Here is a 46,101-nt window from a genome sequence, read left to right as displayed (position 1 = left end):
ACTTTTGAGTAACCATGTCGCTCGTAGAAACACACTGCATTATCATTAACCTTGCGTGTTGAAAGTACTGAGCGCTTGTAACCTTTAATCACTGCACAACTCTCAAGCTGGGTGATTAGATAACTACCCGCTCCTCGGTACTTTGAGTACATTCGCTTCAACTCACAAGTTTCACTGTCGTGCTTGCGAAATGAACCGCATGCAACGGCTTTTTTACTTTGATAGATGACTAAACAAATATCAGTACCCAAACTAAAAGAATCCGCATGGAATGAACTCTCGCCAGAGTCTGAAGTAAGAGCTCTAAGTTCTGAACTCAACTCTGCGACTAGATTTGAAAAATCCTTATCGCTTGGTGTTGTTTCCCTAAATGTGAACTGCACGTAGCCTCCTGCCACATAACGCCGCGTTAAGTAGTGAGCAACGCAGACCACCGAACTTAAAGTATTGTGCCGTAAACACTAAATTTAAAGCAAACTGAAAATGCCAAGCGTTGGGAATCTGTCTTAAACGCTTTGTTAGGCTACTTATAGTTGACCTGAATCCATTCCTTGGCAAAGATACTGCCATCCGAGTTTAGATCTATAGAGTTGATGGCTGAAAGCTGCTTAAGTGCAAATTTTAAATCTTTACTAGAAAGTTGAGGCATTTCATACATATCCATTCTTTGATTTACTCGTTCCAGTAAATCTCGCTCAGGTAAGTTGACTACTTTCTTCTCTGCAACTTTATGTAGAGTGACTAAAACAACGACTTCAGATGGAGTTAGCTCAACTTCTAAGTTTTTCCATAAACTATTCCAGAGTAAAACAGCTGCGAATGGTATCGCCCACTGTTGATCATTGACTGATAGAGTAGTGAATACGCCGGCAGAGATTGCTTCAATAAGATTTCTCATATTCAGACGAATATTGCCTAGCTTTACACTCTTTCCTCCATTACGCCCACTTATATGATCCATTGTGATCATATGCATAAGATGGCGCTCTTTCTCTGGGGGAGTGACTTTCACATAGTTGTCAACTATCTGTTTTGCTAATTGTTCATTCTTACTTATTCCAGCAATAACCAAGTAGTCATTTACCTTGGTCTGAATTTCGCTAAGTTTTTCGTCTCTACGAGAATAGTTCCACTCTCTCAATTTATTTTTCCTTATTATGCAAATTCTGCTTGTAGCCTAACGCCCTGCTAAGTGGCGCTGACGACTAACTATACCAAACACTCATAATCTCAAGCCAAAACCGCGATACGTTACGCGTCCACTTGAGCAGTTTGTTAACTGTGTGCTTAATGCGGTTTAAAACATAGGTGAGAATTGAATAACTCAACTGGTTTATCGTTATCTGTCGTTAGTTCGATATTACAATAAGATTGACTAACTGCTTGCAGAGCCCCATCAAATTTCAAGATATAACTCTTGCCCATTTTGGGAACAAAATCAGATATAACCCCACACATTAAACTGCCTGATGTAGCTGTAACCAAAAAACTTGATTTGACTTCCGCAACAATCGGTAAGGTCTTCCGCTCTTCATTGCCGTCAAAGCCTGCTAACCCACCAATTTCTATAGTGTGCATGAGAGTTCGATCGCCTTCAATCTCCCACATATCGCATTTACCCGCATTCTCGACATGCCAGAACCTGATCTGTATTCCAGCTAGGACAGCTCCAGCCCCGTCCGCCTCCATAGTCAGTTCCGCTAAACTATCAGTATGAGTTGGCTCAACATACTTAGTCGCACAACCAGCTAATATTGAACCAAAGATAGAAACCAATAATAAACGTCTTTTCATCCATGACCTCTTTAATACGAATATCAATTAACCACCAACCAAAAATAGATAATTAAGCCAAAGCAATTACGAAGCCGGGAAGTACAGTTAACGCCCGCTTAACTTGCTGCCAACTGCACCACATCTAAACTGACCACCGTAATCACACAAGCCAAACTGAACCAAAAATGCAATAGGTTGGCAGTCAAGTTGAAGCGTTTGTTAAGTTTACATAATCCACTTAACCAAATCGTATGCGAACTGCCCAAACCACCCTACCGACAGAACACCAAATATCGCACGGTGCATCAACATTTTGTTGTTTGCTGAGCGGAATTCAACTAACGGGCAAACCCAACGTAAGTAATGAAACAATAGCCTGAAGACAAAGAGCGTTGCCACAAATGAATACATGTAAAGTGCGCTTTCAAAAAACACACTTGATATTTGCATGTTCTCAATATTCGGACTAAATCGACTACAAACCCAGAACGATAATGGGAATCCCATGAACCACAACAATACATCATAAATGCTATGTCGATGAACAACTGAAAGTGTTGAGGATTTTGAGCTTATGTAGTTTTTTAGCTCGCTAAACACACCGTTAACCCAAGTAGCATCGTAACCACTAACTTCAAGATTAGACTCGTTTGGAGTTCCGTAACTCGGAAGTAAAGAGAAATCGAGCACCTTAGGTTTTGAGAAATCAAGAAATACAACAAAATAGTTGTGAGGATAGTAGTTATGTACATGCTTCAGTGTTGACTGACTATCTACGTAAAGTGACTTAACGTTTTCAGGAAAGTTTACTGAATCAAATACTTCACTAATTGTGCCCCATAACTCTTCACCATTTGTCCCAGCAATCGTAACTTTTAAGGTAAAGGACTCACGCAGAGTTCCGAGGTTATTCTCATATTCCTCTTGAGTTTGGTCATTTTGCAGAAATAAGAAAGCTTCGATTTCTGCAGCAGCATTGGCTCTTTCTTGTAGGATATCGCAAAATCGACGAAGCTCATCTTTACCAAAAGATAAAGATGATATTTGCATTTTTTGCCTACTTTTAATTTTAGTTTTTTCTATCACAACCACTGAATCCAAAATGTAAACTTAACGCCTTGTTAAGCAGCAGCTAAACTACCACTACAATCAAACAAAGCCACCGTAATCACCAAACCCAACCAAACCAAAATCGCCAAACGTTAGCTGTCTGCTTGAACAATTTGTTAGAATTATCTTTCACCGTTATATGACACTTCAGCCTTGTCGATACCAATGTCTTTGCGCATTGCATTGGTCAAGTTTAGAGCATTAGACCTAATAACTTCCCAACTCACAGACTTACCATCGAATACAACAGCTAATAGCTGATCTATGAACAAATCATTTGCATCCATCACCTCTTGTGGCGCTATCATTGCAAGATACCCATAAATCTTTAGACGCTCTGTCTCGAACTGTTCGGCTTCTTGAGCTGTTAGCTGTTGCTTATTTCTAAGAACGATCATTTCCACTTTTGCGAGCATTGTGGCTACCAAGTCAATCGTAGCTCTATAGATCAATAACTTATCATTGTGTTCTCTGAGTTGGGTTTGTTTATAAACTTCGATTTCACTATGGAGTTTGGCTAAATTTTTCTGGCTATCCTGATGTAACTCAGTTCTCAGCTTCTCCAGCTCTCGATCATGTTCGGCTTTTTCTTTTACCATTAAACGGTTTGCCCAAATTTTTCCTAAATAATTTGCCAACCCAAGAATAATGGCACCACTTCCACCAAGAGCAGCAATGATAGTTGCCCCAATTTTTAGATATTCGTCCATAGTCACCCGATAATTTCTAACGCCCTGCTAAGTGGCGCTAACGATTAACTTATCAAGCGCACTTAACTTCAAACCAAAACCGCCAAGCTTATGGCGTCCACTTGAGTAGTTTGTTAGTTGCCTACGCCCCTATTCTTTTATTTGCGCCAAGATGCTCATTGCTTGCCGCAAACTAAATTACTATCACCACGCCGTGCTTGATAGCTGACAGAACTGACATATTTCGATAAATGCGAGTTGGCGCGAAAAAGACCCCACCGAAGTCACTGAAAAACGGGTTGAGGAAGATGTGACTTTCGTTGCCCACGGACGGACAAAAAAAGCAGTGCCGCGAAACCTCGATTGTTAAAGCGAATGACTCTTTCGCGCTGCCACCGGAAAGAAAGTTAAGCAGTGGGGCTTGTCGCTGCATAGCTGAAGGGACAATGATTTGACCACTAAATTTCTAAGTGCAACTAACGCCCTGTTAAGTGGCGCTAACGATTGACTTACCAAGCGCACTTAACTTCAAACCAAAACCGCCAAGCTTATGGCGTCCACTTGAGCAGTTTGTTAGCTTTTTCGTGCGATAATGCCTGCGTTGCTCACCAAGATGTTGAAGTAACGCTCTCCCCTCAAAACCACTGACCAACATGACGGGACAGAGTTGAACTGTCCAAAAATTCGTAGCCTGAGTTGACGAAACTCAGAGGCAACTCAAAGTTTGCCACTAAGCCAACAGCCACATACGCCAATTTTCAATTAAGCGTAAATAACTCAGTAGCAAAGAAAAAGCACACGAGAGATGTGAGGTTACCACTAAAGAACAGGTGTAAAGCTAGAACGATGAACCCGTACACCAATAAACTAAACCGTGAAAGCTAACGCCTTGTTAAGTAGCAGCTAACTGCCACCACACCCAAACAAAGCCACCGTAATCACTAAACTCAACCAAACCAAAATCGCCGACTGTTAGCTGTCTGCTTGAACAATTTGTTATGTTTCTTTGCTCTTGTGGGCGAGTTTGTGGGCATGTTGCTCCCACTCTCTCCCGTCGAACTCCGATACCACAACCTTTGRAATTGGAGTGTCGATACAATTGATATTCACGTCCACTCCATCGGGGTTTGAGCGCGGAATGTAGAAAGGCTTACAACCACATGTGGTACAGAAAAAGTGCTTAGCGACATTCGTATTAAACGTGTAAGTACTTAAACAATCCTGTCCCTTCAACAAAGAAAATTTCGAGTTAGGTACTATCAAATGAAGAAAGCCTGACTTTTTACATATTGAGCAATTGCATAAGTCAGCCTCAATAACTTCGGGAGCTTCAACTGAAAACTGAACTTCTCCACAATGACAACTTCCTTGATATTCCATCATTTCCTCGTTGAAACATAACGCCTGCTTAAGTTGTGAGTTACGCATCACTGAAGCCAAATTTTAAACCGTAATCACCCAAACCAAAATTAACACCAAAACCGCCAAGCGTTACGAATCAACTTGAAGCGCTTGTTATGCTAATTTGGTTGATTGTCCGTACGTGCCTTTCTTCCCAAGTAACCACCGTGATGCCTTAATCCATATTCTTCTTTTGTGAACCCGTTCACTTCCATTGCAGCGATCGCTATTGCATCACTCATTGCTAACATTACAGCGATTGTAGTGGTCGGAGTGAGATCCAATGGACAAGCTTCCTTATGAACTCCCATGTCCAACACATATTCACAATGCTTTCTCAACTCTGAGTCTGGATGAGAGGTTACACCAACTATATGCGTTACACCCAAATGCCTAGCTAGCTCCAATATTTCAATAACTTCTCGTGATTTACCACTAGTAGAAAACGCTATTAATATATCGTTGGGACTAATAATCCCCAAATCTCCATGTGCAGCTTCAGCAGGATGAAGAAACACCGAAGGAGAACCGGTAGAACTTAACGTGACTGAAAACTTGTGAGCAATATGACCAGCCTTTCCTATACCTGTTGTAACTACCTTACTAGAGCAGTCTGCGACTAGTTTTACTACTTCTTCGAAGGAGTCATTAACATGTACAGATTGGATAGCTTTTGCTTCTTCACTCAAAACAAATTTAACGCGATCTATGATTTTCATTAAATCTCCATTTGCATAACGCCCTGCTAAGTGGCGCTGACGACGAACTTTACCAAACACTCATAATTTCAAACCAAAACCGCGATACGTTACGCGTCCACTTGAGCAGTTTGTTAGCACTCTACTGCCAGCGAGGTTTGTAGGAAGTCATCACTAACTTCAAGTTTATAAACAGTATTTGATTTAACTAGACACTCACGCATTTCCTTACGTGAGATCTCGAAGAGTTTATTTGTGAATTGATGGTCTTTTTCCCATTGATCACGACTTGGCCATTGGGCATAACCTACCATTACATTTGGCTTGTCTGAACGATGAAGACGAGAACCAAAGCTGCCACAATGCTGGTAGATTGACTTTGTTACTTCAAGCCATGCTTCGCGAAACCTTGATTCCGTTCCATCACGAATTTCAAACTCATAGACTGCGATAAACATCCTGTTTCTCCTCTGAGTGCTAACGCCCTGCTAAGTGGCGCTAACGATTAACTTACCAAGCGCACTTAACTTCAAACCAAAACCGCCAAGCTTATGGCGTCCACTTGAGTAGTTTGTTAGTTGCCTACGCCCCTAATCTCTTATTTTCACCAAGATGCTAATTGCTTACCGCAAACTAAATTACTACCACCAAGCCATACTTGATAGCTGACAGAACTGACATCTTTCGATTAATGCGAGTTGGTGCGAAAAAGGCATCACCGAAGTCACTGAAAAACGGGGTGAGGAAGATGTCACTTCCGTTGCTCACAGACGGATACAAAAAGCAGTTCCGCGAAACCTCGATTGTTAAAGCGAATGACTCTTTCGCGCTGCCACCGGAAAGAAAGTTAAGCAGTGGGGCTTGTCGCTGCATAGCTGAAGGGACAATGATTTGACCACTAAATTTCTAAGTGCAACTAACGCCCTGTTAAGGGGTGAGCAACGCAATACTGAAGCAGCCGCAGACCACCTTAAACGCCAAAACCAACGCATAGTGAAAATGCCACGCGTTGCGAATCCCTCTTGAACAGTTTGTTATGTTCGTAGTTTTTGATAGGTAAAGACTATTGAAATGACAATTCCAATAGACATTAGTTAAAGTTAAATGCTATTATCCCAATTAATTGATAGGTAAAACCTATTAAAATAACTTGTGTCGCAAGGTAAAGGGAAACATGGGATTAAGTAGCATTGTTCACATTAGCTCTATTGGGTGTGCTTGCACGGCATGCGCTCGACTTCTTTGGTTCAATGAACTGTCGCTAAAAGGAATAGAGTTGGAAACACTCATTATTCACGCTCAGTCTGCTGCGATGCTTCCGATGGCTGCAATTTTATTAATCGCCAGTGTTAAGCCTGAGATTACGCAAACCATTCATGGATTGAACGCACACTACTTAATCTCCTCAATATCATTAACTTACATATCAATAAGTTCGCTTCAGCTTTAACATTGCCAAGAGAACATAACGCCCTGTTAAGGTGTGAGCAACGCAATACCAATGCCGCCGCATACCACCTTAAACACTAAACGCAACGCATGGTAAAAATGCCACGCGTTGCGAATCACTCTTAAACAGTTTGTTATGTCTATTTTTTAGTGGAGATTAAGGAAAAAATAGACGACAGAGTTCGACCAATTCCTTTTTTAATCCCATCTGAAATACTTGCTACCGATAGAACCAAGCACAATACTAAAATAGATAGTGTCTCAGGGTTTGCGTCTCCATTAGTAGCCAACCCAAAGACCACTGAGCAAACTAATAAAAATAAGCTAGATGACACAAAATATGAGCCGAGACTTATATTTCGATCTCTAAAGCTGAAAATAGAAAACTGCTTACTATCTAATTTGCGAAGAGGTGGCTTTGCAATACCCTCAAACAATTCAATTTCTTTCAGCCCCTGCCAAATTTGACTGGTATAAACACTAGTGATTTTAGGAACTTCTCCCACAATAAAGCTTTTTATTGCATCAAGATCAAATGGTATTGAGGATAGACATCTTGTCTTGAAACTAACAACTCCGTTTCTTATAAGTATAGATGGATCATCAAATACTTTATTGACAAAAAAGCCGCTTAATTTATCTGAGACCCCATTGTCGTATAGTGTATCAACTAAATACTGTGTAGCCTGGAAAGAAGTCGTATCAGTCTCTGCTACTATAATAATCTCATCTGATGACTTACAAACAGTAAGGGACTCATCGTCAATACCACCACGACAGTCCACTATAATATAGTCATACCCCTTCTCTTGCTTAATTTGGGTAATAAACTGTTCGAAATAATCATGGAAAAAATCACTTTCTCCATTTTCTTTATACCTTCTATGATCTCCCACACCTATAAAGTCAGTACTATTATAACTTTTCAGTGGCTCAATCACTTTTTCGTAAGGGAGAGCCGTCTTTTCTAGGGTTGAGAATAAGTTTGTGAGCCCTACGCTAATATTAGAAACTTCATTAAGTCCTAAATAGTAAGTTAGACCTGCAGTACCAAAATCGGCATCGATTAGCAATACAGATGAACCAGACTCATCTAAAATTTTAGCTATTGTCGCAGTCAGCATGGTTTTGCCACTACCACCTTTGCCGCTAACGACAGCGATAGTTTTACAACTTTTATTTTCCATCGTTTTCTCCTTGCGAGCGAGACAGCCTTCCTAAAAGGTCTGCGTATTGCTTTTTGTCATCTACAAAATCTGAACCGTTCATATTGAACCAGTAATGAATGATAAAGAAGAAAAATGACCACGCAACCGTCAAAAAAGAACTAAACATACAGATTGACTTAAACTGTCCGGGGTCAATACCGAAACTAGTTTTTACCAATTCGTATATCCACTCACCTGCAACTGCTCCGGATAAAAGAGTTGTGATTATGAACCCACCAAACCCTAGAATTACTTGACTACCTGTCGCTTGAATTTTTAGAACAAGCAGGTTGATCACGAACTTTTGGTCTGTTGCAATGGTTTGAGATATTGGATGGGCAAGAAACCATCCGGATGTGATAATTGAAATAGACGCCAAAAAAAGCCAAGAGAAAACACTTTCTAATGCTGATTCGACACCGGTTATATCCTTCATAAAAAACTCTGTTATGCATCTATGTGCGCCATAATACCATCAAATTTTTAAACGCAAAGTTTTTGTTGAATTACATAGACATAACGCTAAGCTAAGTTGCAGCTAACGCAACACCGCACTCAATCTAACCACCGTAATCACTAAACTCAACCAAACCAAAAATGCCAAGCGTTAGCTGTCAATTTAAGCGCCTTGTTAGGCTTTTAGTTTCGCCATTGTTTCTTCTATTAGTAGCTGTTTTTCAAAATACTGACGAAAGGAACTATGGAGCTCTTGGATCCATAGTTCACTGTTATCTGTTTCCAGAAATTTCATCGCTTTTTCTGAAATTGGCGTTTTTTGATAGTGAAATGTAGCATTTCGAAAAAGCCGCAAAGCATCAACAAAATCTACCGCTTCCAGTAATGAATCAACTTTCTCATCGGAACTATTCAGCTCTCGATAACCTTCTACTACAACGTACAATAAAGAATAGAAAACACAAATCCGACGAAAAGACGAATGTAGCTGAGATAATTTTTGGATCTCGATAGGAAAGCTCTCATCTACCGGAATATCGGTGTTGCTAACGACTTTTACAGCATCTGCATTTAACCAATGCGAATGTAAAGCAACCATGCTTGGTTTCATATTGTCTCCCTAAAGCCTAACGCCCTGCTAAGTGGCGCTAACGACTAACTTGCCAAGCGCACTAAACTTCAAACCAAAACCGCCAAGCTTATGGCGTCCACTTGAGTAGTTTGTTAGTTGCCTACGCCCCTATTCTTTTATTTGCACCAAAGATGCTCATTGGTTGCTGTAAACCAAATTACTATCACCACGCCGTACTTGATAGCTGACAGAACTGACATCTTTCGATTAACGTGAGTTGGCGCGAAAAAGAAACCACCGAAGTCACTGAAAAACGGGTTAAGGAAGATGTTACTTTCGTTGCTCACGGACGGACACAAAAAGCAGTGCCGCGAAACCTCGATGGCTAAAGCGAATGACGCTTTCACGCTGCCACCGGAAAGAAAATTAAGCAGTGGGGCTTGTCGCTGAATAGCTAAAGGGACAATGATTTGACCACTAAATTTCTAAGTGCRACTAACGCCGCATTAAGGTGTGAGCGGCGCTTGGCTATACTTGAGCGAAGCGAAACTGCCAAGCGTTGCGAATCACTCTTAAATGCTTTGTTATACGCGTTCTAATTGGTACCCGTAAAAGACATTATCCGTTTCATATTCAACTAAATAACCAATCAGAGTATCAATTTCCTCTAACGAATCTCTTTCAGATTCCAAACGCTCTTCACGGGACAACTCACCTTGAGGTTGCCACTTGTAGTGAACAAAAGAGTTACGTGATTCGATGACTTTATTGAAGATTTTAAGCATTTCATTATCGAGAGGAGGCAAGTCCAACATTTTCAGAAACCAGCCTGTTTTCGCTCTCATATTTAGGCTTCGGATCATTTCTTTATAGTCAGAATTAGATAAACCTTTACGGTAACAAATTTGGTGATAAATACCATTAATCCAATGCTCCAACCACATAGCATAGAGAACTGTACTTAATTCATACTGTCCAGACTCAAAGTGATCTTTAGCCTGCTTAATCAAGTCAGGACGGTGATCTATAATAAATTCCCACTCTTCTTCACTGTCTGCTAACCTTTTCAAATGTTCCATACATTTAGCTTCAACTTCTTCTTCCGTTAACCCAGAAGTGTCAATCTCGCCTGATGCTAAAGCTGACTTCATCAATGAAACAATGATGCTTTTTTCTATTTCTTCGTGCTCATTCATTATCTATTTCCGTAAAAGCGTATAACGCCCGCTTAAGTCGTGAGTAACGCACTACCGAACTTAGATTGGGCACCGTAATCACATAACCCTAAATTAACACCAAAAGTGCCGAGCGTTACGAATCGACTTGAAGCGTTTGTTATAAATCAGGTTTCCACTAAACGTTAATTTTGCCTTTTAGATAAAGAACACCTTTGCCTGAAATAACAACAGTCTTGTCTGAAACGCAGCACTTCAGTACACCACTTCTTTTCGACGCTTGGTAAGCAACTAGATCGGCTTTATCCAATTTTTCAGCCCAATAAGGAGCCAAGCCAGAATGAATGGAACCTGTAACAGGGTCTTCATCTCCACCGTTTGCTGGCCAAAAATAACGAGATACGAAATCATATTTATCAGATTTAGCGGTTACCACTACATCTAACGGTGCAAGCTGTTTCAATCGTTCAGAGACATAAGTGATGTCCAAAACTTCTTGTTCACTCGCAAAGACAGCAAAGTAGGCTTGCCTGTTTTTAAGAACCTCTATCGGCTCATTAGATAGTCCATTCAGTAGTTGTATCGGGGTTGTACTAACAACCTCTGGCTTCTGGTTGGGAAATGTCATTTCAATTTCATTCTGTGCATTAAGAATAACATTTAAGTTTCCGACTTCTTTTGTTATGAACTCAATTTGGTGTTCAACACCAAACTCATTAAACAATACATGGGCAGATGCTAACGTCGCATGACCGCAGAAATCAATTTCAGTCAGCGGGGAAAACCAGCGAATCTCATACTGATTAGCACTGACATTTTTTATGTATGCTGTCTCTGATAAGTTGTTTTCAGCTGCTATATTTTGCATTAGCTCATCAGGAAGCCAATCCTCGATAGGAACCACTGCTGCTGAATTACCTTTAAACTGTTGATCTGTAAACGCATCAACTACGAAAATATCCATTTCCAACGTATGAACTCCATTTGCTTTATAACGCCTGCTTAAGTGGTGAGTAACGCACCACCAAACCTAAATTGACCACCCTAAACACATAAGCCGACAGTTACACCAAAATTGCCAAGCGTTACGAATCCACTTAAAGCACTTGTTATATTTTTCAGTGCGATATAGTACCTGAAAAGCGATCCTTACCTTTCCAGTACGAACATTGCGGACAATGTCCACCTTTGGGGTAATCGATACCTTCCTCGTGAGGGCAGCCAATAATATCCTCGACCATACTTACCGTTTGTGCGCCGTTGTCATCAATAAATATCAGTACTTCTTTTAAAATCAGCTCATCTTTACGAATATCTGTCGCCTTGAACCATTTTTTCATTGGCTCCGGCTCTGCACCGTCATAAGGAATAATTGCGCAGACAAGCTTTGTTGCCGTTTTATTGTCAGGACCATAGAAAGCAACGGTAGCTATGGGAAAACCTTTATTCCCTTTGCGTACTCTCTTACTGAGTGCTTTCTTATTATTTCCCTGAGCCATTATTCACCCGTACTTAAAGAAAAATATAACGCTAAGCTAAGTTGCAGCTAACACAATACTGTACTCAACCTAACCACCGTAATCACTAAACTTAACCAAACTAAAAATGCCAAACGTTAGCTGTCGACTTGAGCGCCTTGTTATGCCTCTTGGTCACGATAGACATTCGGTTGCCAGATTTGCATTAATATCTCTGGATTTTCTACCGGTCTAAACCCGAATTGAGCATAGAGTCCGTGAGCATCCCTAGTAGCTAAAACCATCCTGCGGAGTCCCTTTACATCAGAGTGCTCAACTATTGTTTGCACTAGCAACTTGCTCAGACCTTTGCCTCTATGACTATCTTCAATAAATACATCAGCAAGATAAGCGAATGTCGCTCTATCTGTTATGAGTCGAGCAAAGCCAACTTGATTGCCAGTGTCAGTAAAAAGGCCAAAACAAAAAGAGTTTGATATCGCTTTTTTCAAAGTTTCTCTTGGAATCTCAGAAGCCCAATAACTACTTGAAATGAATTTATAGATAAATTCAAAGTCGAGATCTTCATTGTTTGTGCCTACTTTATATCCTTGCATTGCTTCCCGCTCCTGAGGCATAACGCCAAATTAAGTAGTGAGTAACGCTACCACCCACCTAAACCATTGTGCCGTAAACACCGAAGCTGATTCAAAGCAAAAATGCCGAGCGTTACGAATCTACTTAAATTTATTGTTAGCTTTATGCTGCCCTTGAATCTAAGGTTGCTCTTACTATCTTCATATCCGTTTCAGCCCTATTTCGGTCACTAATCTGCCCATTGCTCTCCATAACTCTTATGAGGTGGCGAATCTGTTCGTCATTGAAAGTTGCAAGATTAGGATGTATTAGTTCACTAAAATAACTATCAGCCATGTTAAAGCTCCAGACTTTTGAAAATCCATCAATTGCAATATCGTTGCAAGCATATAACCAATCAGGTGAACTAGATATTTGTCTCATATTCTGCAGATATTTAGCTCGCTTAGATTCTGAAACGTTACCTTCTAGTACAAAAAGCTGAGGCAATTCATCGATAACTCGTTGATTGACGTACCAACCATTTGAGTTGATACGTTGAATAACGTTCCTTTTTGCCTGTCGAGACTTTGTGAACAACTTGCTTAATCTTTGATATTTAGACTTTAGTTGAGAAACTTCTCCCTCAGCTGTCGCTAATGCGACGGACAATTCCGATTTATCGCTTTCTAATTCAGTTTTCTCTTCAATTAGTTTCAAGTTGCTATCAGTAACTGAATTAAAAGAGTTATCTTTAGAGTCAAGTTGACGTTTATACTCGCTAATTTCCTCTTCTTTATTCTTCAGTACTTCTTGGTGGAATTGTTGAATTTTTTGTACTGATGCTCTCAATTCGTTACTTTGTTCTAAAGTTAACATCGTTTCACTTGAGTACTGATCTCGCTTTTTCAGTCCTTCGCTTCTATTCCATTCTGTGTAGATGAATATGAAACGCTGCAGCAAAGGTTGAATTGCAAGTAATGTTGCTGTAATCAATAAAGGCACTAAAACTGTATTGTACTCAAAACCTGTAGCGTCAGGAGATAGACCTATTTTGAAGTCAGCAAGCCTGTCATCAAAATTTTTGGTTCCAAAAATTAATGGCAGAACCAGCTCCCAGTTGTAGATAGCCCAGGAACAAATATAAGTACCATAAAGTGGGCTACTAACCCTCTGATATAATGCTGCTTTTATAGAGTTTGTTATTTCTTTAATCATTTTCACCTAACCAAGTTTAAAAATAAAGCTAACGCCTTGCTAAGTTGCAGCTAACGAACACCACCCCCAAGCAAAACCACCGTAATCACTAAACTCAACCAAACCAAAATCGCCGAGCGTTAGCTGTCTGCTTGAGCAATTTGTTAGCTGCACGCTTTACCATATATAGATAATTTAAGCACGAAGAGCACTATATGTTGATTTTTAGTTCACAAAATACAATGAAACAAAATGTAATACCCCAAAGTTCACATGGAGATATTGCATGTTTATTTATACAGGAATAGCATTGTACACGAATTAACCAAAGCTGGAGAAAAGCCTATGCCTCAACTCGGAGTTTCAGAGTTTTCAATGATCGTTGTAACGACAGGAAAGCCGAAGCTGACAAAAATTAAAAACATCGCTAAAAGAGCACCTTATGCCTTTTACAAAGACTACTACTTATCCCTACGAACAGCGATTAAAAGCTTGTTTACGCAAAAACGTCATATTTCATACCTATACGAGATTTGTCGAAAGCAAAAAGATTCCAGCAAGAAAATAAACTATGAGAAAGTTGCAAATAACTTCAAAGACTGGCAATCAGGAAAGAACATTCAAGCATTCCAACCACCCAAAGACCACTACAACTACTCACGTACGAGCATTACATGTAACCCTGTCAACGCCAGTTTAAAATTGACCCACTTATCGACGTTATCGCCGAAGTAAAACTGACCCACCCACGTAATTAACTTCTACTTTCAGATAGATTTTCTAGTACAGTTGGTATGGTTCCAGCCGCCTTTTTTCCTCGTAATCGATAGCTTTCTCCGCTGATTTGTACGATGTGTGAGTGATGAAGAAGCCTATCCAGTAATGCCGCCGTTAGTGTTGTATCGTCAGCGAACGCATTCGACCATTGAGAGAACGGCAAGTTACTGGTTACGATAATGCTGCCTTGCTCGTATCGTTTAGCGATGACGTTGAAGAACAGGTTCGCTTCTTCTCTGCCGAACGGTAGATACCCGATTTCATCAACGATAAGGAGCTTGGGCGCAAGCACGCTTCGTCTCAAGTAGCTTTCAAGTTTGCCCTGAGCTTTCGCCGTAGACAGTTGAAGCATTAAGTCTGCTGCTGTGATGAACCGTGTTTTTAAGCCTTTTTGTACTGCTATTTGACCAAGGCTAACCGCTAGATGACTCTTGCCGACGCCACTTGGACCAAGTAGTACTACGTTTTCTTTTCGCTCGATGAACGCCAACCCTGTTAGCTCCTTTAGCTGTTTCCTTGGGGCACCTGTTGCGAACTTGAAGTCATAATCATCGAACGTTTTTTCCATTGGGAAGCTGGCGAACTTAGTTAGTGTGGCTCTTGTGCGTTCCGCTCGTGTTTCCAACTCAGCGTTGAGAAGTGACTCTAAGTAATCAGCTAGACTCAGTTCGCGACGGTTGGCTGTTTCCGCCAGTGTCGGCCACTCCTGACCGATAGCTTGTAACTTCAGCGCTGCACAGGCCGCTTTAATACGATTCATTTGAAGGTTCATACTCGCACCTCCAACAACGCGTCATACATTGATAGCGGATGTTGGAAGCTCTCAACTGGCATGACATTATCACTCATTGTTAGTAGTGCCAGTGGGCGTGTCGGTGACGGGAGGGGCTGAAGTGTAAAGCGCTCTTTCTCTAGAAGAACTTGAGGCTTCGTGCCTGTCGTGCCGTGCATTCTCTGGTGAGCGACGGTTTCTAACCACGCGCCGATATGTCCATTAAGAACATCGACGGTGACTTTAAGTCCGTGTTGTTTGAGTGTCGCTGCAAGCGGGGTGACGAAGCTACTTTTCAAGTAAGAGTTAAATCGCTCCACTTTCCCTTTGGTCTTTGCGCGATAAGGGCGGCAAGCTCTTGGTTTGAAGTTGTATTTATTGGCGGAATTGAGCAGCATAGAGTTCCATCGGTGTTTGCCTTCCCCGTAAGCATCTCGTTCTATCATGATGGCTTTCGCATTATCGAAGAGAACTTCTTTGGGAACGCCACCGAAGTATTCAAACGCTTCTTCAAGACCGTCAACCCAGTCTTCTTGACGCTCTCGCTCACAAAAGCGAACGAAGGTCGCTCTGCTATAACCAAGCGTAGCAACGAAGGCTTTAACACGTACGCCGTAATGCGTGATGGTCGTGAAGTCGACTTGCATCTGCTCGCCAGGCTGTGTCTCGAATCGAACCACAGGGTCGACAGGCGTGCTGGGTTTGTATTGTTTGATGTGCTCCTTGAGCATCGTTATACCACCTTCGTAGCCGAGCAATCTGACTTCACGAAGTAAGACAGTTGCTGGTATCCAATAAGGTTTTGCGACTTCAATGCGGGTGCGCAAGTAGTCGTGGTAAGGCTGTAATTTGGTTGGTCGAGATTGCCGCTCGGGATACACAGACTCTTTACTTCTGTCTCGAAGATAAGTGCGAACGGTATTCCTTGAGATACCTAAATCTCTCGCGATGCGGCGGATGCTTTGCCCTTGCTGATGTAAAACGTGTATTTCCACTAGTTGCTCCTGATTGATCATAATCCGCCGCTTTGTCCATTTACGAACGGATAGTTTGCCTCAGGTGGGTCAATTTTAAATCGGCGTTAGTGGGTCATTTTTACATCGGCGCTGACACTCCCCTTCCCGCACCGCTCACAGAAATAAAGCCATTTAGAGATATCGGTATTTTGCGCATTAAACGAAATGGGGCGGTTCTTTCTAGAACGCGCAGATTGGATGGGAATTCGGTTGGTTATGAATAGCATGCCGCTTCCTATTGCTCTATATATCTGCTCTAAACATCTAGAAAGCATAGGAAAAAACCGGGTATTAGCGCGAAGCTAGTCAATGTTTGCGAGTGAAAGAGCACTCAAGAAGATGGAGTTACAATGACTCACATAAAGAGTGAGCGGACAACGGCGTACGCACCGTGAAATACCGTGGCAGTGCGCCATGTCTTGAAGGGAGGCCCACAACCGACCAAAAGCGTTACTTTAGTTTAAGCCCATGCGTTTCAATATGGGTGAGTAAGGCTTTAGAACTAATCTTGTGTTTCACTAATAAATCCACTTTAAATGGCAATGATGACTGCTCTAAACGATCTTGCAATGTCGCAATGACACTCAAAGAGATAGCCTCCCCCTCAAGCGCAATATCGATATCGGAACTGTCTTTGTAATTACCCATCGCCCTAGAGCCAAACACCCACGCATGAACGACTAACGCATTGTCCAAAATGACATCACTTATTAACTGATACTGGTGTGGTTTAAGACCAATAGAAGAGGGATTAAACGAATGGTTACTGTCCACTTTTCGCCTCGAGATAGTGAGTAACCTGCGCAATCACCGGAGAATAAGCGTCCAAAATGAGCTTTTGAGCTTCCAATACGTTCTCTTCATCATAAGTATGTGACAACAGATTACGTTTTATTAGCGCCTCTAATAGTGTTTCACATTGTACAGAAGATAGGTGCTTAGCCTCAAGCGCCGTGCGGATAACGCTGCGCGGAGAAGCGACATCAAACCCTTCAAACTCAAGCAAATCTTTTAGTGTTTTCCAGGTTAACTCAAACGAAAATTCAAACGTTTGCACAAGCCCTGCCAACTCGAGTTCATTGTAATGCTCTTGTGCACATGCTCTATTAAGCCTGTGTTGTGCTTTTATCAAATTCTGTAATCGTTGCTTCCAACGTTCTGGATTTGAGGTCATCGTCACCACCTAATCAAATAATCACATGTCATTCCACATCGAGCCTTAAATTACCTAATCGTGACTAAAATGTCATGATCTCTTTCAGCACTACCCAATTTTATAAGGGGGTAATTCACGGTGTCAGAGTCGATTGACTCTGACACCGTGAATTTAGTTACGAGAATTCAAATAAAAAAGGCAGCCCGATTAAAGGCTGCCTTTGGATGTATTGAATTGTTTTGGTTAGAAATAGAAAAACCGACTTCAAGGCTTACTCGTGATATTACGCTTTTTGCGCCTGTACACTTTCATCAAAGTTGATCACGTTATCTTGTGGCGTACTTTGTTTAGATACCCAAACCTTGTCGCTAATGCCGTCTGACGGGGCGAAACCAGTGGGGGCTTCCAGTAGCAATTGACGGATCTGTTCATGATCCATGTCATGACAGGCGCTGTCTAAGCGCTCTAACAGCGCATCATAAGCTTTAAGTGGTAAATGCACTTCTTTGGCGGTCATAATGCGCGTGTGCGCGGTGTGGCTAACGTTGTCGCCTATAAGTAGCTCTTCATAGAGTTTTTCACCCGGCCTTAAGCCTGTGTACTGAATTTCTATGTCACCGTTCGGGTTTGCTGCATCTTTCACTTCCATACCTGACAAGCTGATCAGGTTTTTTGCTAAATCGGTGATTTTGACCGACTCGCCCATGTCTAACACAAACACATCGCCGCCCTTGCCCATGGCTCCGGCCTGAATCACCAACTGCGCGGCTTCTGGGATGGTCATAAAGAAACGGGTGATGTCGGCATGAGTGACTGTGAGCGGCCCGCCATTGGCGATTTGCTTTTTAAACAGTGGAATCACCGAGCCAGAGGACCCCAGAACATTACCAAAGCGCACCATGCAGAACCGCGTGCCATTTTCTTTCTTCGCTTCTTCTTCTGCCAAGGCCTGTAGACCCAGCTCGGCCATGCGTTTGGTGGTACCCATGACATTAGTTGGACGCACCGCTTTATCGGTAGAAATGAGCACAAAGGATTTTACGTTAGCAGCAATCGCGGCTTTGGCGGTGTAGTAGGTACCATAAATATTGTTTCGCACGCCTTCTATGACGTTGTACTCTACCAAAGGCACGTGTTTATAGGCTGCGGCGTGATACACGGTATCCACTTTAAACGCTTCTAATGACGTTTGCAGGCGATGATAGCGTTGAACCGAGCCTAACAATGGAATGATTGCCACACCTAAGCCTTCGCTGTCATTAACCTCGGTTAACTCGCGATCAATTTGATACAAGCCAAATTCAGACAGCTCAAATAAAATCAGTGACTTCGGCTTTTGTAGTAAAATTTGACGACACAGCTCAGAGCCAATAGAACCGCCGGCCCCCGTGACCATCACAACCTGATCACGAATGTTTTGCTCCATTAATACCGATTGTGGCGCCACGGCGTCTCGCCCTAGTAAGTCTTCAATCGGCACGTCTTTTAGCTCATCAATGGTGGCTTTGCCTGACACAATATCTAGCATATCTGGCACGGTGAGGACTTCTGCTGGCAGTGGCGCGAGCTTTTCAATGATCACCTTACGACGCGCCCTAGACGCACTTGGTACCGCTAACAGTATCTGTTGTACTTCGTGTTTTAAGATTAAGCTGTGTGCTTCATCCATAGGGATAACGGGCAAGCCCAGTATGACGGTATTGGTGAGGGTTCTGTCGTCATCAATAAAGGCGCGAACTCGGTATTGCTCGGAGCTTCTTAGTGCCAGCGCTAACTGCCTACCGCCCGAGCCTGCACCGTAAATCACCACTTCTTTGCTGCTGCGGGTATTTCTGGTAGCAAACAGTGAACGCACCATTAGGCGTGGCGCGCCGCAGAAGAGCGCCAAAAATGCGCCGTAGATGATAGGGACGGTTCTTGGGACTTGTTCTTGGAAGTAAAAGGCGAGCACCGCAAGCACAATCGCAGATAGGGTTGCCCCTAAGGTCACGACAAAGAGTGCATGAAAGGTGAGATAACGCAGCACCGCTCGGTACAAACCAAGCTTTGTGAAAATAATAGCGGTGGTGACAATGAGCAAAACAGAAAGAATGTCGTAGTCGGTATTGTTGAGATAACTCAAATCACCTAGCCGGCTCCACATTGCCAAATGCAACGATATAAAAATCAATACAGCGTCAATGAAAACGCTGATCAATCGCTTCTTGGCACGCGATAGTTGCCATACGAGATGGAGGTGCTGCATAGTATTTTCTCTTCGCCAACGAATTTGATTATTTTATTTTTAAAACCATCAACAATACTTTTTATAGTGATAATAGCTTGTGAGGTTAAGAGTGTAACGGTTGAAAATAAGACGACTCTGGAATTAAGCCAAAACCAGAGCCGATTTTAAGGAGAGCTTACTGTTATTATTAACGCTGAGCTTGTTGCAACACGTTAGTGATTACGTCGCACGTTTTTTCTATTTCTTGCGCTGTTAATGTAGGGTGAACCAAAAACATTAAGCTGGTTTCGCCTAGTGCTACTGCATTGACCAAACGCTGCTTTGGACGCCATGGTGTACCATCAAACGCTTTTTCTAAATACACTTCAGAGCAGCTACCTTGGAAAGCAGGAACGCCTAATTCTACAATGGCATCCACTATTTTATCTCGTGTCCAGCCCTGTGCTAAGTGCTCGGACTCAACAAACAAGTAATGTTTGTATTGGGCATGCTCGCTGTATTCTGGCACTTGAACACGGCGCACCACTTTTAGCCCTGCCACTGCGTCATCGATTGCTTTACCGTAAGCTTGGCGCGTTGCTGTCCAGTCTGCCATACGTGTAAGCTGTATACGACCTATCACAGCTTGCATTTCTGTCATACGCCAGTTGGTGCCAAAGCTCTCATGTAGCCAACGAAAACCCGGCTCGTGTTCACGGTTGTAAATCGCGTCATAGCTTTTGCCGTGATCTTTGTAAGACCACATAAACGACCATAAGTCTTTGTCATTCGTCGTTACCATGCCACCTTCACCACCTGTGGTCATGATCTTATCTTGGCAGAAAGACCACGCACCAATATGACCAATTGTACCGACACTGCGACCTTTGTATTTAGCGCCGTGTGCTTGAGCACAATCTTCAATCACTTTAAAACCGTGCTTTTCAGATAGCTCCATAATGGCATCCATTTCTGCGGGCATTCCTGCCAAATGAACCACAATTACCGCTTTGGTTTTTGGCGTTAACACCGCTTCAATGGTTTCTGCGGTAATAGCTTGGCTATTTAAATCCACATCAGCAAATACTGGGCTTGCACCCGAGGTAACGATGGATGACGCAGACGCTAAGAAAGTGCGCGATGTGGTGATCACTTCATCACCCACACCGACACTTAACGCTTTAAGTGCGACATCTAACGCGAGGGTGCCGTTACCTAATGCAATGGCGTACTCGCAGCCTGCCCAAGCCGCGAATTCTTTTTCAAATTCACGACCTTCTTGGCCTGTCCAGTAGTTTACTTTATTTGAAAGTACAACCTTACTTACGACATCCGCTTCTTCTTTAGTGAAACTAGGCCATGGAGAAAATTTTGTATTAAGCATAGCTTGACCACTTAATAATTGAACCAGCCCAAGAATACCCCACCCCAAATCCGCAAACTAACACATTATCACCACTACTTAATTTACCTTCATTCTGAGCAAGTTCTAAACCTAGCGGTATGGTTGAAGATACCGTATTGCCATAGTTCTCATAAGATACAAGAAACTGCTCTTCAGTAAATTTTGTTTTCTTTCTAAGCTTTTCCAACATAAACTTATTTGCTTGATGGAAAACCACTTTATCAACATCATCAATTTCTAAATTAGCTTTTTTCAAAACACTGTTCACTAATTTTGGAACCGACCTTAATGTAAAGGTGAGTATTTCCGCACCATTCATATATAAGTCTGCTGGAGCTCGTAAATTACCGCTAGAATCTGTTCTCTCTTGATACGAATCCGACTGTATCGGTGTCGCACTACCACCGTGCGGTACAATCAAATTTTTATCACCCGAACCATCACTTCCGAATACAAACCCAGAAAGCAGCTCTTCTTCAGATTCAACTCCTTCGATTAAAGTTGCTGTTGCAGCATCTCCAAATAATGTTCGAACGCTTTTATCTTGCTTATTAATATAACGAGAATATAACTCAGAAGTAATAAGAAGTACTCTAGCGCACTGCCCTGATTCGATTAAGCCTTTAGCAAGGCTTAAACCGTAAACATAACCTGAGCAACCCAAATTAAAATCCAATGCTCCAGCATGAGTTGGTACCCCCAACTTACTCTGAACAATACATGCGGTTGTAGGTAGTTTATAATCAGGGCTTTGCGTACAAAGTAAGACATAATCGATGCTGGCAGATTCAATATTAAGCTTATCAAATAGCTTTCTAGAAGCACTTACTGCCATTGATGAACACGTATCAGTTTCACTTGCAATCGGGCGAGATTTAATACCTGTTTTTTTGAATATTTTATCAATGCTCCATTCTGGGTATTCGCATGCTAACTGCTCATTTGTTAAGCTAACTTCTGGGATATATGAAGCAATTCCTTTAATAGTGGCTTTATTGGGCACTATAACCTCCATCTACATATAAAGTAGTTCCAGTGACCCACTTAGATAAGTCGCTAGCAAGGTACAGCGCAGCATTTGCTACATCTTCTGGAGTGCCTAAGCCAATCATGTGTTTATTTTTTATTACTTCATATTGCTCCATTGTCAATTGTGAAAAAAGTTGTTCTGCCATTTCCGTTTTCACAACCCCTGGAGCTATACAATTCACACGAATCTTATTTCTTGCTAGTTCTGACGCTATAGATTTACTTAAACCTTGTAGTGCTGCTTTTGAGGCTGAGTAAGTAGAAATAGCCGGTTCTCCGCATACAGCAGCAACAGAACTTAGATAAATGAGAGAGCTACCTTGGTTATTGTGCCTATTTCTCTTTCTATAAGATTTTGCTATAAATTGAGCTGACTTAACATTTGTATCAAATACTTGGTCGAAATCAATTTCTTTGAGAGCCTGCAAAGGTAATGTTTTCTGAATACCAGCACAATGCACAACGGCATCTAACTCCCCAACAACAGCACATACCTCTTTAAACATACTCTCTACTGAATTAGGCTCAGACAACTCACATTCAAAAGAAATGTGGCTATCACCATAAAGAGATTCGACAGTTTGTGCTAGACGTATCTTGCTTCTGCCAACTGCGATTACACGAGCACCTTGTTCGCTAAAGATTTGCGCCGTCGCTCTACCTATACCAGAAGAAGCACCTGTAATCATCACCGTTTTGTTTTTTAGAATGCTATTCATTTTTTGATAACTCTTTGATTGGCAATATCTTTGTGTGTGATAAGTCACAGAAAGCAGCACCCCATGATAGCCCAACACCAAAGCCTACCAGAAGAGTACTTTCATACGCGCTACAGGGAACTGCACACAATGTCACTGGAATCGATGCTCCACTGGTATTACCATATTTATCAATAGAAATGGGAACTTGACTAGGGTTAAACTTCGACTTCTTCAATAAATGCTTTAACATAAAGTGATTTGCTTGATGGTAAAAACAATTATCAACTTGATCGGGCGTTAACTCTAGTTCAGCCAAAAAACCGTTGACCAACCTCGGAACGGTTTTAAGTGTAAAAGAAAACACCTCTCCACCATCCATTTCTAAAAACGAATAATGATCAGCTCTTCCTTTTAATGGATTAGATAGGATAGGTTGTTTAGCAATAATATGATTAAAGCCCGCGCCATCGGTACCAAGTTTGAAAGCCAATTCTGAATCTGGATCAAACGAAACTAATGTTGCTGTACCCGCATCACCAAAAAGAAGCTCTGTACTCCTATCGCCAGGCTTGACTATCTTGCTAATTGTATCGCCTACTAATAACAAAACATGTTTAAGGCCAGTACTTACGAGGCTCGATGCTACTTGCAACCCATATACATAACCAGAACATCCCATATTAATATCGAAAGCGAGAGCAGATGTCGGAATCTTTAGCTTATCTTGTAAAATACAAGCTGTAGCAGGAAGTTGATATTCAGATGTCTGTGATACAAAGATAACAGCCTGAATATCCTCGGCTGCTATCAATGTAACATCAAAGAGATTCCTAGCTGCATCTAAACATAGATCTGCGCTGGTGATCGTCTTGTTCGAAATACGTCTTTCCTCAACTCCAATACTTGAAATGAGTTTTTTAATCTCCGACTCACCATACCTTTCAGATAAATCGTAATTATTGACACACTCTCTAGGCACTGAAGTAGCCACCGCCGAAATACCTACGTTCTTGATAGTTAGCATCTAGGTGCCTCTTTGTTTATTTGATAAGTTCTAGGAGATCAGCAACTTTTGTTACCTTATTAACTTCAGAAGGAGATACCACTTTATCAAATTCATTGTCAGCTTCTGAAATAAACGTAACAACAGCCAGTGAATCCCAATTGTCCTCATTCAACTCTGTATCTAACGTAACGTCATCGATTTCTATAATTTCTGCAACAATTTCAATAAGTTGCTGTGTATTGCTCATATCTTTTACTCCGTTTCTATTTGATTTTTTTTGCTGGGTTACCAAACATTGTGGACCCTGCTTTCACTTTGGAAATTACCACAGCACCAGCACCAATAATGGCACCGGCACCAATTTTTACACTCGGTATGGCTAAAGCGTGTGAGCCAAAATATACTTCATCAGCTAAATTCACGTGACCAGTTACATCGCAGTGCCCACTCAAAGTACAATAATCACCAAGTTTTGCATCGTGCCCTATTGATGAATGGGCATTGATTGTAGCAAGCACACCTATGCTTACATCAGTTGTGATGGTAACTTGGGGGCAAATAATACTGCCCTCACCAATACTCACGTTACTCCCTACTACAGCAGTAGGGTGCACAAACGTCTTGAACTTGTACCCCTTCGAAGAATAAAAAGAATAAAGCTGTTTTTTTAAGCTTGGCTTCGCAATAGCCATTACAAGTACTGCATTTTTAGGTAAGTCGTCAGAAAACAACCTGTCGACAACTTGATGTTTGTAATCATAATTAACTAATGCTTCAACGTTATCATCGAGAAACCCGCTCACCTCAGAAGTAGAATGACTCAAGTACTCATACACTTCACGAGCAAAACCGCCTGCTCCTATTATATAAAGTGGGTTTCTGTTAGTCATTAGTGCTACCTTTAAACTCTGACATTGTAGCTTCTCCGTCCGCAGAGATATCTTCTTTAATAAAAACTTTTTTTACGGTTAAGAGCAATATTTTGATGTCTAACCATAAGGATTGGTTTTCTACATACCAAACATCATACTCAAATTTTTGTTCCCAACTAATAGCATTACGACCATTAATTTGAGCCCACCCCGTAATTCCAGGGCGAACATTATGGCGGCGGGCTTGCTCTTTGTTGTAAAGAGGAAGATATTGCACCAATAAAGGACGAGGGCCGACTAAACTCATGTCCCCTTTCAAAACGTTCCAAAGGCCTGGTAACTCATCTAGGCTACTTGAACGTAACTTGTCACCAAATGGTGTCATACGTTCGCCGTCCGGTAGCGGATTGCCATTAGCATCAACCGCATCTTTCATACTGCGAAACTTCACCATTTCAAATGGCTTTCCATTCAATCCAGGGCGAGTTTGACGAAATAAAACGGGAGAGCCAAGGTTTTTACGAATTTTCCAAGCGACGAAAGCAATAACAGGAACTAACAAGATAAGTGCGATAAGAGACGCAAGAAAATCAAACAGTCTTTTCATCAGCAAGCCCCATAATTTTTAGGATTTCGGCATTCACTTTATGAACATCGAACTTCTCGTTTGCCATAGTGTGACTTTTCTCGCCCATCACTGACCATTGCTCTTGGTTTTCTATAAACCAAGTCATACGTTCTGCGAGTTGCTCGACATTCGCCTTCTCGACTAACCAACCATTATCTCCATTAACAACGGTTTCACGACAACCAGGAACATCCGTGGTTAGAATCGGGCGGCCCATGGCCATTGCTTCTAATACAGTACGTGGCATTCCTTCATGGTAAGAAGGCAATACGTAGATCGAACAGTTTTCAATAAAAGGGCGAACATCTTTTGTTGCACCGCTATATTCAATAACACCAGAAGAAACCCATTTTTTGACCTCATCAAACTTAATACCATCAGGAGAAGGGTCTTCCGGTCCCACAAGCTCAAAGACGGCTTCAGGGTACTTTTGTTTAACTATCTCTGCTGCTTTTACATATTCACGAATACCTTTGTCGCCAAGTAAACGAGCAATAAGTAAAAAGTGGGGTTTTAGAGATAAAGGGGACACTTTGTAATGGCTGAGGTCAACACCAGAACCATTAACAAGGAAACATTTATCCTGGGAAACAATTCCCTCATCTACAAAAACTTGAAGATTATCTCGATTTTGGAATATGACGCATGTAGAGTTTTTCAAAGCAAATCTGTAAAGAAACCTAATTATTATGTTTAGTAAACGTCTATATACTGATCCTTTCTGGAAAGCAAAGCCTAGGCCGGTTACCAGTGCATAAAAAGAATTGACCTTAGTGAGCCGTGATGCAATCCCCCCCCAAATAATCGGTTTAATTGTATAAGCCATTAGTATATCTGGTTTACTTTTTCTAAACAGCATAAAAAGGGAAAGAAGAGTAAAAACATCTTCTATGGGGTTTAAGCCGTTACGCTTTACAGGGTAATCAATATACAAATTAGCATAATTCGCTATTATCTCCTTTTCGTATTGAGTTGCACCTGTTGCCATTGCAGTTACTTGATGCATTTTATCAGAGAGTAATTTTAGCAATTCGCCTCTAAAGTTATATAATGATTGTGGGGACGCTCCCAGAAGCGTTATTTTCATCACAGCCTTCCTTTACGATTAGGACAAGCATCTAGCCATGACTGTAACATAAGTACATCCCACAATACCGCAGCATTGTTCTCTTCCATTGATATATGCTTATTTAGAGCGGCCTGTACAGGAACTACATTCACAAGACCTTGAGAGATCAATCGATCGGAAGAGAGTAAATCAAGAGCCCACTCTTTCAAATCCCCCCTTAACCAATCATGTATTGGAACACCAAACCCCATTTTAGGCCTGTCCATCATATCCTCTGGAAGGTAGCGATACAGTACCTGCTTCAAGGCCCACTTACCGCAGTTGCCTCGCTGCTTCATACTCATTGGTAGACGCCATGCAACTTCGGCAACATTAGGGTCAAGTAATGGAATTCTCCCCTCTAAACTGACGGACATGGCTGTTCTATCAACTTTCGTCAATATATCTCCAGGTAAATAGCTGATCGAATCCTGGTACATCATGCTTTCAATAACACTATCAAGTGTAGGTGCTTCGGGTTCCCAAATTTTGGTGCTCTTAGAACCTATAACGATATTATTTACATCTTTCCAATGTTTCATACTCAAGCCATATAGTTCATCAACACTATCTGCTTGCATCCATCCCGAGAGTGTTTTAAGTTTTGCTCCCATAGCGCCCTTCCTGCCATAATTCGCAGCTAAAGGTGAAAGAAACGAAAAAACAATATCCAAAATTCTTGTTGGTGTGTTTTTTATTAACTTTGCAAAAGTATTCCTACAGGGGAATTTACTAATTCTTCTCCAAATATCTGGTGTGGATTGGTAACGCTTATAACCAGAAAAAAGTTCATCTCCACCATCACCACTCAAGCATACTGTTACTTTTTCTTTGGCCATTGCACTAACCAAATAAGTCGGCAACTGAGAAGCATCAGAGAACGGTTCATCAAACATATGCCCAATTTGGGGAACTATGTTAAGTGCATCACCCGGTTCAAAATAACGTTCTGTATGATTGGTTCCTAAATATTCGGCTACCTCTTTCGCATAAACAGCTTCATTATAGCCTTCGACATTAAAACCAATTGAGAATGTATTAACAGGTAAACTAGATTGCGACTGCATTACGCTGACAATTAAACTAGAATCAACTCCACCCGATAGAAAAGCACCTAAAGGAACATCAGAGGCCATTCGAAGTTTAACAGCATCTCTAATAACAGACTCCAAATGATCTATGGCATCATTCTCATTTGTGAATTGGTTGTTTTTTGCTCCAACTATCGTATCAGACAAAGACCAATATGACTTAATTTCTGACAGTTTTTTATCCTTGAAAGATATCAAAGACCCAGGTGGCAGTTTCTTGACTTCTTGATATATAGTTAAAGGGGCTGGGATATAAGAGGTTTCCAACTGTCTAGCAACTGCGTCTCTATCAATATTTAAAGATATACCATCCAGAGACTCTATAGAACTAAGTTCCGAAGAAAACCCAAAGTATCCGCTATTAATAAAGTAGTATAGTGGTTTTTCACCGAACCTATCTCTAGCTAAAGTTAGCTCTTGCTCCTTCTCATCCCAAACAGCAAAAGCAAACATACCATTGAATTTCTTGAGTGAATTTACAATCCCCCACTCATCGAAAGCTGCAAGCATAACTTCGGTATCAGATGAGCCACCCCACCCCTGAGGAGGCAATTGATCTCTCAAGTCTTCAAAGTTATAGATCTCTCCATTAAAAACAATGTGATAACGTCCCGATGAACTAGTCATTGGTTGATGGCCAGCCTGGCTTAGGTCATGTATCGCAAGTCGACGATGACCTAAATGTAAACCATCTTTGTACCATGTACCAAAACTATCTGGCCCCCTATGAATTATAGCATCAAGCATTGATCGTAATTGTTTCTTAGATGTTTCTATGTTCAGGTGATGGTTATAAAACCCTGCAATTCCGCACATTATTAATTATTCCGCAATGAAAATAGTTTTTCTGTAACTTGGTCAATACTAAATCTTTTTTTAATATATAATTGTGATTGGTAAGATATAAGTGAAAGGTCACTAGATTCCTTCCTCAGATAACTAAATAATAATCTAGTTAAAGAAGTAGCGTCTCCTACCTCTACGATCCTAGCTCGATCTATAATTTCAGGTGAATCACCAACTCTTGTTGAAAATGAAATACAACCAAACCCAGAGGATTCAGCAAGTACATTTGGGAAACCTTCAGTTTTAGATGTCAATATAAAAAAGTCTATTCCTTGATAAAAACTATTCATATCATCTTGCTGACCTAACAAATACACTTGGCTACTATTAATTTCTAATTTTTTAATATAACCTTGAATAATTACATTATCATTTGTCATTCCCCTTCCAGCGATTCTCAAAGAAAACAATGGATTTTCACTGAGTACAGGTGCCATAGCCTTGAATAAAATATAATAATCCTTAGCATCATGAAATCTACCAGCAGCTCCAAATACAAAATCTCGTTTTTCAAAGTCTCGTTTTTTAATTACTGGCAGATCATAGCCATTAGGAATATATACACTTTTTGAGTGACTTCCATAGCCGAAATCACAATGCTGCGCCTTTGATTTAATAGAGCAATATACAATCTTATCTGGAACATGACTAATTAGCTTTCCACCTATAATAGCTAATTTAGTACTTAATTTTTCTCCTTTAAAGTCATCAAGAGAATGCCTGACACCCCATATTAGCCTTATCTTATTCTTTAACAATATCTTTGCTAGTGCACCTACAAAATTCGCATGATACATCCAAGAATAGACTGCGTTGATACTATCTGCATTACTAATTATACGCTTGACCAACAATGCAGATCTGAGTAAATCAAGTGCATTTGATGATTTCAGCTCGAAAAATTCTACATCTTGATGGATACGCGATTTTAACTCATCAGACACTCTCATTAAGGATACGATCGTATGTCGATGTCTTATACCTGATGCGTTAATTGCTTTTATTAGCATCAGTTCCGCGCCACCTATATCGGAAAAATTGGTGATTATATGTATATAATGATAATTCACTTATAGACTCTTTATTTTTTTTGCAGGGACACCAGCGTAAACCCCATTACTTTCTAAATCACACGTAACGACACTGCCGGCAGCTACAATAACTCGCTCGCCTATGTTAACACCAGGTAATATAGTCACTCTAGCGCCAATCCAACTATCATTACCAATACTGACGGGTTTAATAACACTTGGCTGCTCACGCAAAAGTAGAGTTTTGTCGCTATATTCGTGCCCTCCGGTTAGTATGATTACTTGAGGAGCTATCATGACATCATTCCCAATTACAATCTTCCCCATGGAAACAAGTTTAGAGTCCTCACCTATTCCAGAGTTATCTCCTATGGAGATTATTCCACCTTTACCAAAACTTACGTTTCTTGCTATGTTTACATTTTTACCAACATTCTCAAAAATACCACGAACTAGTAAGTACCTTAACTTCACACCTATTTTTGTAAATGAGGCCGATGGTAAATTCTTACCTATTAGATAATATAAACATAGACATAAATAATTCATCATTGCTCCGTAAAACTCAATATATTTCCGACGTATTTTTCTGGAGATAACCTTTTAACATACGTACGCATTTTATCTTTCATATTTTCAGCGTCATATTCTGTTAAAGACAAACTACTACTCATAGCATTTGCTAGCTGTTGTGAAGATCCAATTCCACAAACAGTTATACCAGGTAACCTATCTATCCCGTCTGTACACTTTGTTGCTATTACGCGATTACCAACACTCATCATTTCCAATAGAACATTGGGAAATCCTTCATTAACTGAAGATAATACAGATAGTTTAGCCTTTCTGATATAAGGTAAAGGGTTGTCAGAAAAACCCATAAAAATTACACGCTCAATAATTCCCAAGTTTATAGCGAGGGATACAAGCTCGCTCATCAAAGGCCCTGAACCGATAATTCTGAGGGTATAATCTTTACGATCCAACAAGCTAAAAGCCTCTAGTAAGTATTCATAACCCTTTTCTCGAACAAGGCGACCGACAGCTACAATCTCAAACTCTCCTTGTGTGTCCTTATCGAGAAAAGATTTACGATGTACATCAGTAAAGTCTATTGGATTGTGTAAAACAAGTGATTTTCGCTTACTTAACCTTGGAATGTTATCAAAAAGCTCGTTCTGCATTCTTTTCGTTTGGAATATCATATATAGGTCGTTAGTATATAAATGATACAAAATTCTGAATGTGAATAATTTAGAACCAGAAAAACAACTAAAAATATTAGTCGATTCTCTAGATATTTGCTTTTTTACAGTTAATAGCCCTACGCGTCTAAATAAACTAATAAATGCGTTACAGTGTACATGAGAACTAAAGGAATATTCAAACTCAACCCCTCTAAATCTTATTTTTAAAATTTCAAAAAGTAAAAGAAAAATTCCGAACCTTTCTCTTTTTGCTTTCAAGTAAACTTTATTTGCTGGAATATCATCCCAGTTTCCATTATCGCCTTTAGACATGAATATAACATGCACATCGTAGTCATTCTCACATAGATACTTAGCTATTCTTTTCAATGTTAACTCAGCACCCGCGAGGGTATCTGTGGGTAAAACAAAAATTACGGACATAACGCCCCCATTAAACTGTACTTATATTATCAATATCGAAACCACATCACATCACTTCAATTTAATGAATGCATATATAATTAAAGGAACATATAACAACTGAGTTAAAGAAATAGCTATTGCAGCTCCAATGTCGGAGTAGATAGGAATAAAATATAAATTAAAAAACAAAGCTCCAATAGTAACAAAAATGGTGGACGTAGATAGTTGATAGAACAATCCATTTGATAACATCTGACTTTCTAACATATATTTAACCATAATGATCGGTGAAGTGATTACTATAATACGAAATAATAAAGCCGCATTTTCATAGCCATCACCAAAAATACGAAAAATAGCTGGGGAAAATATATATGAAATAATCACACATACAATTAAAAATGGAAGTGAAAGCAGAATGAATTTCCGCTGTTGAAACCAACTATTTTGGGACTTTGCATTAGACAGAAAAACAAATCCAACTGATTGAGAGAACACAATGAACATTGCAATCATACTATTGGCCACAGACAAATTACCTGTGGCTGACAAGTCACCAACCCCCCCCCCCAAATAAAGAACACCTATCTGAGATATTAGCATTTGCCCTAATGACCCAAAATAGAGTTTAGAACCGCTAAAATAAGAACGTACAATCTGCTTTTTTAATAAGATAACCTTTGGGTTTATAAATGTGGCCTTCAAATAAAAAGCCACACCAACAACCAAAACGATTTTAGCTAAAACAAATGAAAGGAAATACAAGTCAATACTCATAGCGTCAAGTGTTAGCCAAGCTATTACTAATGAGAGTTGAACAAAAGAAGATGACATTAATAAATAATTGTAATTGTTTATTTTCTCATAATAAGCGCACAACTGGACACTAAACCACTCTGCCAATGTTAAAAATATCAAAAGGAACAATAAAAACACACTCTCGACATTATAATTAACTTTCACTAGCCATAACGAGAATATAATACCGAGTGAAATTAGTAAAGATATTAATAAGCAACAACCTAAGAGGATTGTGGGCTCAATTTTACTAACCCCTTTAGAATTGTGTATAGTATTATGAACAGAAAAACTACTCAACAAAGCAATAATAGACGAGACAGAGAAATAATATGATATTTCTCCTCGAAGCTCAGGACCTAAACTTCGAGACACAACAAGAAGAATAATGAAGTTAACTAAAAGTGATATATACCTAACAAAGCTGGTCTTAAATATTAACCTTAACACTGCTACTCCAATGGGAATTATTTAATTCTATTTCTAAACTCTAACAATAAACATTGATAAAATCTCAACTCGAAGGGGTATTTTAATATGCACTTAAAAATATCCATAAAATCAATAGACTTAATACCTAGTTGACATCTCATTTTCATAGACAAGGTTTTATAATAATCTGACTTAAAACGATCTTTTAGGAGCGCACCATAGCGTTCAAGGAATATCTCGTATCCTTTTATTATATCATTAATTCTTTCAGTATTTGGTTTACCTCTGGTTAAGCTAACATTATCTATGTAATACTTTCTAACCACAGTATATGAATAATAACATCGATTATTTTCTTGCAAATCTAAATACGCCAAACTTTCAAAGCCATTTTTAACCCTTTCATCATATTTAAATTTCCCTTTTCTGACCAAATCGCTATCAATAACGTGAACCCACTCTCCCCTTACTCGCTTCAACAGTAAATCATCACAATTACCTACAAATCCATCTCTCGGTATTTTGTTGTTCATAACACCATCAGAGTCAATCACTGAAAAACAATAATCCTTATATTGGCGACTAGTTCCAACTATTGTTTTTCTTATATTACTTAAAGCGTCTGGAAAAAACTCATCATCAGAATCTAAAAAGGTGACATAATCAGATTTCTCTGAAATATGGTTAAGTCCTATATTTCTAGCAGCATTTACCCCGCCATTTATTTTCATCCGTATTAGTTTAATGCTTGTTTTATCAGAAAATCTCTCTGCTAACTTATAACTACCATCAACTGAACCATCATCTACAAGTATTAGCTCGTAGTTTTTATGATCTTGACTCATAATAGAAAAAATTGCTCTCTCAATAGTACTTTCACTATTGTATACAGGTATAATAACACTAATTAACAAATTATCCCCTTATACTCTCTGGCTTATAAATTAAAAAATCTAACACGGCTTCAAATATTTACCATTTACGAGCACAGGGAAAACCACAAAGACGAATAAAAAAGGCATCATGATTGTAACTTGCCGAAACCCCAACTGATCATTGGCTAAATAAGGAAAAATATAACACAAAAACAGAACTAAAAAGGGTAGTAGCTTGTTTTCATGTAAGATACTCTTCCAAAACATAAATTTCATCAAAAATACTATACAAATAAAACACATAAATATAAACACCAAGGAATACCAAAGCATCAAAACGGTCGGAAGCTCTGAGCTAACCAGCCATGGTACTGGTGACAAAAAAACTCGAATAAAGGCTTCAGGAAAGTCAATTAACGCTGCATAAATATTTATCGATGATATAGACAAAGAAAAAAGTATAAACACCAGAGCTAGTGATATTGAGATTGTCATTTTTACCAATATATGTCTTCTTAAAATTGCGGAGTACAGAATGAGGTCCGATACCACAAAGGCAATTAGAGATAAGAACATGTGAATTCTAAAACCTACGAGTAAAAAGCACACTATAGAAGCTACTATTAAAGTACTGTATTTCTTGTTTTTCTTATATGAAAAATACAAAACAATAAAGAAGTTAGTCAACATAAAAATTAGGTCATCGCGCATTAATGTGTATGGAAACAAAACTAAAGGTACATAAAAGATCAATGACAGGCTAATAACCATCGCAACTTTTCTAACGAAAAACTCTTTAACTAAAAAATAATAACATGGTATTGTTAAAAAATGGAACAATAATATTTTAACAATGGCAACACTAGATAAATCAACTCCAGTCAGTGAGAAAACCCCAGCGATAAAATAATAATTCCCCCAATGCAAACTGTGTGTATATTTATAGTAGTCAGATACAGTAGATAAAAAACCACTGTTTTCAATGGTTTCAAATAACAAAACAGAGCGAGTAAGATATCTAAACTCATCATCCCCTATAATAAAATTTCCACTACTTATAGACTCCCAACTTACAACAAACTGAAGCATGAAGAAGTGGAATAAAAATGACATCAACAATGTCCAAAACATCGTTATTTTTGCTCTGCTAATATTTCCCACTTCAATACCCAAATAACCATACCGATAATTAAAAACTGACTTAAAAGATAATTAACAATATATATTTTATTTTTAATTATTAATTCAGCTCACAATCCAAACCTAAAAACTTTAGAATTTTCATTAATAAGGAACAAGCTAAACACAAATAAAAACTCTAATAATCACATTGTTATAAATCCCACGTTTAATAATCAACGATTCAATAAATTCACATACCATGGCATAGCTTTATCTATCCCTTCGTCTATATTATACTCTGGAATGTATCCGAGATATTTCATGGCTTTATTTATGCTCGCTTGAGAGTGACGCACATCACCAGCTCTAAAGTCACGATAAACAGGTTCGCTTTTATTATCAACTTCATTCATAATTAGCGATTTTTGAATGCTCTTAAAAAGTGAATTCAGCGTTGTTCGCCCTCCAACGGCTACATTATATACATTGCCCTTAACGTCATCACTTGCTGTTGCAGCTAAAATATTCGCTTGAACCGTATTTTCTATAAAACAAAAATCTCTACTTGTTTCTCCATCTCCATTTATAAAGACTTCTTCTCCTTTAATTAATGATGAAGTCCACTTCGGTATGACTGCTGCATATGCACCATTAGGGTCTTGCCGAGGGCCAAAGACATTGAAATAGCGCAGGCCAATTGACTTAAATCCATAGGTGCGCTCAAATACATTCGCGTATAGTTCATTGACGTACTTAGTTACGGCATAAGGAGACAGTGGGTTACCGATATTGTCTTCTACTTTTGGCAGTGCTGGATGGTCGCCGTATGTCGAGCTAGAAGCCGCATAAGTGAAGCTTTTCACCTTCTCTTCTTTCGCAGCATCTAGCATATTTAGAAAGCCAGTGATGTTTGTAGCGTTCGTGGTAAGTGGATCCGAAATAGAACGAGGAACAGAGCCTAAAGCAGCTTGGTGTAGTACGTAATCAACGCCTTGGACGGCTTGCTTACATTCTTTGGACTCACGGATGTCCCCTTCCATAAAAGTGAAGCGAGACCATTGTTCTTCTAACACTAGGCTTTTAACTTCATCTAAGTTGTGCTGGTGACCAGTTGCGAAATTGTCTAAGCCCACTACAGTCTGGTTGAGTTTTAGTAACGTTTCTAATAGGTTTGAGCCGATGAAGCCTGCGACGCCTGTTACCAACCACGTTTTTGGTGATTCTAAAAGTTCTTGTTGGATCTGTTCGTATTTGGTCATTGTGCTTTCCGTGTGGGGAAGTAGTTAAGGTTGGGTGCTGTTTGCTAGTGGATTCTGAATCACGCTCGTTCCTCGCTGTTCAGAATGACGAGAATTAGGCTTTACAGCAGTGAGGTAGCCTTCATTCATCATAAAAAACTCAGGAACCTTCAATCAGACTCCTGAACTTTAAGTTTCAGACTAGAGACGCATGTCTACGCTTTCTTTGTCTAGAACGTATTTCAAGTCGTATAGAACGTGGGCTGGTTTCCCAAGTGCGCGGATTTTCTCTACGCCCATCTCTTTAAACTCGTTGTGAGATACCGCCATGATGATCGCATCGTAATGACCTTGTTGTTCTTTCTCACACAAAGTTAGACCGTATTCGTGTTGCGCTTCTGCGTTGGAACACCAAGGGTCCATGATGTCTACATTGATGTTGTATTCTTTTAGCTCAGAGACAATATCCACCACTTTGGTGTTGCGTAGGTCCGGACAGTTCTCTTTAAAGGTAAGGCCCATAACTAGAACATTCGCACCTTCAACATGAATACGCTTCTTAAGCATTTTTTTCACAAGTTGAGAGACAATATATTGGCCCATGCCATCGTTGAGTCGGCGACCTGCTAGGATCATTTCAGGGTGGTAACCCACACTCTGTGCTTTATGCGTTAGGTAGTACGGATCTACACCGATACAGTGGCCACCAACCAAACCAGGACGGAACGGTAGGAAGTTCCACTTGGTACCAGCAGCTTCAAGGACTTCTAAAGTATCGATGCCAAGTTTGTTGAAAATGATAGAAAGCTCGTTGATAAGTGCAATGTTGACGTCACGCTGTGTGTTTTCGATAACTTTTGCTGCTTCTGCTACTTTGATAGAAGATGCTTTGTGTGTACCCGCAGTGATGATGGTTTTGTAAAGTTGATCTACGTATTCTGCCACTTCTGGTGTAGAACCACTTGTCACTTTAAGGATGTTAGTCACTCGATGTTCTTTGTCACCTGGGTTAATACGCTCTGGCGAGTAACCAGCAAAGAAGTCTTGGTTAAACTTAAGGCCAGACACTCGCTCTACAACTGGAATACAGTCTTCTTCTGTCGCACCTGGGTATACTGTTGACTCGTAGATGATCACATCACCTTCAGAAACCACTGTGCCCAATGCCTCAGAAGCTTTGATCAGCGGTGTTAGATCCGGTTGTTTATGCTCATCAATCGGTGTTGGTACCGTTACAATATAGACATTACATTCTTTTAAGTCTTGAAGAGTGGAGGTGTAAGAAAGATAAGCCGCTTCTGCAAGTTCGCTATCACTGCACTCTAACGTGCTATCGCGACCAGCAGTTAGCTCATCAATGCGCACTTGGTTGATATCAAAACCAATCGTTGGTGCTTTTTTACCGAACTCGACCGCTAGCGGTAAGCCAACATAACCTAAACCAATAATTGCAACTTTTGCATTTTCTACTGACAAATTCATAAGTCTTTAAACCTAATCTATTAATAATTTTCCTAATGACAAGTCGCCTATGAGATCTTGTCATATCTAGTTTCTTATAAGAATGTCTCAGTTTTTAAAATAGTACTGAGACACTTTTTTCCATTTTCAGACAGCCTATTTTAGATAATTCCTTATAAAACCAAGATTTTGCTTACTTTTACAAAAGGACCCAAATAGGCCCAACATTTTTACTCTCCACTCGCTACATGTAAATCCTCGCCTTCGCGAGGAGAGTATTACTTATCATCACTCGTATACGCATAGTTATAATACCCGTACCCGTAACCACTAGACGCCTTCTTCTCTATCGCATTAAAGATCACGCCTTTCACCTCAATACCGGATTGCTCAAAGCGCCCTTGCGCCACTTCAATCTCTTTTAGGGTATTTTGGCCATAGCGTGCCACCATTAAAGTGGTCCCGGCGAATGCCCCAACAATACTTGGGTCGGTTACCGCAAGCACCGGTGGGGTATCAATAATCACCAAGTCGTAATTTGCTGAGCTCCACTCCGCAAACTCTTGAAACCGTGGGTGCATTAGTAACTCGGAAGGGTTAGGCGGTACTTGGCCACGGGTAATCACGTGTAGGTTTTCAATGTCTGTAGGTTTAACGACTTGCTCGGTAGTCAGTTTGCCACTTAACAGTTCAGACAGGCCGTTATCCCACTTAAGGTTAAATTGCTTTTGTAGGTAGCCTTTACGCATATCCGCATCCACCAGCAATACTTTTTGGCCTGTTTTTGCTGCTACTGCGGCGAAGTTAGTGGAAATGAAAGATTTACCAATGCCTGGCGCAGGGCCAGAAATCATTAGAATATTGTTTTTCGCTTCCATCATGGCGAAATGTAAGCTAGTGCGCAGGCCGCGCAACGCTTCAATGGAGAGGTCAGCCGGGTTACTTTCCGCTAACAGTTTGTCTTTGCCTTTGTGGCGCTTAGCTAGGTGGGTAAGCTGTAACTGCATGTCAGACTTAGGCACGCTGGCGTATACTGGTAGGCCAATCGCTTCAATCTCGTCTGGGGATTCTACGCCTTTATGGAACACTGCTTTTACTAGTACAAACGCCACACTTAGCATACCGCCCAATAGCGTAGCCAATACTACAATCAGCGGTTTCTTTGGTTTGACTGCATTGGTGTGGGATTGCGCCGAATCGACAATGCGCACGTTGCCCACAGTACCCGCTTTCATAATGCGCAGCTCTTGTACTTTATTAAGCAGCTGCACATAAATTTGCTGGTTCACTTCCACGTCACGCGTCATACGAAGTACGGCTCGTTGCGTTTTCGGCAATTTTTGAATCTGTCTATTTAAACGCTCTTTTTCACCTAACAAGGTTTCACGCTTTTCTAGTAATGAGCGATACGCAGGGTGATCTTTGGTAAATTTTTGACTGACTTCACTTTCTTTAAAAGTAAGTTCATTAAGTTGCGCTTCTAGTGCAACCATTACCTTTAAGGTAGATTGCGCTTCTAACCCTAAATCGACCGATTCATTATCTTGTCGGTACTGATTCAGCGTATCTTCCGCTGCCGTTAAACTGGTTTTAATGTCCGGCAGGTGGCCCTGCAAAAACTCTAAACTTTTCTCTGCTTCTGCCGATTGGCGCGCCACATTTTGTAAGAAGTAGTTTTGGCTAATGTCGTTAACAATGCGCTCTATTACCGGTTTGTATTCCCCTTCTAGAGATAGCTGCAAAATACCAGTTTGTTTACCTCGCTCAGAAATAGACAGTGCTTGCTGAAGCTCAGTAATGGCATCTATTCTTGGTTTCTTGCCTATGGTGTACTGCTGCCCTTGCTTACCTTGTAGGTAAGTCACAAACAAACGGTAACCGTTACCTTCCGAAATTTCACCTGCTTTACCTGTTAGTAGTACGTTATCTTGCGCGTCACGTAGCTCAAAACCTTGATTGTTATCATCGGTTTGTACTAGCAGTAGTGTTTTGTCATCTAAATAATGCCATCGCTCAGATACCTCTAAACGACCTACATCAATGTAGGCTTGCTCACCGGTTAACCTTGCCAGGCCTTTGCCAATTACAGGCAAGTACTTAGGCTGTGCAACCGTTGTTAGGTTGAGCTTATCCACGGTTTGGCCTAACACCATACGCGACTTAATCAGCTCAATCTCTGTGGTAGCAGACGACTCTTGCGCAAACATGTCGCCTAAGCCATCACTAAGTAGTGAAGACATGCCACCGCTCTTTTGCTCTACCTGAATTAGCGCATCGGCTTTATAGATAGGCGTAGATAACAACGCAAAAGCGATACCGAAGCAGGTGAATACGAAGGTAGTGACGATGATGAGCCATTTGGCGTCTAGGAGGATGCCGAATAGTTTACCTAGATCGATTTCGTCGGAAGGGGAAGAAACGGAGTTTTGGGATGGTTTTGGGTTCTGCATTGGGGAATAGGTTCCGGAGTTTAAGCGGTTAAAGGGTAAATGGTCCTGTGGTCCTGTGGTCCTGTGGTCCTGTGGTCCTGTGGTCCTGTGGTCCTGTGGTCCTGTGGTCCTGTGGTCCTGTGGTCCTGTGGTCCTGTGGTCCTGTGGTCCTGTGGTCCTGTGGTCCATTTTTTCGTGCTGGACGTCAAATACAAGCCTAAATGACACTCATTTTACGACACCCTTTCTGAGTTTGATGAGCTTAGCTAACATCACGGAGATATGCTTCGCCTCGTTTATAAATATGAGCCCTTGCTCTTTGCTAAAGTACCCAAGTTCAATACCTATATACACTTGAGTAATCAGCTCTCCACACGAACCTTTTGCGTAATACAAAAACCTTGCAGATTCAGCTGGTGTTTCTCGCTCTTCACCTTCCGATATATTCGAAGGAATAGAAAGCGCACTACGAGAAAGTTGGTCTTTAAAACCGTAGTTTTTACAAGGTTCAAGTTGCCGTATTATATCAACCGTCAATCGAGAACTTTTCTTCCATACTTCTAACTGTTCAAACCCTAGTAGTCTCATCGCATTCTCTGCTCAAAGCCCAACCAAAGTAAAACAGGGCAAGTGTTTGTTCACATCCCACAGGGCCATAGGTCCATAGGTCCGCTCCATCCCGCCCTTACAATTTTTTTACCCATTCTTTCGCACTCTGCTCTATCAACTCATACGCGTGATCAAACGCTTCGCGGCTTTGGCGGTAGGGATCGGGGATGTCTTTTTGTCCTATCCATTGGCCAAAGAGCATGGTTTTGCCGCGGGCTTCTGGGGCGATGCTGGTCAGGGCTTCTAGGTGGCCTTTTTCCATGACTAGGATTAAGTCGTAGTCTTTGCACAGCTCACTAGTTAGCTGCTGTGAAGCGTGGTTTTCTACGTCTACGCCGTGCTCGGCGGCGACTTGAATCGCCGTTTTGTCTGCGGGTTTGCCGACTAGGCCGCTTTTGGCGCTGGCGATGCCTGCGGAGGCCACGGTTTTGGCTGGTAGCAGTTGTGCCAGCATGCGCTCGCCTATTGGGGAGCGGCGGTTCTGTGGTTCTGTGGTTCTGTGGTTCTGTGGTTCTGTGGTTCTGTGGTTCTGTGGTTCTGTGGTTCTGTGGTTCTGTGGTTCTAGCAAAAACCAAGCGCACAGCATGTCAAGCACTTACACCTCTCGACATGCCCTTCCCATAGGGCCATAGCACCATAGGTCCGCTCTTATTCCTCTTAATTCCCCCACCCTCTATAAGAGTTACCCGCATCACCGATGTTCTTAAGACCAGTCAGCGTTGGTAGTAATTGGGTCATTAAACGGTTCCAGCGCGCGAGTGGGGTCGCGGTGACGTACACTACGTCGTATGGCTGGAGTTCAAATTCTGTGCCTAAGAACAATGCGGTGGCATCTTGCATGTTCAGCTGGTAGATGTTGGCAATTTTATCTTGCTCGTCGGCGCGTGTTGGGCGAATCACGAAAATCCCTGTCGCATCTGCAGCCACTTCTTTAATGCCGCCTACGCTGCTTAGCGCTTCTGTCAGGCTCATGCCGTTGCGTTCCATCTTGAGCGTTTGTGGTTCACCCACTTCACCCATGACGAAGATTTTTTGTGCATCATTGCGCGGTACGTGGATGATGTCACCCGGTTGCATTAGGCGGTTTTGGGTTAGGTCGCCTTTTTGCATCAATGCGTATAACGATACGTGCTCTTCTTTGCCGTTTCTGGTTACCGTGACATTGCGCCAATCAGCGTCGGTTTCTAGACCACCCGCTAAATTCACCGCATCTAACAGCGTCATAGGGATATTGGTTACCGGTTTTTGACCTGGGCTAGATACCTCGCCAGTGACATAGACTTTTTTAGAGCGAAACGCTGCAACGTTGACATCCACTTGTGGGCTTTCAATGTACTTAACAAGCTTTGATGTGATTTCTGTACGGATTTCGCGAACGGTTTTCCCTTCTACATGGACTAAACCAATATAAGGATAAAAAATAGTGCCATCTGCGCTAACCCAATTACCGGCTTCCGCTGAACTACGGTATTGACCTGCTGGAATAGTCAGTTCTGGGTGATCCCAAATCGTTACATTAAGAATATCACCCGGCCCAACACGGTATTGGTAGTTAACCACCTCTGCATCCAATTTAGGATTAGGAGTGGATACCGGCTCTGGAATCTTAAATGATGCCACACGCTCTGGTGTTAGTGGGTAAACATTCACTAACTCAGATAAATCGGTAGTTTCACCCTCTGCCTGAATGACGTTTTTGTCGCTAGTTGAAATGTGGCCACCTGGTAAGGTACAACCAGCTATTAACAACGGGAATAGTGCCGTGATGGTGAGTTTTTTAACGTTATTCATGGGGCGTTATCGTTCCTGGGATTAGGTTCCTAGTTCCTGGAATATGAGGAAAAAGCTCCTAGTTCCTGGAAATATTGTCCTTTGGGGTCTATTGTTCTGGGGATATGTTGCAAGTTCAAGAGGGTAATGATATTTGCTTACCAATTTGGGAAGAAGATCATGGCGCGCTTTAAAACGCTACCGCCCGTTGGTGTTAAGCATATAACCCTATTATGCATCCGTTCTCATTTTTACTGCGATCCATGGCCGTACTGGTCTTCGCTGCTAACAATTAACTCCAGTCTTCAACCAAACAAGTTACATTCACGATAGTGATGAGCCTATTTGGCTGACATTTCCCGTCAGTTAATAGCTAAAACGTCGAATTTTGTTGTAAATCACCTGTTCTTTATGTTTTTTAGTTTGTTTTCAGTGATTAATCGTCACTTTTGACAGGCTGGTATTATCCACATTGAACATAGCATTACAATGAATAAGTCACTGGTTGCCTATCCAATATCACGGCACCTTCTGTCTACACGTCACTAGAACTCGACCACTTACAGTACGTAATTCCCTTGAGTTTCATTATCTTACCATTCCAAAAAGGCCGGACTTTAAGCGAGATTTTTTTTGTAGACAATTGTAATAATCATTGGTTTTCTTCAATATTAGTGAATACCTAACTGTCCCGGCTGCAATCAAGGGAAACACAAGTCACGTGCGCTGTATCGCAGCTTCACCTAAATCAAGCGTTTCTTTCTGCGAAATTAACCATGACTCTATTGCCATATTTTTACGTGACCACATTACACTTCTTTTAGGTATTCACCATAACAATATGATATTACAGTTTTTTTTAAACCAGCGTGTGAGAGGAGTGTTAGACAAGTTGATTTTAGACTTTTTAGAACGATTCTTTGTCCTAAAGAGCCCACCACATTCCGTATCAATACTTAAGATAGGTTTCTGCAATCGCTGCTTTTATGTACACATCTATTGTTTTATAAAAACATGTCGAATTGAAGTTAAATTTCGACACAAAATAGGGGCAAGATCCCACTTTAAGATTATGGAATGGTTCTGCGGGGTTATGTTTGTAAGGCTACACGCGTCAACGACAACAAATCGTTTTCTGTATAGCCATCCCCCCCTAGGAACCAGAAACCGCCCCTTTCTAGAAACCCGCTCCTAAACCGTTCTCCCCCAGGACCTAGGACCGCTCTTAACCCGCTCTATTCCCGCTCTATTACCCCATTCGGCCTCTGCAACCACGGCGATCTCGCATCGGTCAAATTAAACAACTGGTACTTACGGTTTAACATCTGCCCACCATCACGCGTGATTGGCTGCCAGAAAATGGTAGCGCGGTTGGCACTTGGTTTGACGGTCATAATGTCGAAGGGAATGGAGACATAAAACCCTTTGGTGAAACTGCCTTCGCCAAAGTCTTCCGTGCTCATGTTGGTGAAGCTGGCATACGCTCCGGCGATCACGCCGCTGTCAAACTGCTTGGAGAAATCCACACGGGTGCCTAAATCGCCAGCAAGGAATTTACCCACGCCCACTTTTAATAACGTGTTATCAATAAAGTTCCACTGCGGCATGTAGTAGCCAGTTAGGAAACCGGTTGTGCCTTGAGGGAGTACCTTGTAGTAACGGCCATCGCGTTCACTGTATTGTTGCTCTTCGGTGAATATGCCAAACCAACTATTGGGGTCTCGCTGCGAGACAAGGTTAACATCCGCGCCTATGGCCCAGTTTTGGTTCAGTGGGCGATATAACACCTCGCCCCCCGCGCCTGCGAACATGCTTTCTAAGTAGCCGCCATACGCTTGGCTGTAAAATCCGTTGCCCAGCTCATCTAACCAGGTTAATTGCAGGTTGTTCATGCGTACCGGGTTATCGGTTACGTAGGAGCGAAACAAGGTGCGTACCCTTGGGACATCGGTGCCATCGGGTGGCACTTCGTAGTTAAAACTGTCGTAGTTATCTACTACATTAAAGTGAATGCCACCAGACACGTTAAAATTACGAGTTAGCCAGTACTCTGCGCCTACGTCTACACCAATTTCAAACAGGTAGAAATTTTCAGCCGAACCAAAAGATTGCGCTAATGTGGGCGATACGTGGTAATCGAAGGCATCAAAGCCGTCATACACGGTTTTCTTAGTCGCACTGTCGCTTAAGTCAATCTCTTCTCGCCCTGTAGCGGCGTCGATAAAGCTTTTATCAATGCTTTGTTTTAGGGCGATGGTTTGGTAGGTTTTCGCATCAATGGTGGTGGACATCACTGGAATGTTTTCTGCAGTCTCAACAATTTCATACGTTTCAATGTTGCTTGGCAGGGTATTACTTAGAATCGCGGCAGCGCGCTCTTGCGCCTCTACTCGGTCGCGATATTTGCTTTGACTCGCTGTCACGATGGCTTTATCACCATCAATGGCAATAGTCGCTTCCTTGTAACCGGCATTACTTTCTAGCTGGTTTGCTAGCTGCGGCCAATCTACATCTTCTACGCTTTGGGCGGCGTCATTTGGCCTTGGTTGTACTTCTGGCTCATCTAACCAAACGGCTTTCATGTCGTTAAAATTGGTACGAAGGGTCACGCCAAGAGCGAGTGTGTTGCCTCGCTCATAGCTCACCCGTGCATCCCCCCAATCTCCAAGACGATACAATGCGCCCACGTTCCACGGTGTGGCAGGGGTCATGTCACTGTATCCTTGAACATGAGGGGCATCTTGGGAGTAGTTATTACTGTCATACTCTAATTTAAAGCGCAGCGGTTGCCATGGTGTTTGGTATTCTACGCCACCAAATAGTGCCGCAGGGCCTCTAAACCAGCGCTCATAGTTGGTTTGCCCTCCGCCGCCTTTTGTGTCACTTGGTCTCGTGCAGAACCCATCGCTAACATGGCAAAATGGATTGGGGATGTTGTCTCTGGTGCCTAAATAGCCCCAGCCCATTCCAAGGGTAAAGTCTAGATTGCCATAACGTTTAGTGGCGGCAACAAACTCGCCATCAAATAACCCGGTTCCGCCAAAATCGCGAAAGCCGACCGACGTTTCTGGCAGGTAGTCACCTTCTTCTAATAAACGAATTTTAAAGTCGATGCCTTTATCAGCCCAATCGGTATCACCACTAAAACCCGGATCATTGCTGTAAGGGATCCCCTGAACAATGGTGTAGCGTACTGTGGTTTCCAGCCAAGGCATCAACTGTAAGCTAATGCTGTATTTATGGTAATCATTATTCCAATTACCATTAATACTAAACTCGCCTTCACGCGCCATTCGGCCTGTGGGCATTTGCATTAACCCTACGCCCCCAAAATCTGACTGCGATGGAGTAAGGATTGCAGGCTCAAAGGGGTCAGCGAATACCGCGCTACTCAACACACTACCCGTTAGCGCCGATGATATAGCCAAGGCCAGTAAGGAAGGGGCTTTATTATTCATTATTATTGATTACCTTATGACGAAGCAGTTGCGCGATATCTTGGTTAAGTGAGGCGTATTGTGATGGCAGTGAGTCAAACGGCACCAAGACTAACGCCCCCGGCGCTAAGAAGTGTGGTTTAAAATTCCAATTACCATAATCAGCGGTGTCGATATGCCCATCGGGCTGAATGATCAATGCTTGGCTGGTGCTCGCACTGTCTAGTCTTAGCTTACCCTGCGCCCTGAAATAGTCGGCCAAAAACCATTGTGAGCGTAGTCGCAGTTGCTCGCTGCGTTTTACCGCGCCAAACCAATAAAGATGAGGGTCTCTGGTGGTGATATTGAGCTGATACTGCCCATCGAGTAATGGATTTTGTTTTAGTTGTGACTGCACTACATCATAGTCAAGGGGGGTAAATTCCCTGTATTTAAACTCGGCGGCTTCAATCTGCGCGATCACTTTATCTGCGCCAATTTTCGGCTCTTCAAGGTGTAATTGTTGCAGCTTGTTCAACACGCTGCGCTTTTGTTCGTCAATTAACGCTTGTTTTTGCAGATCAAACAGTTGCGCTTGTAATGGCTCGAGTTGCTGTTGTTGGTTACTGGCCTGCAACTGAGTGTCTTTTAATACCTGCTCCAAACGCGTGGGCTGGTTGTAATCCAAACGAATGCTTTGCTGCGGCAACGATACCGACAAACCAACCGACAGAACCGTCGCGATAGAAGGAAAAGCTAGGAGAAGTAAGGCACTAGCGGTGATGAGTTTTTTACATCCTTGAAGCATGGGGGATCCTTGAGAGTTTTAAAATGGTCCTGTGGTCCTGTGGTCCTGTGGTCCTGTGGTCCTGTGGTCCTGTGGTCCTGTGGTCCTGTGGTCCTGTGGTCCTGTGGTCCTGTGGTCCTGTGG

Annotated in this window: 45 protein-coding genes; 1 reads left to right on the top strand and 44 read right to left on the bottom strand. The window is 41.4% G+C overall.

The genetic code is table 11. The features are described 5' to 3' along the window. The 16 genes from L4D74_RS00225 to L4D74_RS00150 all read right to left on the bottom strand — a co-directional run. Positions 1-383, bottom strand: a 383-nt coding sequence (locus L4D74_RS00225; RefSeq protein ID WP_428750220.1) for a GNAT family N-acetyltransferase, incomplete at its 3' end; no start/stop codon positions are given. Between the two features lie 140 nt (positions 384-523). Beyond that, positions 524-1,141 carry a hypothetical protein gene (locus tag L4D74_RS00220; RefSeq protein WP_428750219.1) on the bottom strand — a complete coding sequence of 206 codons (618 nt, stop codon included), beginning with the start codon at positions 1,139-1,141 and terminating at the stop codon, positions 524-526. Positions 1,142-1,287: 146 nt separating this feature from the next. Then, entirely contained in the window at positions 1,288-1,794 is a 507-nt protein-coding gene (locus L4D74_RS00215) for a hypothetical protein (RefSeq protein ID WP_428750218.1), read from the bottom strand. Positions 1,795-2,001: 207 nt separating this feature from the next. Next, positions 2,002-2,826, bottom strand: coding sequence for a hypothetical protein (locus L4D74_RS00210; protein ID WP_428750217.1), 825 nt, complete (start codon positions 2,824-2,826; stop codon positions 2,002-2,004). 182 nt (positions 2,827-3,008) lie between these two features. Further along, a complete protein-coding gene (locus L4D74_RS00205) occupies positions 3,009-3,596 on the bottom strand; it encodes a hypothetical protein (RefSeq protein ID WP_428750216.1) in 588 nt (195 codons plus the stop codon). Between the two features lie 975 nt (positions 3,597-4,571). After that, on the bottom strand, positions 4,572-4,955 hold the full coding sequence (locus L4D74_RS00200; RefSeq protein ID WP_428750222.1) for a GFA family protein: 384 nt from the start codon (positions 4,953-4,955) through the stop codon (positions 4,572-4,574). Between the two features lie 140 nt (positions 4,956-5,095). Continuing rightward, positions 5,096-5,695 (bottom strand): KpsF/GutQ family sugar-phosphate isomerase, encoded by a 600-nt coding sequence (locus L4D74_RS00195; RefSeq protein ID WP_428750215.1) that lies wholly within the window; start codon positions 5,693-5,695, stop codon positions 5,096-5,098. A gap of 113 nt (positions 5,696-5,808) precedes the next feature. Then, positions 5,809-6,132: an antibiotic biosynthesis monooxygenase family protein gene (locus L4D74_RS00190; RefSeq protein WP_428750214.1), complete on the bottom strand. Its 324-nt coding sequence runs from the start codon at positions 6,130-6,132 to the stop codon at positions 5,809-5,811. A gap of 1,131 nt (positions 6,133-7,263) precedes the next feature. Next, positions 7,264-8,310, bottom strand: coding sequence for a ParA family protein (locus L4D74_RS00185; protein WP_068864868.1), 1,047 nt, complete (start codon positions 8,308-8,310; stop codon positions 7,264-7,266). Continuing rightward, complete coding sequence (locus tag L4D74_RS00180) at positions 8,300-8,767, bottom strand: hypothetical protein (protein ID WP_068864866.1); 468 nt, start codon at positions 8,765-8,767, stop codon at positions 8,300-8,302. The genes L4D74_RS00185 and L4D74_RS00180 overlap by 11 nt, the downstream gene beginning before the upstream one ends. 195 nt (positions 8,768-8,962) lie before the next feature. Then, positions 8,963-9,397 carry a hypothetical protein gene (locus L4D74_RS00175; protein ID WP_428750213.1) on the bottom strand — a complete coding sequence of 145 codons (435 nt, stop codon included), beginning with the start codon at positions 9,395-9,397 and terminating at the stop codon, positions 8,963-8,965. 545 nt (positions 9,398-9,942) lie between these two features. Beyond that, positions 9,943-10,554 carry a hypothetical protein gene (locus L4D74_RS00170; RefSeq protein WP_428750212.1) on the bottom strand — a complete coding sequence of 204 codons (612 nt, stop codon included), beginning with the start codon at positions 10,552-10,554 and terminating at the stop codon, positions 9,943-9,945. A 157-nt stretch (positions 10,555-10,711) separates the two neighbouring features. Next, positions 10,712-11,503 carry a PhzF family phenazine biosynthesis protein gene (locus L4D74_RS00165; protein WP_428750211.1) on the bottom strand — a complete coding sequence of 264 codons (792 nt, stop codon included), beginning with the start codon at positions 11,501-11,503 and terminating at the stop codon, positions 10,712-10,714. 148 nt (positions 11,504-11,651) lie between these two features. Then, on the bottom strand, positions 11,652-12,032 hold the full coding sequence (locus L4D74_RS00160) for a hypothetical protein (protein ID WP_428750210.1): 381 nt from the start codon (positions 12,030-12,032) through the stop codon (positions 11,652-11,654). A gap of 140 nt (positions 12,033-12,172) precedes the next feature. Continuing rightward, a complete protein-coding gene (locus L4D74_RS00155) occupies positions 12,173-12,607 on the bottom strand; it encodes a GNAT family N-acetyltransferase (RefSeq protein ID WP_428750209.1) in 435 nt (144 codons plus the stop codon). 142 nt (positions 12,608-12,749) lie between these two features. Continuing rightward, complete coding sequence (locus L4D74_RS00150; protein ID WP_428750208.1) at positions 12,750-13,784, bottom strand: hypothetical protein; 1,035 nt, start codon at positions 13,782-13,784, stop codon at positions 12,750-12,752. A 324-nt stretch (positions 13,785-14,108) separates the two neighbouring features. On the opposite strand from L4D74_RS00150, the gene L4D74_RS00145 reads away from it, so the two are divergent. Then, a complete protein-coding gene (locus L4D74_RS00145; protein WP_428750207.1) occupies positions 14,109-14,498 on the top strand; it encodes a hypothetical protein in 390 nt (129 codons plus the stop codon). 19 nt (positions 14,499-14,517) lie between these two features. Here the strand turns inward: L4D74_RS00145 and istB are convergent, their stop codons facing one another. The 28 genes from istB to L4D74_RS00005 all read right to left on the bottom strand — a co-directional run bounded on the left by istB (position 14,518) and on the right by L4D74_RS00005 (position 45,978). Continuing rightward, positions 14,518-15,312, bottom strand: a complete 795-nt coding sequence (gene istB / locus L4D74_RS00140) for an IS21-like element helper ATPase IstB (protein WP_428750206.1) — start codon at positions 15,310-15,312, stop codon at positions 14,518-14,520. Then, on the bottom strand, positions 15,309-16,328 hold the full coding sequence (gene istA / locus L4D74_RS00135; protein ID WP_428750205.1) for an IS21 family transposase: 1,020 nt from the start codon (positions 16,326-16,328) through the stop codon (positions 15,309-15,311). The genes istB and istA overlap by 4 nt, the downstream gene beginning before the upstream one ends. Before the next feature lie 450 nt (positions 16,329-16,778). After that, positions 16,779-17,102: a nucleotidyltransferase family protein gene (locus L4D74_RS00130; protein ID WP_428750204.1), complete on the bottom strand. Its 324-nt coding sequence runs from the start codon at positions 17,100-17,102 to the stop codon at positions 16,779-16,781. Next, complete coding sequence (locus tag L4D74_RS00125; protein ID WP_428750203.1) at positions 17,092-17,502, bottom strand: HI0074 family nucleotidyltransferase substrate-binding subunit; 411 nt, start codon at positions 17,500-17,502, stop codon at positions 17,092-17,094. The genes L4D74_RS00130 and L4D74_RS00125 overlap by 11 nt, the downstream gene beginning before the upstream one ends. A gap of 265 nt (positions 17,503-17,767) precedes the next feature. After that, entirely contained in the window at positions 17,768-19,729 is a 1,962-nt protein-coding gene (locus L4D74_RS00120) for a polysaccharide biosynthesis protein (RefSeq protein WP_428750202.1), read from the bottom strand. Between the two features lie 169 nt (positions 19,730-19,898). Further along, positions 19,899-21,074, bottom strand: a complete 1,176-nt coding sequence (locus tag L4D74_RS00115; protein WP_428750201.1) for a DegT/DnrJ/EryC1/StrS family aminotransferase — start codon at positions 21,072-21,074, stop codon at positions 19,899-19,901. After that, positions 21,067-22,098: a 3-oxoacyl-ACP synthase III family protein gene (locus tag L4D74_RS00110; protein WP_428750200.1), complete on the bottom strand. Its 1,032-nt coding sequence runs from the start codon at positions 22,096-22,098 to the stop codon at positions 21,067-21,069. Before L4D74_RS00110 ends, L4D74_RS00115 begins: the two co-directional genes overlap by 8 nt. Further along, positions 22,088-22,843, bottom strand: coding sequence for an SDR family NAD(P)-dependent oxidoreductase (locus tag L4D74_RS00105; protein ID WP_428750199.1), 756 nt, complete (start codon positions 22,841-22,843; stop codon positions 22,088-22,090). Before L4D74_RS00105 ends, L4D74_RS00110 begins: the two co-directional genes overlap by 11 nt. After that, the gene (locus L4D74_RS00100) at positions 22,836-23,849 is read right to left on the bottom strand and encodes a 3-oxoacyl-ACP synthase III family protein (RefSeq protein WP_428750198.1); all 1,014 of its coding nucleotides are present in this window, start codon (positions 23,847-23,849) and stop codon (positions 22,836-22,838) included. The genes L4D74_RS00105 and L4D74_RS00100 overlap by 8 nt, the downstream gene beginning before the upstream one ends. Positions 23,850-23,865: 16 nt before the next feature. Next, positions 23,866-24,078, bottom strand: coding sequence for a phosphopantetheine-binding protein (locus tag L4D74_RS00095; protein ID WP_428750197.1), 213 nt, complete (start codon positions 24,076-24,078; stop codon positions 23,866-23,868). Positions 24,079-24,094: 16 nt separating this feature from the next. Further along, entirely contained in the window at positions 24,095-24,721 is a 627-nt protein-coding gene (locus L4D74_RS00090) for a NeuD/PglB/VioB family sugar acetyltransferase (protein ID WP_428750196.1), read from the bottom strand. Next, complete coding sequence (locus tag L4D74_RS00085; RefSeq protein WP_428750195.1) at positions 24,714-25,310, bottom strand: sugar transferase; 597 nt, start codon at positions 25,308-25,310, stop codon at positions 24,714-24,716. Before L4D74_RS00085 ends, L4D74_RS00090 begins: the two co-directional genes overlap by 8 nt. Next, on the bottom strand, positions 25,294-26,418 hold the full coding sequence (locus L4D74_RS00080) for a glycosyltransferase family 4 protein (protein WP_428750194.1): 1,125 nt from the start codon (positions 26,416-26,418) through the stop codon (positions 25,294-25,296). The genes L4D74_RS00085 and L4D74_RS00080 overlap by 17 nt, the downstream gene beginning before the upstream one ends. Next, a complete protein-coding gene (asnB, locus tag L4D74_RS00075) occupies positions 26,418-28,346 on the bottom strand; it encodes an asparagine synthase (glutamine-hydrolyzing) (protein ID WP_428750193.1) in 1,929 nt (642 codons plus the stop codon). The genes L4D74_RS00080 and asnB overlap by 1 nt, the downstream gene beginning before the upstream one ends. A gap of 2 nt (positions 28,347-28,348) precedes the next feature. Continuing rightward, positions 28,349-29,446, bottom strand: a complete 1,098-nt coding sequence (locus tag L4D74_RS00070; protein ID WP_428750192.1) for a glycosyltransferase — start codon at positions 29,444-29,446, stop codon at positions 28,349-28,351. Continuing rightward, the gene (locus tag L4D74_RS00065) at positions 29,447-29,959 is read right to left on the bottom strand and encodes an acyltransferase (protein WP_428750191.1); all 513 of its coding nucleotides are present in this window, start codon (positions 29,957-29,959) and stop codon (positions 29,447-29,449) included. It abuts the gene before it with no gap. After that, positions 29,956-31,038, bottom strand: coding sequence for a glycosyltransferase (locus tag L4D74_RS00060; RefSeq protein ID WP_428750190.1), 1,083 nt, complete (start codon positions 31,036-31,038; stop codon positions 29,956-29,958). The genes L4D74_RS00065 and L4D74_RS00060 overlap by 4 nt, the downstream gene beginning before the upstream one ends. Before the next feature lie 51 nt (positions 31,039-31,089). Continuing rightward, entirely contained in the window at positions 31,090-31,854 is a 765-nt protein-coding gene (locus L4D74_RS00055; protein ID WP_428750189.1) for a polysaccharide biosynthesis protein, read from the bottom strand. A 431-nt stretch (positions 31,855-32,285) separates the two neighbouring features. Next, positions 32,286-33,164, bottom strand: a complete 879-nt coding sequence (locus tag L4D74_RS00050) for a glycosyltransferase family 2 protein (protein ID WP_428750188.1) — start codon at positions 33,162-33,164, stop codon at positions 32,286-32,288. Between the two features lie 39 nt (positions 33,165-33,203). Then, a complete protein-coding gene (locus L4D74_RS00045; protein WP_428750187.1) occupies positions 33,204-34,298 on the bottom strand; it encodes a glycosyltransferase family protein in 1,095 nt (364 codons plus the stop codon). Between the two features lie 182 nt (positions 34,299-34,480). After that, positions 34,481-35,506, bottom strand: a complete 1,026-nt coding sequence (locus L4D74_RS00040) for an NAD-dependent epimerase/dehydratase family protein (RefSeq protein WP_428750186.1) — start codon at positions 35,504-35,506, stop codon at positions 34,481-34,483. Between the two features lie 180 nt (positions 35,507-35,686). After that, a complete protein-coding gene (gene tviB, locus L4D74_RS00035; protein WP_428750185.1) occupies positions 35,687-36,967 on the bottom strand; it encodes a Vi polysaccharide biosynthesis UDP-N-acetylglucosamine C-6 dehydrogenase TviB in 1,281 nt (426 codons plus the stop codon). Positions 36,968-37,224: 257 nt separating this feature from the next. Continuing rightward, positions 37,225-39,396, bottom strand: a complete 2,172-nt coding sequence (locus L4D74_RS00030; RefSeq protein WP_428750184.1) for a polysaccharide biosynthesis tyrosine autokinase — start codon at positions 39,394-39,396, stop codon at positions 37,225-37,227. A gap of 207 nt (positions 39,397-39,603) precedes the next feature. Continuing rightward, positions 39,604-39,963, bottom strand: a complete 360-nt coding sequence (locus L4D74_RS00025; protein WP_428750183.1) for a four helix bundle protein — start codon at positions 39,961-39,963, stop codon at positions 39,604-39,606. Between the two features lie 97 nt (positions 39,964-40,060). Next, entirely contained in the window at positions 40,061-40,450 is a 390-nt protein-coding gene (locus L4D74_RS00020; RefSeq protein ID WP_428750221.1) for an arsenate reductase/protein-tyrosine-phosphatase family protein, read from the bottom strand. Between the two features lie 191 nt (positions 40,451-40,641). After that, positions 40,642-41,775 (bottom strand): polysaccharide export protein, encoded by a 1,134-nt coding sequence (locus L4D74_RS00015; RefSeq protein ID WP_428750182.1) that lies wholly within the window; start codon positions 41,773-41,775, stop codon positions 40,642-40,644. A gap of 1,214 nt (positions 41,776-42,989) precedes the next feature. After that, positions 42,990-45,212 carry a YjbH domain-containing protein gene (locus L4D74_RS00010; protein WP_428750181.1) on the bottom strand — a complete coding sequence of 741 codons (2,223 nt, stop codon included), beginning with the start codon at positions 45,210-45,212 and terminating at the stop codon, positions 42,990-42,992. After that, positions 45,205-45,978 (bottom strand): capsule biosynthesis GfcC family protein, encoded by a 774-nt coding sequence (locus L4D74_RS00005; RefSeq protein WP_428750180.1) that lies wholly within the window; start codon positions 45,976-45,978, stop codon positions 45,205-45,207. Before L4D74_RS00005 ends, L4D74_RS00010 begins: the two co-directional genes overlap by 8 nt. Positions 45,979-46,101: the final 123 nt, after the last annotated feature.

This window comes from Vibrio cionasavignyae (assembly GCF_050337155.1).
Lineage (GTDB): Bacteria > Pseudomonadota > Gammaproteobacteria > Enterobacterales > Vibrionaceae > Vibrio > Vibrio nomapromontoriensis.
This window is presented reverse-complemented; position numbering and strand designations above follow the sequence as displayed.

Excerpts from the sequence above, each read along its gene's own strand:
- L4D74_RS00215 (WP_428750218.1), bottom strand. The coding sequence starts at position 1,794 with ATGAAAAGACGTTTATTATTGGTTTCTATCTTTGGTTCAATATTAGCT.
- L4D74_RS00210 (WP_428750217.1), bottom strand. The coding sequence starts at position 2,826 with ATGCAAATATCATCTTTATCTTTTGGTAAAGATGAGCTTCGTCGATTT.
- L4D74_RS00205 (WP_428750216.1), bottom strand. The coding sequence starts at position 3,596 with ATGGACGAATATCTAAAAATTGGGGCAACTATCATTGCTGCTCTTGGT.
- L4D74_RS00195 (WP_428750215.1), bottom strand. The coding sequence starts at position 5,695 with ATGAAAATCATAGATCGCGTTAAATTTGTTTTGAGTGAAGAAGCAAAA.
- L4D74_RS00190 (WP_428750214.1), bottom strand. The coding sequence starts at position 6,132 with ATGTTTATCGCAGTCTATGAGTTTGAAATTCGTGATGGAACGGAATCA.
- L4D74_RS00185 (WP_068864868.1), bottom strand. The coding sequence starts at position 8,310 with ATGGAAAATAAAAGTTGTAAAACTATCGCTGTCGTTAGCGGCAAAGGT.
- L4D74_RS00180 (WP_068864866.1), bottom strand. The coding sequence starts at position 8,767 with ATGAAGGATATAACCGGTGTCGAATCAGCATTAGAAAGTGTTTTCTCT.
- L4D74_RS00175 (WP_428750213.1), bottom strand. The coding sequence starts at position 9,397 with ATGAAACCAAGCATGGTTGCTTTACATTCGCATTGGTTAAATGCAGAT.
- L4D74_RS00170 (WP_428750212.1), bottom strand. The coding sequence starts at position 10,554 with ATGAATGAGCACGAAGAAATAGAAAAAAGCATCATTGTTTCATTGATG.
- L4D74_RS00160 (WP_428750210.1), bottom strand. The coding sequence starts at position 12,032 with ATGGCTCAGGGAAATAATAAGAAAGCACTCAGTAAGAGAGTACGCAAA.
- L4D74_RS00155 (WP_428750209.1), bottom strand. The coding sequence starts at position 12,607 with ATGCAAGGATATAAAGTAGGCACAAACAATGAAGATCTCGACTTTGAA.
- L4D74_RS00150 (WP_428750208.1), bottom strand. The coding sequence starts at position 13,784 with ATGATTAAAGAAATAACAAACTCTATAAAAGCAGCATTATATCAGAGG.
- L4D74_RS00145 (WP_428750207.1), top strand. The coding sequence starts at position 14,109 with ATGCCTCAACTCGGAGTTTCAGAGTTTTCAATGATCGTTGTAACGACA.
- istB (WP_428750206.1), bottom strand. The coding sequence starts at position 15,312 with ATGAACCTTCAAATGAATCGTATTAAAGCGGCCTGTGCAGCGCTGAAG.
- istA (WP_428750205.1), bottom strand. The coding sequence starts at position 16,328 with ATGATCAATCAGGAGCAACTAGTGGAAATACACGTTTTACATCAGCAA.
- L4D74_RS00125 (WP_428750203.1), bottom strand. The coding sequence starts at position 17,502 with ATGACCTCAAATCCAGAACGTTGGAAGCAACGATTACAGAATTTGATA.
- L4D74_RS00120 (WP_428750202.1), bottom strand. The coding sequence starts at position 19,729 with ATGCAGCACCTCCATCTCGTATGGCAACTATCGCGTGCCAAGAAGCGA.
- L4D74_RS00115 (WP_428750201.1), bottom strand. The coding sequence starts at position 21,074 with ATGCTTAATACAAAATTTTCTCCATGGCCTAGTTTCACTAAAGAAGAA.
- L4D74_RS00105 (WP_428750199.1), bottom strand. The coding sequence starts at position 22,843 with ATGAATAGCATTCTAAAAAACAAAACGGTGATGATTACAGGTGCTTCT.
- L4D74_RS00100 (WP_428750198.1), bottom strand. The coding sequence starts at position 23,849 with ATGCTAACTATCAAGAACGTAGGTATTTCGGCGGTGGCTACTTCAGTG.
- L4D74_RS00095 (WP_428750197.1), bottom strand. The coding sequence starts at position 24,078 with ATGAGCAATACACAGCAACTTATTGAAATTGTTGCAGAAATTATAGAA.
- L4D74_RS00090 (WP_428750196.1), bottom strand. The coding sequence starts at position 24,721 with ATGACTAACAGAAACCCACTTTATATAATAGGAGCAGGCGGTTTTGCT.
- L4D74_RS00085 (WP_428750195.1), bottom strand. The coding sequence starts at position 25,310 with ATGAAAAGACTGTTTGATTTTCTTGCGTCTCTTATCGCACTTATCTTG.
- L4D74_RS00080 (WP_428750194.1), bottom strand. The coding sequence starts at position 26,418 with ATGAAAATAACGCTTCTGGGAGCGTCCCCACAATCATTATATAACTTT.
- asnB (WP_428750193.1), bottom strand. The coding sequence starts at position 28,346 with ATGTGCGGAATTGCAGGGTTTTATAACCATCACCTGAACATAGAAACA.
- L4D74_RS00065 (WP_428750191.1), bottom strand. The coding sequence starts at position 29,959 with ATGATGAATTATTTATGTCTATGTTTATATTATCTAATAGGTAAGAAT.
- L4D74_RS00060 (WP_428750190.1), bottom strand. The coding sequence starts at position 31,038 with ATGTCCGTAATTTTTGTTTTACCCACAGATACCCTCGCGGGTGCTGAG.
- L4D74_RS00055 (WP_428750189.1), bottom strand. The coding sequence starts at position 31,854 with ATGTCATCTTCTTTTGTTCAACTCTCATTAGTAATAGCTTGGCTAACA.
- L4D74_RS00040 (WP_428750186.1), bottom strand. The coding sequence starts at position 35,506 with ATGACCAAATACGAACAGATCCAACAAGAACTTTTAGAATCACCAAAA.
- tviB (WP_428750185.1), bottom strand. The coding sequence starts at position 36,967 with ATGAATTTGTCAGTAGAAAATGCAAAAGTTGCAATTATTGGTTTAGGT.
- L4D74_RS00030 (WP_428750184.1), bottom strand. The coding sequence starts at position 39,396 with ATGCAGAACCCAAAACCATCCCAAAACTCCGTTTCTTCCCCTTCCGAC.
- L4D74_RS00025 (WP_428750183.1), bottom strand. The coding sequence starts at position 39,963 with ATGAGACTACTAGGGTTTGAACAGTTAGAAGTATGGAAGAAAAGTTCT.
- L4D74_RS00015 (WP_428750182.1), bottom strand. The coding sequence starts at position 41,775 with ATGAATAACGTTAAAAAACTCACCATCACGGCACTATTCCCGTTGTTA.
- L4D74_RS00010 (WP_428750181.1), bottom strand. The coding sequence starts at position 45,212 with ATGAATAATAAAGCCCCTTCCTTACTGGCCTTGGCTATATCATCGGCG.
- L4D74_RS00005 (WP_428750180.1), bottom strand. The coding sequence starts at position 45,978 with ATGCTTCAAGGATGTAAAAAACTCATCACCGCTAGTGCCTTACTTCTC.